Here is a 56,672-nt window from a genome sequence, read left to right as displayed (position 1 = left end):
ATTGACCCCCGTCCCACAAGACGAGTCACAAGTGAGCTTTTCACCGACTATCAAACCAGAAGAAGAGCGGGTTGATATTAACCTGAGTGCGCGGATGATTGACTGTAAAGTGCGGGCTTTACGTCCATTTCCAACAGCACATATTTATCTAAATGGTGTGCGGACCAAACTTTGGCACGTGACCGTTTTGGACCAAAAAACAGACTTACAGCCCGGCGCAGTCGTTAGTCGTGATAAGCATCATTTGGCAATTGCAACTGGCGAACAGGGTGTTTTAAGCTTAGATGAACTCCAACCAGCGGGAAAGCCTAAGCTCAGTATTACGGATTATTTGAATGGGACAACCGACGCATTGACCGTCGGCGAACAGGTGGCAGAATAATGACTAAAAATCAAACGCCCAGAGCGTTAGCAGTAGAAGCTTTAACGCGAGTTGCCGGTGGGGCTTACTCTAACTTGCAACTCGAACAAACCTTGGAAAGCCACCGATTAAGTGATGTTGATCGACGGTTCGTGACGAATTTGGTGTATGGCACGATCCAGCATCAATTAACGTTAGAATACTATTTATCAAAATTTATTAAGCCTCAGCAAAAGGTTTTGCCATGGGTCAAGATGACGCTAATGGTGGCCCTCTATCAGGAACTGTATTTAGATCGTGTGCCCAAGCGCGCCATCTTTAACGAAGCCATTCAATTAGCTAAGGATCGCGGACACGAAGGTATCCGTCGGTTTGTCACCGGGGTATTGCATGCCATTGATCGACAGGGATTACCAGACTTGGCACAAATTAAAGACCCAATTGAACGGCTGAGCTTGCAGTATTCAGTACCAACCTGGCTAATCACAGCCCTTCAAGAACAGGTTGGCGAAGACAAAACGATGCAAATTTTAGCAACAATCAATCAACCTGCCGCCCAATCCATTCGCGCCAACGTGGCTGTGACCACGGCTGAAGCGGTACAAGCTGCATTAGCAGCAGAAGGGTATCAGGTCACGCCTAGTCAGGTAGCGGCCAATGCCTTTCGTTTGGACGACAAAGCGGCTAACCAGAGTGCATTGTTCGCTGATGGGGCCATTACGATTCAAGATGAAAGTGCTATGTTGCCTGTGGAGGCTTTACAGTTACGCCCGGGTGATCAGGTCCTAGATGCGTGTGCGGCACCAGGTGGTAAGACCACCCAAATTGCGGCACAACTGGATGCGCATTCCGGGGGTAAGGTGACAGCCCTGGATCTGCATGAAAAGAAAGTTAAGCTGATTGAGGCCAACGCCGAACGGTTACATGTGACTGATCGCGTGGATGCCGTCGCTTTGGATGCCCGTAAGATTGATGACCAATTTCCAAAGAAGCAATTTGATCGTATTCTGGTTGATGCGCCCTGTTCTGGATTGGGATTGATCCGGCGTAAACCAGAAATCCGGTATGAAAAAACGCCCCAGGATATTCAGCAGTTACAACGGGTTCAATTGGATATTTTGAACGCGGTCAGCAAGAAGTTAAAACCCAATGGTATTTTGGTTTATAGCACGTGTACGATCCTGGACACTGAAAACGATGAGGTTGTGGCCCAATTTCTAGCCACCCATCCAGAGTTTTCGCCTATGCGGGTGACGACTGCCCAGAATATTAAGAGCGATCGGTCGACTGACACGCTAAAGATTTACCCAGATGACTTTGATTCGGACGGGTTCTTTGTCAGTGCCTTTCGGCGGCAAAAATAGGAGTGGCAACAATGGAAGTGGCGTATCGAACGTCTATTGGTCAGCAACGGGCAGATAACGAGGATTATGTGGATGTTTTTACCAATCAGGCGGGACAACATCTGGCAATTGTTGCCGATGGCATTGGTGGGCGCCAAGGGGGCGACGTCGCTAGTGCGATGGCGGTTTCTCACTTGGGCCATGAGTTTGTCCAAACTGATTTGGCGACCCCGGAAGCGGCTCGAACGTGGATTTCAAAAGAGATCACGGCAGAAAATCAGTCGATTATTGATAAATCTAATCAATTTGCTGACCTCAATGGGATGGGAACGACACTGGTTGCGGCACTTTATTTTGCTGAGGAAGTGGTGATTGCCAGTATCGGTGATTCACGGGCCTATCTTCTCCGCGATGACCAACTGCGTCAATTAACAGAAGACCACTCGTTGGTCAATGAGCTGGTAAAACGCGGTGAAATTAGCCGACAGGCGGCACGCCACCATCCACAAAAAAATGTGATTATTCGGTCTTTGGGGATCTCCGATGATGCGCGGTTTGATCTTAAAACCTACCCCTTGGTCTTAGGCGATCAATTGGTTTTATGTACAGATGGTCTGACGAACATGGTAGAAGACCAACAGATTAAAGCAGTCTTGACGAGTTCACTGTCGGTGGCAGAAAAATGCGATCGCTTAGTTGAATTAGCCAATGCAGCCGGCGGGTTAGATAACATCACCGTCTTAATCATTGCCAACAGCTCTCAGGAGGTGGTGGACTAATGCGGACGGGGTACACATTAAATGACCGTTACCGAATTGTCCGAGCACTGGGCGAGGGGGGCATGGCAAATGTCTATTTAGCACGCGACCTTATTTTGAATCGGGATGTTTCTGTCAAATTGTTGCGGTTAGACTTACGGGATGATCCGGGCACAATCCGGCGTTTTCAGCGTGAAGCACTCGCGGCAACCGAATTGGTTAGTCCCAATATTGTACAAGTCTACGATGTGGGCGAAGAAAATGGGATGCAGTATTTGGTGATGGAATATGTTGAGGGAACTGACCTCAAGGCATATATCAAGCAACACTTTCCAATTCCGTATCAAGAAGTCATTCAAATTATGGAGCAGATTCTAAGTGCGGTGAAAACGGCTCACGAGCATAATATTATTCATCGGGATCTGAAACCGCAAAATATTTTGATTGACCGGAATCAAGTCGCTAAAATTACCGATTTTGGAATTGCAGTGGCCTTGTCGGAGCATAACCTGACACAGACCAATACGGTTTTAGGCTCAGTGCACTATTTATCTCCAGAACAAGCTCGTGGCGGAATGGTGACGAAGCAATCTGACATCTATTCGCTGGGGATTATTCTATATGAACTTTTGACCGGAACGGTGCCATTTGAAGGCGAGACCGCCGTGTCCATTGTCTTGAAACATTTCCAGTCAGAGATCCCGTCAGTTCGTGATCTTGATCCGCGGATTCCTCAAGCATTGGAGAATGTGGTGCTCAAAGCGACTGCCAAGCGTCCTAGCGATCGATATACGGATAGCTTAAGTATGGCGGATGACTTGCGGACAGCACTATCGCCTAAACGTGCGGGTGAAGTACGATTTACACCAGCGGTTGAAGAGGATGGGGAGACCAAGGTTTTGCCAGCCAATGCATTAAGCTCGGTTGCGCCAGATACTGAGCAAGCAGCGACAACCCAATCGGCTCCGGCCGCGCCGGCAACTGAACATAAGGTAACCCCCAAGGGGCGAAAGAAGACGCGGCACCCGCGCCGGCGAAAATTTTTACTAGCTGGGCTAGTGGTGTTATTGGTTTTGTTAGGTGTCTTGATTGGTGTGGGACTTTTCCGTCCGCAAATGACCAATGTGCCAAACATCACTGGAAAAACGGAAGCGGTAGCCAAGAGCCGTTTGCGGGATGCTTACTTGACTGTCGGAACGGTTCATAAGACTGCAAGCGCTAAGGTCAAAGTAAACCGGGCCGTGAAAACCGAACCGCGATTTGGGACGCAGTTGAAACGGCAGACTATCGTGGATCTGTGGATCAGTACGGGACCTAAGCGCTATAAGCTAGCAAATTATCAAGGCGATTCGTATGCCAGTACCGCAGCTAAACTAGAAGCGTTGGGCTTCACCGTTCATCGCGAGTCTGTGCACTCAACAAGTGTGCCAGCAGGAAAGATCATGCAGCAGAGCGTGACTGCTGGTAAACAGGTGGTACCCTCGCGGACCTCGATAACGCTAATGGTTTCAACGGGATCGGCAACGGTCACATTGGCTGATTTAACGGATAAAACTAAGGTTCAAGCGCAAAACTATGCAACGGCGCACAACTTGAATTTGGCCTTTCAATACACGTATTCCAGTGATGTGACCAAGGGCCATGTCATTCGCCAGTCACCGGGTGAAGGTGCCGTCGTTCAAGAAGGTGATGAGGTCACCTTAACCATGTCACGTGGTGAACAGACCGATAGCAGTTCTAGTACGGATCAGTTCAACGTCACCCTAAAAATTCCTTTTGATGAGGGGGACTCGGACAGTAGTAGTGATAGCGCTAATGACAGCACGTCAAGCTCATCGGCGTCCAACCTGATTCAGATTTATTTAAAGGATCAGGATCATTCGCTAAACACCGTTTATAAGCAAATGACGATTACCGCTGATACAACAGTGACGTTACCGTTTACGGTCGTGTCAGGGAAAGCAGGAGCTTATAAAGTGGTTCGTGACGGCCACGTGATTGCATCTGATAGTCATGTGACGAAAAATTAAGGAAAACACCTGCAATTCTGACTCAGTTCTTTTATAATAAAGGGGAACTGAGTTTTTTTAATGGTGACGAGCAAATGGGCTAGATTGGCTCAACTAATCTTGTAAGGGAGGTGCTACATGGCAGAAGGACAGATTCGACAATCACTCAGTGGGTTTTATGACATTTATAGTGAAGGTAAAATGTATCGAACCCGCGCCCGGGGGAACTTTCGTAAACGGAAGATTACGCCGTTAGTAGGTGACCGCGTCAAATTTGATAGTTCATCACCCAAAGAGGGCTACATTTTAGAGATCTTACCACGGGATAACGCGTTAACCCGACCACCGGTAGCTAACATTGATCAAGGAGTGGTCGTGACAGCGGTCGCGGCGCCAGGATTTTCAACTAATCTACTGGATCGGCAATTGATTGCGTTAGAGGTGAGTCACATTGCTCCAGTCATTTACTTCACGAAAACTGATCTTATCGATGATGATCGTTATCAGACGTTTGAAACATTGGCTGTCGGTTACCGAAAAATTGGTTATCCCGTGTGTTTGACGCGAGAACCCTTTGCATCAACTGGTTTGGATCAGCTGCGCGACACATTAGCGGGTAAAGAAACCGTTATTATGGGTCAAACGGGTGCCGGAAAATCAACGTTATTGAATCATTTGTCACCAGAATTAACGTTAGCAACTGGTGAAATCTCGACGGCCTTGAATCGGGGTCGTCATACGACGAGAAAAGTCAGTTTGATGCCGGTAGCAAATGGTTTAGTAGCTGATACACCGGGATTTTCTTCGTATGATACGCTCACCATTGACTATCGGGAATTGGGACAATATTTCCCAGAGTTCCTAAATGTTGCGAGTGAATGCCGTTTTCGTGGCTGTGTGCACGTGAACGAGCCGGGATGTGCCGTTAAAGATCGGCTAGCTGCGGGTGAGTTTATGCAAAGTCGATATGACAACTACCTCCAGTTACTGACATTGTTAAAGAACCAAAAACCAATTTATAACAAGAAGAAATGAGGAAGAGAATTTATGATTAAAGTAGCGCCTTCAATTTTAAGTGCAGATTATGTGAACCTTCAACCAGACATTGAAATGGTCGATAAGGCCGGAGCTGAAGTTTTACACATTGACATTATGGACGGTAACTTTGTGCCCGCCTTGTCTTATGGTCCAGGCTGGGTTAAAGCCATTCGGCCCATTACCAAGATGGTCTTAGATGTTCACATGATGGTTCAGAATCCAGAACGGTACGTTGAAGACTTTGCCAAGGCTGGCGCTGATATTATTGGGGTGCATGTTGAAGCGACACCACATATTCACCGGGCCTTACAGATGATTCAAAATGCGGGTGTGACACCAGAAGTTGTGATTAACCCCGGGACACCTGTTTCTGCAATCGAACCAGTTCTTGATATGGTCGGCCAGGTCTTAGTGATGACGGTTAACCCTGGCTTTGGTGGTCAAAAGTTTCTCCACAGCACGGTGGCTAAGATTGCTGAATTGGATGCTATCAAGAAGGCAAAGGGCTACGACTTTGATATCGAAGTTGATGGTGGTGTGAATGACCAAACGGTTGTTGATTGTGCTAATGCTGGGGCAACAGTAGCCGTTGCTGGCTCATACGTCTTCAATGCTGATGATCCAGTGTCACGGATCAACGCCTTAAAGGACGCGACGAAATAATGCCACGCGGCGGGACATTTAATTTATTAGTTGGTGGTCCGAAGGTCAACTGGCCGGAAGACTTTGCCACAGAAACTGATGGATCTTGGATTGGGGTTGATCGGGGAACGTTACGTTTGATCGATCTTAACATTCAGCCCGTCGCAGCAATTGGTGATTTTGACTCGTTGGCAGCGCCCGAGTTGCAGCGTGTTCGTCGCAATGTAAAGGATATTCGTCAGGCGCAAGTTGAAAAGGACTTTACGGATACGCAAATGGCGGTGTCTGTGGCGTTTAATGACTACGGAGCCGAGCGGGTAGACATTTACGGAGCAACAGGCGGCCGGTTAGACCACTTTTTAGCCAATCTTTTTTTGGTGCTGGAACCGCGGTTTAAGCGTTATGCGGGGCAGATTCGGTTGATTGACCGTCAAAATACAGTCAGCTTTTATTTGCCTGGGCGCCATACGATTCAAAAAGAGGCAGACAAAAAGTATTTGGCCTTTGTTCCATTAACGCCAATTGACCATTTAAGTTTGCTAGATGAAAAGTATCAATTGCACAATGAGCCAATTCCGTATCCGATTTCCTTTGCCAGCAATGAATTTGTTGGGGAGACGGGAACCTTTCAATTCGATACAGGACTACTCGGTGTGATCCAGAGTCGTGACACGTATGAAGCGCGTCATGAATAAATTAAGAGCCTGGGATAAACTTCCCGGGCTTTTTTGCATCAAAAATTCCAAATGATTACAGCAGAACACAAAAAAACACGAACCAGCATGCTGGGTTCGTGTTTTTTTATATCCGGGTCCGTTAACTAGACGCGGGTTACTTTACCTGATTTCAAAGTCCGAGCGGAAATCCAAACCTTCTTTGGCTTACCGTCCACTAAGATGCGAACCTTTTGTAAGTTCGGCTTCCAAGCGCGACGACTTGAATTCAAAGCGTGAGAACGCTTGTTACCGAAGTGCGTCCGCTTGCCGTTGAGAAAATCCTTTGCCATGGCGTAAACCCTCCTTTGTGGTTTCGTTACTTTTTAAAAAAGCAGTGCTTTTTACTCACCTGACTAATTTACCATACTCTTTTGCTGAACGCAATGGTTTCTTTCAAGGAAATTTACTTGACACTTATTTACCGCTAGGGCGTGCATTTCGGAGTTCCTATTTCTATTTTTGCGTGGGTTGTGGTAAGATTAATTTCTGTTAAGATTCTATATCCAGATAAGGAGGCTATTTCCATGGCCGTAAAGATTAAGACTCAGTACGGAACAATTGATATCACCAATGATGTGATTGCGACCGTAGTTGGGGGTGCCGCGACTGATAATTATGGTGTCGTGGGCATGGCAAGTAAGAATCAAATCCGAGATAACGTCAATGATATTTTGCGACGGGAGAATTATGCCCGTGGCGTAGTTGTTCGCCAAGAAGAAAATGGTGTGGCAATCGATGTTTATGTCATTGTTAGCTATGGCACGAAGATTTCTGAAGTGTCACGTAACGTGCAATCTAAAGTCAAATACAACCTAGAAACGATGCTGGGAGTTACTGCAAACTCAGTTAATGTCATTGTTCAAGGGGTGCGGGTGTTGGCTGATTAGCCAGACGTACTGAAATCAAGGAGGATACTTAGTTGAAAGTAACAGAAATTACTAATCTTGAGTTTGGTAAGATGGTTCAGGCCGCCTCGCAAAAACTAAACCAAAACGCTGATTTTATCAACTCATTGAATGTGTTCCCAGTGCCTGATGGGGATACGGGGACGAATATGAGCTTGTCCTTAGCTAGTGGTGCTAAGTATGAACGTGATGCCGATGGTACCGCCGTTGGTGTTCTAGCGACTGCTTTAGCCAAAGGTCTATTGATGGGGGCCCGGGGAAATTCTGGAGTGATTTTGTCGCAGATTTTTCGGGGATTTTCCAAAAAGCTGGCGGATAAGCAAACGTTGACGGCCCAGGATTTGGCCGATGGCTTTGCAGCCGGGGCAGAAACGGCGTATAAAGCCGTTATGAAGCCCACTGAAGGAACTATCTTAACGGTAGTTCGTGAGGGGGCTCAGGCGGGATTAAACACAGCTAAATCATCTGATGATGTCTTAGCTGTCATGGACGCTATTTATGAAGCCGCCAAGGCAGCACTAGCCACCACACCCGACCTGTTACCGGTTTTGAAACAAGTTGGCGTTGTCGATTCTGGTGGTCAAGGATTGACCTTTGTCTTAGAGGCCTTTAATGACTCATTGAATGGTCGGGTTGCCGAAGATGGCGAATACAAGCCAGATGATGCTGAAATGGACGAAATGATCGACGCAGCCCACCACCAAAGTGTGCAAGGAAAGCTTGATCCTAACAGTATCAAGTATGGATATTGTACAGAAATCATGGTGCGTATTGGTCGCGGTAAGCAAGTCGATCATGACTTTGATTATGATGAATTTTACAAATACCTTGCTGATTTAGGGGATTCTCTGTTAGTGGTCAACGATGATGAAATTGTTAAAGTCCACGTGCATACGGAACACCCTGGAAAAGTGATTGCTTGGGGCCAGGAATTTGGTGATCTCGCAAAAGTTAAAGTGGACAACATGCGGATGCAACAAGAAACCATCATGGAACATGATGAAGAAGCTGCTGCGGATGCTGGTGTGGCCACGGCGACTGCTGACGAAGCACCAGCGGATACGGCGATCATTGCGATTGCTGCCGGTGATGGTTTAGCGACGCTCTTTAAGAGCCTAGGCGTGACGCATGTGGTTAACGGTGGACAAACGATGAATCCAAGCACACAAGATATCGTGGATGCCATTAATCAAAGCCAAGCGAAGCGGGCGATTGTGCTACCTAACAACAAGAATATTTTCTTAGCTGCTGAACAGGCTGCTAAGGTTGCGGATATTCCAAGCGTCATTGTTCATTCTAAGACTGTTTCTCAAGGGATGACGGCCATGTTGGGCTACAATCCGGACGCTGAATTAGAAGATAATCAAGCGTCAATGGAAGAAAACTTGAGTGCTGTTAAGAGTGGTCAAGTGACGCACGCGATTCGTGATACCCAACTAGATGGTTTTGACATCAAGGAAGGCAACTTCATGGGAATCGTGGATGGCACCATCAAAGTAACTGATGCAGACCTCTTGCAGACAGCTGTTGCAACGGTTAAGGCCATGTTGGATGATGATAGTGAAATTATTACAATTATTTATGGCGCGGATACGACGGCTGATGTTGCAGAACAACTTCAACAAGCGGTTGAAGCATTAGATGATGACCTAGAAACGGAAGTTCATGAAGGGAACCAACCGGTTTACCCATTCTTGATTTCGGTAGAATAACGGTCACTTAACGAAGAAAGATTGGGCACTTGTCCAGTCTTTTTTCGCTTTTTATGACGGGAGGGAGACGATAAGATGGCAAGTTTAAGTGATGCAGTCAGTCAGCTAGCAGGCGTTGGTCCCAAGCGGGTTCAAGCACTACAAAGTCTAGGAATTGAGAATATGAATGATCTGTTGACTTATTTTCCCTTCCGTTATGAAGACCTACAGGCAAAAGACCCGGCGGAGTTGACTGACCAAGCGAAAGTGACGTTAAAGGGGACAGTTGCCGGAGCACCAGTACTCACCCGTTTCGGGCGTAAGAAAAATCGGTTGAACTTTCGGCTACTCGTCGATGAACATACCGCGATGCCCGTCACGTTTTTTAACCAGCCTTGGTTGAAAGATCAATTAGAAGTGGGAAATGAAATTGTCGTTTATGGGCGGTTTGATGCGAAACGGCAAAGTCTGGTGGGGATGAAGATTTTGGCTAGCGCAGATAGTGGGATGGGGTCCATTTACCCAGCCAACAAGGAGATTCGCCAAGGAACTGTTAAAAAATTAGTGGCCGAGGCGTATGAGCAGTATGCGTCAGTGATTGTTGATTTAATACCGGAAACCTTACGAGAACACTACCGGTTGTTACATCGGTGCAAGATGATTCATGACATGCATTTCCCAGCTGACGAGACGGCAGCGCAAGCAGCACGACGGACGGCTAAGTTTGAGGAGTTCTATCTGTTCGAACTGCGGTTACAGATCGTTAAGTTGCAAGATCACACATTGCACGGGCAACCTTTGGCGTATGATTTGTCGAAGCTCAAAGCGTTTATCGCGTCATTGCCATATGAATTAACAGCCGCGCAAAAACGCGTGGTTAACGAAATCTGTTTTGATCTAAAGCGGCCGATTCATATGAACCGGTTGCTGCAGGGGGATGTCGGGAGTGGTAAGACGGTCGTTGCGGCAATTGCGATGTATGCGGCCATTACGGCGGGAGCTCAAGCTGCACTGATGGCCCCAACGGAAATTTTAGCAGAACAACATGCGAACAACTTAGCGAAATTGTTTGCAGACTTTCCCGTTAATGTGGCGCTGTTAACGGGGGCGACAAAGGCGGCCGCTAGAAAAACGCTACTCCCACAGATTGCTCAGGGCGGCGTTGACCTGTTAATTGGGACCCATGCGTTAATCCAGCCGGAGGTAACGTATCATCAGCTGGGACTGGCCGTGATTGATGAGCAACACCGTTTTGGGGTTAATCAGCGTCAAGCGCTGCGTGAGAAAGGTCAGCAACCCGATGTGCTGGCAATGACCGCGACACCTATTCCACGAACCTTGGCCATTACAGCTTATGGTGAGATGGATGTGTCAGTCATTAATGAGTTGCCGGCTGGTCGTCAGCCGATCAAGACGACCTGGATTCGAAGTAACCAAGTTGATGCCACGTTGCGTCAGGTTAAGGCAGAATTGAGCACGGGTTCACAGGCATACGTTGTCACACCGCTGATTGAGGAGTCCGAAGCGGTCGATATGAAAAATGCCGAAGCAATTTATGAGCGCTTTAAAACCGAATTTGAACCGACTTATAAAGTGGGTCTTTTACATGGTCGGATGAAAGATGATGAGAAAAATGCGATTATGGCCGCCTTTAAGGCTAATGAATTCCAAGTGCTGGTAGCGACAACTGTCATTGAAGTTGGCGTGGATGTTCCTAATGCCACATTGATGATGATTTATGATGCCGATCATTTTGGACTCGCTCAGCTTCACCAATTACGAGGACGGGTTGGTCGAGGCACTCGGGCCTCTGCCTGTATTTTGATTGCTGATCCGAAGAATCAGTTGGCGATTGAACGGATGACCACGATGACCAGTACCAATGATGGTTTTGTTTTATCGCAAAAAGATTTGGAGTTACGAGGCCCAGGTGATATTCTGGGAAGAAAGCAATCTGGTGTACCGGATTTTAAGGTCGGTGACCCAGTGGCTGATCTTAATATCTTGAGTGCGGCTCAACAGGCAGCTAAAGAGACCGTGGCTGCCCCTAATTGGGCGGAAAAGGATGCGAATTTGGCTTTAGCAGCCTTCTTGAGCACGACAGCGCACCAGACAACAACGATGGATTAAAGGAGACGGAAAATGAAGATTGCAGTAGACGCAATGGGTGGCGACTACGCCCCTGATGAAATTGTCAAAGGGATTGAATTAGCACGCGATGCTTATCCAGATTTGGAATTTTTATTGTATGGGCAAACGGCAAAGGTGCAACCGCTGTTACAGAATACAACGCGGATTGAACTCGTTGATACTCCTGAAGTGATTGCCATGGAAGATGAACCGGTACGTGCAGTTCGACGAAAAAAGCAATCAAGTATTGTGTTAGCTGCAACGGCGGTTCGTGAGGGCCAAGCAGATGCGTTTTTCTCTGCCGGTAATACAGGGGCAGTGCTAGCAGCCGGGTTGTTAATCATTGGGCGGATCAAAGGAATTGAACGACCGGGGTTGACGACGACGCTACCAGTTTTACAACGGCCGGATCAATCTAGTTTTGTTATGCTCGATGTCGGTGCTAATGCGGACACGAAGCCATTTAATGTCGTGCAATACGCGATCATGGGCCAGTATTACGCGCAGTCAGTCATGCACGTTGACAACCCGCGGATCGGTTTATTAAATAATGGGACGGAAGCCGATAAGGGTGATATGGCTCACCGTGCGATTCATGATGCCTTGGCTGACATGGCGGAAATCAATTTCGTGGGTAACGTCGAGTCACGTGAATTGTTAAATGGAGCTGCTGATGTGGTAGTAACGGATGGTTTTACCGGAAATGCGACGCTAAAAGCAGTTGAAGGCACAGCCTTATCCATGTTAAAGCTAATTAAAGGCGAGATTATGAGCGGCGGCCTAGGCGGTAAGATTGGGGCCAGCATGTTGAAGCCCGTCTTCCGTCAGGTGCGAAGTGCGATGGACTATTCACAGTATGGCGGCGCTGTTTTATTAGGATTAAAAGCACCAGTTGTCAAAACTCACGGTTCCACCAAAGCGGAAACTGTTAAGAATACGATTGGCCAGATTCAGGAATTGCTGGCGAGTCACAGTGCTGATCAGTTAGGGACTTATTTTGCCGAACATAGTGATGAAATGGCGGCTTTGAAGGAGAACCTAAAGGCCTAATTGACGGGGAGGTTTTCGTTGAAACGCTAGACATGGTGGCCTAAAACGGTTAGACTACTTATTGAATACTGTGAGTGAGGGATAAGAATGACTAAAGCAGAAATTTTTGATAAAATTGCGGATATTATTGCCGACCGATTTGAAGTCGACAGAGACGCTATCAATGATCAATTGAACTTCAAACAAGATCTGGATGCTGATTCAATTGATTTTGTTGAGTTTGTTTTGGAATTGGAAGATACATTCAGCGCAGAAATTTCGGATGAAGACGCTGAAAAGTTAAACACAATTGGTGAAGTGGTTGATTATATCAATGCACATCAGCCAGGTGACAAGTAAACATTGAGCGAGTCCGGGCCGCAACCTGTCGTCCCGGGCTTTTTCAATCTAAGTATACAGAAATGAGGGATCAGACGTGATTGCTGGATTAAATCAGGAATTAAAGGATCGGTTCGATATTCATTTTAAGGATCAATCATTACTTGACGAGGCGTTTACCCAAGCGTCTTATGTGAATGAACATCCCCACCAGGGCTTAAAGTTCTATGAACGGATTGAGTTCTTAGGGGATGCAGTGATGCAGTTAGTTGTTTCTAATTATATTTTCCGCCGTTACCCGGCTATGCCTCAAGGTCGGTTGACCCGACTACGGGCAGCGATGGTTAACGAACAAAGTTTTGCCAGTTTTGCTCGTGAGTGTCACTTCGATCAGTATATTCGGTTAGGTCGTGGTGAGGAAAAGGCGCAAGCCCGGCAACGTGACTCGCTGTTATGCGATATTTTTGAATCATTTATCGGGGCCCTATACATGGATCAGGGCTTGGATAAAGTTGTTGAATTTGTGACAACGGTGGTTTTTCCTAAGTTGGATGAGGGCCGATTTGATGAGTTCTTTGATCATAAAACGGAGCTCCAAGAATTGGTTCAAAAAAATGGACCAGTTGATATTGACTATCGCTTATTGGATGAGGAAGGCCCTGATAATGATCGGGCCTTTAAGGTAGCGGTTTACGTGGATGACAAGCTGTTAGGCGAGGGGCATGGCCATTCTAAGAAACATGCGGAACAAAATGCGGCGCGACATGCGTTAGAGAACTTGAAGTAAGGATGAACAAACGATGCGGTTAAAGACATTAGAAATTAGTGGGTTTAAATCCTTCGCGGATAAAACTCGAATTGACTTCTTGCCCGGAATGACTGGCATCGTCGGCCCTAACGGTAGTGGGAAGAGTAACATTTCCGAGGCCGTTCGCTGGGTGTTGGGGGAGCAGTCCGCCAAAAGCTTGCGGGGAAGTAAAATGCCAGACGTGATTTTTGCTGGATCGGCAGATCGCCACCCGTTAAATCGTGCGGCGGTGTCAATTACCTTGGACAATAGCGATCATTATTTAAAGAGCGACTATACAGAGTTAACCATCAGCCGACTATTATATCGATCGGGTGACTCAGAATATCAATTAAACGGTCAGAGTTGCCGGTTAAAGGATATTACCGAGCTATTGATGGATTCTGGTATGGGACAAGACTCGTTTTCAATTATTTCACAAGGGCGCGTTGAGGCCATTTTCAACAGCAAGCCTGAAGATCGGCGAAATATTATTGAAGAGGTTGCGGGAGTCTACAAGTACCGCAAACATAAGGAAAAAGCGCAACGCGAGTTAGACGACACCATGGCCTATCTACACCGGGTCGAAGACATTATTGCTGAACTGGAAGGGCGCGTTGAACCCCTAGAAGAACAGAGTAACCTGGCCCAAGATTACCTGGATCAACAGCAAAAATTTGCGTTGCTTGATCGAACACAGTTAGTGCGGCAATTGCATACGGAAATGGCGCAGAAGCAAACGGCCGACACGCAAGTTGTTGCCAAACAGACGCAGGTAGCAGCGCATCAGGCGGCAGCACAAGAGCAAGCAGCAACGGTGCAAGCGTTAAAGCAGCAACAAACTGAGCTATTGGCCCAAAAGGATGCTTTACAAGAAAAATTGGTTACGGCGACACAGCAAGTGGCGCACAGTCAGGGACAAGTTAACTTATCGGGTGAGCAACAACGGCACCAAGATGAACAGCGACAGCAGTTACAAGCACAGCTTACGATGCTATCCCAGCAGTTGACAACTAACCAGACCAATTTGGCAGCAGTCCAGGCTGAATCTGACCAGCTTGCGACTACAATGAAGGATGCCCAAGGTGCGATTCGCCAGCTAACAGCGGCAACGGATCCTCAAGTGGTCACTGATTTGCGTCAACAGTTGGAAGACCAGCGGACCGCTTATTTTGACCAGAAACAGCAAGTGGCCAATTGGCGCAATCAACGGCAATATCGTCAACAGGATCAGCAGCGATTACAGCAACAAGGGCAGCGGGTCGCTCAACAGTTGACGCAATTACAAGCAACGGCCCAATCCGCGCAGACAGCGGTCACTGAGATTCAGGCTAAAGCGACGGCTCATAAAGCTCAGTTGAACGAAGCGGAGCAGGCATTAGATGCAGAAGCGGGTCAGTATCAGCAACACCAAAAACAATACCAAGCATTGCAGCACAACTGGCAGGCCGCATTAGAAGTCTATCAGCGAGCGCAAACGAAAGTGGCTAATCAACAAGCTTCATCGGCTGAATATGGCGGTTTTTATCAAGGGGTTCGGGCTATTTTAAAGCAACGGCAACATTTTCGTGGGTTACTGGGAGCGGTATCTGAATTACTTGACGTCCCCCAACGTTATACCACAGCCGTTGAGTATGCTTTGGGTGGTCAGCTCCAACAAGTTGTCGTTGACGATGAAACGACCGCGAAGGCGGCGGTCGGGTATCTGCGGGATCACCGAGCCGGTCGGGCCACCTTTTTACCTTTAAGTACCGTTCGGGGCCGCCAGATTGACCGACAAACGCTGCAGCTGTTGCACAGTATGACGGGCTATTTGGGGGTTGGTAGTGAGCTTTTGACCATCAATGACCAAGCCCAAGTGATTCTCCAGTATCTGTTAGGAACAACGATTTTTGCGGCTAATTTAGATACAGCTGTCGCCATTAGCCAGCGGATTCATCATCGGTATCGAGTGGTGAGCTTGGCCGGGGACGTGGTTAGTGCAAGCGGTGCAATCACGGGTGGTCAGTCCAAACAAAGCCATAGCAGTGTGTTACGGCAACAACAAGAGTTACAGCAATTACAGGCGTCTATTGCTACGATGCAGCAACAGTTGACGGACCAAGAGACTAAGATTAAGGCCCAACGTGCAGCCTTACAGGCCAGTGAACAGCGTAGTCAAGCGCTTCAAGCAACGATCAATGAGCTTCAACCGCAGTGTCGGCAGTTAGACGATCAGTTGGCTAACGCCCAAACAACGTTGGAGCAAGCTAACCGGCGCGTTAAGGCGGCTGAGTTGGAAATCCAACAGGCCCATGCGGGTGAAACCGATGAACAAGCGGATCAATTGGCAGAACAAATTGTTCAAGGTGAAGCCCAAATCACTGAAACTGAGGCAGCGGTTAAGACACTTCAAGCTAAGATTAAGCAAGTAACGACCGCTCAGGCCCAACAGCAAAGTGAGCTGACGGCCAAACAGACTTGGTTGGCAGGAGCTAAAGAGCGTCAGCAACAACAGCGGGCAACGGTTAAGCAATTGCAAGCAGATATAGCTGCGGCGCAAACGGATCAAGCAACTGCCACAACTAAGCTGGCAGAGCTTGACCGTCAGCAGGCGTTAACGCCCGCTGATGCCCAGGCGCAGTTGGCTCAGGCCCAAGCTGATCGGCAAACAATCGAACAGAAACTTGCCACAACCAATGAGCAGCTAACAACGGTCAATGACGATCTAGCAGCCGCAGAAACAGCTAATCAGCGTACGAGCGGCTTGCTACAATTAGCTAATGATGAGCTGCAACAGGCTCAAGTCAGTCAAACTCAGTTAGCGGCACTGATTGATCAGCAGCAAAATCAGTTGTCAGAAAAATATCAATTGAGTTTAGCCGCTGCTGAAAAAGATATCAGTGATCTGCCAGCTGATGACTTAGCGGTACAGTTAAAACTATTAAAGCGCGGATTGGATGAAATCGGGACAGTTAATCTTAATGCGATTGACGAGTATCGAGAAGTTAAGGAACGCTATGACTTTTTGACACAGCAACGGGATGATTTATTGACCGCCAAGGCGCAATTAATGACGACCATGACCGAACTGGATGGTCAAGTCAAAACTCGCTTTAAGGCTAGCTTTGATCAAATTGCCGCGAAATTTACGGCTACCTTTCGGCATATGTTTGGCGGCGGGACGGCTGAATTGGTATTGACCAATCCGGATGATCTATTGACGACGGGCATTGATATTATGGCGCAGCCGCCTGGAAAGAAGTTCCAGAATATGGGACTTCTCTCTGGGGGTGAACGGGCGTTGACGGCTATCACCTTGTTGTTTGCAATCTTGCAAGTTCAACCAGTACCGTTTTGCATTTTAGATGAGGTTGAGGCAGCGTTGGATCCGGCTAACGTGACGCGTTTTGCCCGGTATATTCATCAGTTCCAAGATCAAACGCAATTCATTGTCATCACGCATCGAAAAGAAACGATGGTTCAAGCGGATATTCTTTATGGGGTAACGATGCAAGAATCCGGCGTCTCTAAAATGGTCGCTGTGGATCTTGATCACGAAGAAACGCGTACAGAAGGGAAGTAAATCGTATGGGATTATTTGATATTTTCCGGCGGCGAGCGAAAGAAACACCAGCTAGCCAAGCGGAAGAAACACCAGTTGAGTCGACCGCAACAACGTCTACTGCCGCCAGTGAAGCGAGCGAATCGGCAGCTGATAACGCTACGTCAGTTGCTAGTGAAGCATCTGCCGCAGCAGAAACCAGCGAGGTTGCTGAATCAACAGTAGCTGGTTCAGTACCGGTTGCTAACAGCGATTCAGCAGATACTAATGCATCACTGGCAGCGACCGCTACTAGCGATGCAGCGGTTGAAACTGAAACGAGCGAAACGTCTCGTGCAGATTCGGCATCAGTAACAGCTGATGTCTTAGATAGTGTGGCATCGGCAACTAGCGCAGCAGCGACAGTTGATACGCCAACCGAAGTGCTACAGTCAACACCGCCAGCCTCATCAGCATCTGCTGAGGTAGAGACGCCTGCAACAACCGTCGAAGAGTCTTCGACAACTGACGCCTCGGCACCAGAAGCAAGTGATGAGCAACTTTATGACAAAGGGTTGGAAAAAACCCGGACGACTTTTGGCCAACGACTGAATGCCTTATTGGCTAATTTCCGGCACGTTGACGAGAGTTTCTTTGATGACTTGGAAGAGACGTTAATCGGAGCCGATGTCGGGTTTGATATGGCAGTTAAACTCAGTGATGAGTTGCGTGACGAGGTTAAGTTACAAAACGCGAAAAAGTCACAGGATGTTCAAAACGTAGTGGTTGAAAAGCTGGTGGAGATTTATGAGGCAGCCGGTAATCATGAAACTACGGCTATCAATATGGCAGAAACCGGGCCAACGGTGATCCTATTCGTTGGGGTCAATGGCGTGGGGAAGACGACCACCATCGGCAAAATGGCTAATCGTTATCATCAGGCGGGCAAGAAAGTCTTACTGGCGGCGGCGGATACGTTTAGAGCTGGTGCAACTGAACAACTTGATGTGTGGGCTAAACGCGCGGATGTTGATATTGTGACGGGAAAGCCACAGTCAGATCCCGCAGCGGTTGTTTTTGATGCTGTTCAAAAGGCTAAGCAAGATGATTATGACATTTTGTTTGTTGATACGGCTGGTCGGCTACAAAACAAGGTCAACTTGATGAATGAATTGGAAAAGATGAAGCGGATCATTACGCGAGAAATTCCAAGTGCCCCACATGAGGTCTTGTTGGTGTTAGATGCCACAACGGGTCAAAACGCGTTAACACAAGCTAAGCTGTTTAAGGAGTCCACGGCAGTAACGGGGATTGTCTTGACCAAGCTTGATGGAACGGCTCGGGGGGGAATTGTTCTGGCCATTCGTAACGAGTTACACGTGCCAGTCAAGTTCATTGGTTTAGGTGAGCAGATTTCTGACTTGCGGCCATTTGACCCGAACGAGTTTGTTTATGGGTTATTTAAAGGGTTGATTGATGTGAAGGCTTTAGATAATAAATAAAGCGCAGACGTGCTAATTGCCTAGCTGGCGATTGGTACGTTTTTTTGGTTAAACTGTGAGCGATAATTGGTCAAATAGTTGACAGGAGTTAGCCAATAATCGGTGAAAAAAATTGACGTACCCGCTAAAAATCGGTACTCTAATAGAGTGTGACTAAAGTGGGAGGACCCAGCATGGAAATCGAAAAAAATTATCGAATTAATTCCCTATTTGCGTTCTACCAGCCGCTATTAACCGCTAAGCAGAATAATTATATGCAATTATATTATGGTGATGATTATTCATTAGGCGAAATTGCGGAGGAATTCAACGTGAGCCGCCAGGCAGTCTATGATAACCTCCGGCGCACGGAAAAAATTCTGGAAGACTACGAAGAAAAATTGCACCTCTACCAAGAATTTACTGCTCGTAACCGGCAAGCTGATGAGATTCAGGCTTACGTTGCGACGACTTATCCGCATGATAGTCGGTTGAATCGGCTGGTTGCGGGACTTGAAAATCTAGAAGAACAATGAAAGTTAGGTGGCAAAACGAATGGCGTTTGAAGGACTAACTGAACGATTACAAAACGCAATGCGTAAGTTACGTGGGAAAGGTAAAGTCTCCGAAAGTGACCTGCGAGAAACGATGCGTGAGATTCGGCTGGCATTACTGGAAGCCGATGTTAACTTTACGGTGGTTAAGGACTTCGTCAAGCAAGTTCGGGACCGGGCCATGGGCGCTGATGTGCTCGAAGGGCTGAATCCTGCACAACAAATCGTGAAGATTGTTGATGAAGAATTGACCAAGACGATGGGGGAAGAAGCCGTTCCCCTGAATAAATCCGCTAAGATCCCGACAATTATCATGATGGTCGGGCTACAAGGGGCCGGTAAAACGACTACAGCGGGTAAGCTGGCACGCAAGCTAAAAGAAGACGAAAATGCGCGACCACTGATGATTGCGGCCGACGTTTATCGACCAGCCGCCATTGAGCAATTGGTTCAAGTTGCTGGTAGTATTGACGTACCGGTTTTTGAATTGGGAACGGACGTCAATCCAGTTGAAATTGTACGTCAGGGACTCGCCCAAGCAGCGGATAATCATAATGACTACATCATTATTGATACGGCTGGGCGGTTGCAAATTGATGAACAGTTGATGAACGAATTGGCTGAGATCAAAGATCTTGCGCATCCAGATGAAATCTTGCTGACCGTCGATGCCATGACTGGGCAAAATGCGGTAGCTACGGCTGAAGGCTTTAATGATAAGCTTGATGTGACCGGGGTTGTTTTGACCAAGTTAGACGGTGACACCCGTGGTGGGGCGGCACTTTCAATTCGAGCCGTAACGGGTAAACCCATTAAGTTTATTGGGCAAGGTGAAAAGCTGACCGACTTAGATGTCTTCCATCCAGACCGGATGGCGTCACGGATCTTAGGGATGGGCGATATGCTGTCTCTGATTGAAAAGACGCAAAAGGAATACGATGAGAAGCAAGCCCAAGCCTTAACGGAAAAGATTCAAGAAAATTCATTTGATTTCAATGACTTTTTGGACCAACTGGAGCAGATTCAAAAGATGGGGCCAATGGATGAACTGATGAAGATGATTCCAGGAATGGCTAACAATCCAGCAATGAAGAATGTTCAGGTTGATCCCAAAGACATGAATCATTTGAAGGCGGTCGTGTATTCGATGACGCCTGCTGAACGGACGAATCCTGATTTGCTGAATCCATCACGGCGGCGGCGGATTGCAGCTGGTGCTGGGCGACCGATTCATGAGGTTAACCGGATGATTAAACAGTTTAACCAAATGAAGAAAATGATGAACCAGATGTCCAAGGGCAATATGTCCGGGATGGAACAACTCATGAGCAACACGGGCATGGGTGGCGGCGGTATCGGTGGCCGGATGCAAAAGATGGCCTTGAACCGGATGAGCCGGCAAATGAAGAAAAACAAAAAGAAACGATTGAAGCGTAAGAAGCGCAAGTAACGTCTAATGAGTTTTAGTGGACAGGTGAGTTGTTTTTCGCTATACTGTCCCTACAGCAACATAAGGGAGTAACTAGCAGAACGTTTCTGCGGCAATTCCGTCAGCAAGAAGCCAATCCGGGATTGCCTTAAATAGTGAGACTTATGTGTGTTCACAATTATTTGTGTGCATGCATGGGTCTCATTTTCTTTTACAGAAAAGGATCGATGCACACTCTGAGGAGGAATGACGATGGCTAAACCACCGTTTTATCAACAAACTGTCGCAACGCTTTTTCAAGATTTACAAACGACCGATGCTGGCCTAAGTACCGCTCAGGCACAAGAACGCTTAGCCCGCGATGGGCATAATGCGTTGAATCAACAACGACGGACAACGCTCGTTCAAAAGTTTATTGCCCAATTCAAGGATTTTATGATTATTGTGCTATTGGTCGCCGCTCTGATTGCGGGCTTGACGGGTGAAGTCGTGGACGCCGTGATCATCTTGATTGTGGTCGTGTTAAATGCAATTTTTGGTGTCTTTCAAGAGGCCAAAGCCGAAGAGGCCATTAATGCCCTAAAGGAGATGTCGGCACCAAATGCAACGGTCCGGCGAGATGGTGCCGTTATGACGGTTAAGAGTGATGAATTGGTTGTCGGGGATATTGTGTTGCTAGAAGCCGGCGATATTGTCCCAGCTGATTTGCGGTTAACGGATGTGGCCACCTTGAAGGTGGAAGAGGCCGCGCTAACCGGTGAATCAGTACCGGTGGAAAAGGCGAGTGCCGTTCTCACTGCTGATGACTTGGCGATTGGTGACCGGGCCAATATGGCCTTCATGAACAGCAATGTCACATACGGGCGGGCAACGGGGGTCGTTGTGGCGACCGGTATGCAGACGGAAGTTGGCCGGATTGCCGGGATGATCGAAGCTGCAGATGAAACGACCACACCGTTACAGGAAAATCTGACACAATTAGGGAAGTCACTAACGATTCTGATTTTGGTCATTGCCGCGATTGTTTTCGTGATGGGTATGTGGCGCCAAACAGAAACCTGGATTGACATGTTGCTTACGGCAATTTCCTTGGCAGTGGCCGCAATCCCAGAAGGCCTCCCGGCAATTGTGACGATTACGTTAGCCTTGGGTACCCAGCGGATGGCCAAGCGCCATGCCATTGTTCGTAAGTTACCAGCCGTTGAGACTTTAGGAAGTACCGACATTATTGCGTCTGATAAGACTGGAACATTGACGCAAAATAAAATGACGGTGGAGCGGGTCTATCAATTCGGGCAGTTGCAAGATGCCCATCAGTTAACCTTTAGCACGGACGATCGATTGGCTCAAACGATGATCTTGAGTAATGATACCAAAATGACAGCCGATGGACTGGTCGGTGATCCCACTGAAACAGCACTAGTTCAGTATCAGTTAGATCAAAAGTATCCAGTTGAACAGGTTCTGGCGGATCATCCCCGAGTGGCAGAAATTCCCTTTGATTCGGAACGAAAATTAATGTCAACGATTCATCCGTTGGCTAATGGTCAGTTCCTCATTGCGGTTAAAGGGGCGCCAGATGAATTGCTTAAACGGGTGACACAGGTGGCAACAGAAACGGACGTTGTGCCCTTTACGGCTGAAATTAAAGAGCGCATTTTGACCACCAATCATGAACTGGCGACGCAGGCGTTGCGGGTATTGGCATTTGCGTATCGCCTTGTAGATGCTGTCCCAACAACTTTGACCAGTGAAACAGTGGAGCAAGGGTTGACTCTAGCTGGAATGGTCGGGATGATTGATCCTGAACGGCCAGAGGTCGCCCAAGCGGTTGCTGATGCGAAGTCGGCTGGGATTCGGCCGCTGATGATTACGGGTGATCACAAAGATACGGCCGCAGCAATTGCGGCGCGGCTGGGAATTATTGACGCGGGTGATCAACAGGCGGTTATCACCGGTGCTGAGTTAGATGAACTCGACGATGATACCTTTGCCAAACAGGTAAAGAATTATGCCGTTTATGCGCGGGTGGCACCAGAGCATAAAGTCCGCATCGTCAATGCTTGGCAGAAGCAAGGCAAGGTAGTTGCTATGACGGGTGACGGTGTCAATGATGCGCCAGCTTTGAAGGCTGCTGATATTGGGATTGGCATGGGGATTACTGGGACCGAAGTCTCTAAGGGTGCCAGTGACATGGTGTTAGCTGACGATAATTTTTCAACCATTGTGGTTGCGGTTGAAGAAGGGCGGAAGGTTTTTGCTAACATTCAAAAAGCCATTCAATACTTGTTATCGGCCAACCTTGGGGAAGTCCTAACCCTGTTCATGATGACGATGCTTGGCTGGCAGATTTTGGCCCCGGTGCACATTCTCTGGATTAACTTGGTGACGGATACATTGCCCGCCATTGCGTTAGGAATTGAACCCATGGAACGTAATATTATGAAACAGCCACCGCGTGGGCGTCAATCGAATTTCTTCTCTGGTGGTGTCTTTGGTGGCATTATCTACCAGGGACTCTTAGAGGGTGGCATCACGCTGTTTGTCTACTGGTTAGCGCTAACCTATCCAGTTCACGCAGCTACTGATTTGGCGCACGCTGATGCGTTAACCATGGCCTTTGCCACATTGGGGCTAATTCAACTGTTCCACGCCTTTAACTCAAAGTCGATTCATGGCTCAATCTTTACGGTCGGCTTGTTCAAAAACCGATTCTTTAATTGGGCAATTCTGATCGCCTTTGCACTGTTAGCGATGACGATCTTGGTACCGGGCCTAAATGACCTGTTCCACGTTGCTCACTTAGATGCTTATCAATGGGGAATTGTCTTGTTGGCTTCCTTCATGATGATTGTCATTGTGGAAATCGTTAAGTTTTTCCAGCGTCGCGTGGTAAAATAGCGTCAAGTTTATCATGAGGCGTGTTGGTATAAAAGATTAACTGAAAGTTGCAGCGCCTTGCTCGATCATTGCCGTCTCACAATTTAGTGAGTAGCAGCGACTGAGCTGGGCGCTGTTTTGTTTAAAGTAATGTGAAATTGGAGGGATTAGATGGCGTTAACATATCAGGCTTGTTTAGAAGCCACCCAGGTGGTATTGGCAAGTGGCGCTGTGCCCACTATTGTTGGTGAAGCAGGAATTGGTAAATCGGCGTTAGTTGCGGAATTAGCTGTGCAACGTCACGCTAAATTATTCACCACCGTTGTCAGTTTGGTTGAAAAGGGGGATTTAGTTATTCCCGTGCCGCCATTAACCGCGGATTCCTTTATTCAAACGGAGGCCTACGGTTCGCTAGCGGATGTGCAGTTTGGCTACTCGCATACGCTAGTTGCCATGATCCGGTATGCTGAAGCGCATCCAGATCAGGAAATTATTTGGTTCTTAGATGAGTTTAATCGGGGCAGTCAAGCGGTCCAAAGCGAATTAATGAACTTGGTATTACAACGTCAAATTAATACGCTGAAGTTACCAGCGCAAGTTCACTTGGTGTTGGCAGAGAATCCAGACGCGACGATGGCGGGGTTTTCCCGTAGTCATTACGGGGTAACCCCGGGGGACGCCGCAATTGCTGATCGGACAACACGACTGGTTTTAGAAGCAGGTATTCGTTCGTGGCTGTCGTGGGCGACAGCCACTGTTGATGGTCATCCCCGGATTAATGGGCTAGTGACGGATTATTTAAGCGAGCATCCCCAAGATTTGCACGTTGTGGGCACTGATGGTCTGAGCGACGATGACTTGCAGCCAACGCCGCGAGCGTGGGAGCGGGTCTCCCGAGCAATTACTGAGTTGCAACGTCAGGAATTATTGCAAAATGCCGCGATTACGGCCGCTATTATGCAGGGAAATTTAGGCATGGCCGTTGGGACGACGTTCGCGAGTTATTTGGCGCAGCGTCGCCCGGGTCTGACAGTCACTCAGGCGTTCACGCAAGCAGATGCGGTCACGACGCTAACCGGGTTACCGGCGGCTCAACAACAGCGGGTGCTCCGGCAATGCGCGACGGATTCAGATTGGCCCCTGACAACTGATGCCAATGCCCAGCGATTCAGTGAGTTATTAGCTGTTTGTCCAGCTGATGGTCAGTTTGCGATTGCCCGTGAGTTGGCCGCGCAACCAGATGTTTTTGAACACTTGTCAGCTGCTACGAACCAGCCGGGAGTTGCCACACTGTATCAGTTACTGACGAACATCGGACAACGTGGTAGCCAAATCGAGGTGTAGCCATGGTAAGCTTGACGCAAGATCTTCACCGGGTCAAAACGGCGAGCGACACTGTTCGGGTTAAGCAGACACGCATTTTATATCAGGATGCCGTGATGTGGCTATTACAACATGATGCGTTTTATGGGCGCGTTTTGAGCCAACTGACTTTAACTATCACTGACGATCGGGCTCCGCTACAGTTACGGCCAGTTGCTGATGAATGGCAGTTAGCGGTTAATCCAGCTGCCTTACAAGCGACCACCTGGACAGGGGCTAACTGGTTGGCGATGTTACGGCATACGGTTTTACATCTGCTATGGGATCATCCGCAACGTTATGCTACGGCTTTGCAAACGCCTAAGCAAGCGGCACTGGTTCGCTGGGCGACAGATGCGGCGATTAACGATTATTTAACGGATTTACCCGAAGAAGCCCTGACAAGTCGTCAGATTGCGACGGTATTGAAGCAGCGGGTATCACCTTGGCAGGACTCAGCCGTTTATTGGCGGCTCTTGCAAAAATGGCAGGCCACCCCTGAACAGCAGGCGCGACGATTGTCACAGGCTGGACCGATGACAAATACTGGCCAGTTGCCAGTGGATGGTCATGCCACCTGGCAACTGGCTGACCCAGAGACAGCTGCTAACCGTGAACAGTGGCGCTCTCAGCTCTTCACTACGGTGGTAGCAGCCATGAGCGATAAACAACGCGGAACGTTACCAGGAGCAATTCAGGCGGCACTCACGCCACTTGTGGCAACGCGGCCGCTAGATTGGCGGGCGTTAATTCAGCGGGGGCTGGGACAGGTTCCAGCGGGACGACAAGCAGCATATGGTCGCTTTAATCGGCGGCAACCCGCACGAATGGAACTGCCCGGGAGCATTGTCCAAACGTGGCAGAAAATTGCGGTTTTTGTTGATGAATCTGGTTCTATGGGGAATAACGAAGTGCGCTATCTATTGGGACAACTCGCGGCCTTATTGACCGTGTATCCAACCCAAGTTACTGTGTATCCGTTTGATACGCAAGTTCATGAAGATCAACGGTTCCAACTGGAACGGCATCCCCAGGATTTAAGACGGACTGGGGGTGGTGGTACCCGATTCCAAGCGGTTTTTGACGCCTTACCCCGGGTCCTAGCTGGTCAGGCCGGTAGCTTAGTTATTATTTTAACGGATGGTTATGGGGAAAGGCGGGTGCAACCAACCCTACCGGCGGCGATAGTCTGGTTACTAACCAGTCCGATTACCGCGTTTTCGGTTAAAGAAGCGCCGGGAAGCTGCATTAGTTTGGCAAATGATCCGCAATGGCAAGCACTTAGGAGGTTGTCATGAGTTACTTAACCGCAACAGAATTACGGGCGTTGATTCAGCAAACGCCGGCATATCGCAATGCCCAAGCAATTTTGAATGATGAGTGGGCGGCTCAAGCCGCAGAGAATCCACTCTTTCAAGCCCCGATGACGGTAGCAGATTTAAAGTTTGCTCGCGATTTGCAACTAGCCGGGGTTAGTCAAATGGGTCCCGATTTTACGAATTATGCGGCTGTTCAGCAATGGATTGCGGCTAATCGGCCCTCATTAACAGCAGATGATATTGCCTGGTTGCAACAAAATTGCGAATAATTTCAAGGTGTAAAGAAAAACCTCTTTACATCATATCAAGAAACTGGTATATTATTACACGTTGAAAGAAATACAGGAGGTGTCTACATGTCAGTAAAGATTCGTCTTAAGCGGATGGGTTCAAAGAAGCGCCCATTTTACCGGGTCGTAGTTGCCGATTCACGAAGCCCTCGTGACGGCCGCTTCATCGAACAAGTTGGGACTTACAACCCAGTTACGGAACCAGCCCAAGTGACGTTGAAGGAAGAAAGTATCTTGAACTGGTTGAACAATGGTGCTCAACCTTCAGATACGGTTAAGACCTTGCTTTCAAACGCCGGGATCATGAAGCAATACCATGAAGCTAAGTACACTAAAAAGTAGTGATTAGCCATGACCGATTTTAAGGGATTAATTCTCGCAATTGTTAGCCCACTTGTTGAACATCCGGAAGATCTGGTGATTACACCAGTTGAGACGGAACGGTTCTACGAATATCGGTTGGCCGTAAACCCTGATGATATCGGACGGGTGATCGGTAAACAGGGCCGCGTCGCACAGGCGATTCGTACGATCGTCTATAGCGTGCGGGTCCAAGGCAATAAACGGGTACGACTCATCATTGATGATCGCCCAGCAAAGACTCTCGAGTGAGGCGGTAACGTTTCCTCGAGTTTTTTTGTCTAAAAAAAACTGACGTAGATAATGACTAATCAAAAAAATTAAGTGAAATGAGGAGGCCGTTAGGATGACTTATTATACGGTAGGAACCATCGTGAATACACACGGTATTAAGGGCGAGGTTCGAGTAGTCGCCACCACTGACTTTCCAGAAAGCCGGTTTGCGGTGGGGTCCACGTTGTACGCATTTCAAAAGGATCAAGCGACGCCGGTTACCTTAACGGTAGCATCGGTTCGCCAACATAAAAATTTTTATTTGTTGAGTTTTGAAGGTAAACCATCCATTAATGACGTTGAAATCTTCAAGCAAAGTACGTTGAAGGTAACTGATAACGAATTAGAGAGCAATGACTTGCGGCCAGGTGAGTATTACTACCACCAGATTGTTGGGTTGGATGCCGTGACGGTTGATGGTGAAAATTTGGGTAAAATCAAAGAGATTTTGTCCCCAGGAGCCAATGATGTCTGGGTAGTGGCTCGGCCTGGCAAGAGTGATCTGCTATTGCCGAAGATTGATCAGGTTATCAAGCGCGTTGACCTCGATCAAGGTAAGGTAATCGTTGAATTGATGGAGGGATTAGATTAATGCGGATTGATGTTTTAAGTCTATTTCCGGATATGTTTTCTGGTCCCATGCACGATTCAATTGTGGGTAAGGCGATTGAAAATGGTCATTTAACTATGCCGGTAACGAATTTCCGAGATTATTCGACCAATAAACATGGCAATGTTGATGATTATCCTTTCGGGGGCGGCGCTGGTATGCTGCTTCAGCCACAGCCAATCTTTGACGCGCTCAAAGCGACCGAAGAACAGGCTGCGGCAGAGGGGCTCCCCAAGGGACGGGTCATTTTGCTTGATCCCGCTGGCGTGACGTTTAATCAACACGTTGCTGAGGAGTTTGCCCATGAAGACCATTTAACCTTCTTATGTGGCCACTATGAGGGCTATGACGAACGGATTCGCACCTTAGTGACTGATGAAGTCTCGTTGGGAGATTTTGTTCTCACCGGTGGTGAATTGGCGTCGATGGTGATGATTGATGCCACGGTGCGCTTATTACCTGGTGTACTGGGTAATGCTGAATCGGCACCTGGTGATTCATTTTCCTCTGGCTTGTTAGAGTACCCCCAATATACGCGACCAGCGGACTTTCGGGGGATGACTGTGCCAGATGTTCTTATCAGCGGCAATCACGGTAAGATTGAGGAATGGCGGAAAAAAGAGGCCTTGCGCCGGACGTATCAACGACGGCCTGACTTGATTGACCATGACCAACTGACGGCGGAACAGAAGCGGTTATTGGCGGATGTTCGAATTGAAGAGGAAGAACGCGCGTCAAGAAACTAACCTTTACAGGTATTTGCGAATATGGTACACTTGTTTTTGGCTATTTAGCCACAGCAACAACATTCCGCTGTCGAACCTGAGGATGAATGTTGGCGAAAGGATAGGAATATATTATGCGCCAAAACAATTTAATTGCTAAGATCAACCAAGAACAATTACGGGACGATGTTCCAGAATTCCGTGCCGGAGATACTGTTCGGGTTCACGCCCGGATCGTTGAAGGCTCCCGCGAACGGATTCAGTTGTTCGAAGGTGTCGTAATCAAGCGTAAGGGTGCTGGCATCCAAGCAACTTACACGGTACGTAAGATCAGTAACGGTGTCGGTGTGGAACGGATTTTCCCATTACACTCCCCACGCGTTGCTAAGATTGACGTTATTCGTCAAGGTCGTGTACGTCGTGCTAAGCTGTACTACCTCCGTGAACTTAACGGTAAGGCAGCGCGGATTCCAGAACGCCGTCGCAACTAGTTTCACTACTAAAAGTATCCGCAAGTCCAAGGCAATTTTGCTTTGGTTTTGCGGATACTTTTTTGTAAGTGTGAATTAGACAATCGGTTGGGTTGTCGGGACATCGCGAATAAGTGAAAGAATTTTATTTATATGGCCGACACATTGCTGATTTCCGTTTTGTGACACGGCTGTGGTGGGTTCATGTTTTTGCCATTGTTTGAAGGCGGCCGAAGCCGTTATTTGATCCAATATTTACCATGCTTGTTATTACTTGCCACTTTCTCGTTTGAACGGGCAGTGGCCAATGTCCGCCAATTGTATGCCGGGTATCACCGGCGAGTGGTAGCTGCGATAGCAGCGGATAACTTGGAACAAGAAAAATGATAAACTGTGTCTGGCGCGTTTGGCGCAGACACAGTTTTTTGTCGGCATTACGATTAAAGTGAGGGGAATTGAACCGGCGTAAGAAAATCTTAATATTTACCGTAAATTTCGGTTTAAATCACGGTATTTGGTTATTTTCCGTAACGCCTAAGATTTATTTTTTGCGTAATGGTTTGATATTCAAATTAATATGCGATATGATGACTTTGCTCAAAAAATTTGGTTAGTTTTGAATTAATAGTTTGATATTACGACTAATATTATGAATTCGAGATACCTTGGTATAGCGGGGTACGTAGTCATTAGCTTTTTTTAGACTAATAGTTTGAACATCAAATTAAATGGGTGGAACTTTCGCTAAAGAAAGAAGGATGGTTATGAGTGTTTTGACGGCTGCCGAAATTATGACGTTGATTCCCAATCGTTACCCTATTTTATTCATGGATCGGGTGGACGAATTGAATCCGGGAGAATCCATTACGTGTACGAAAAATGTCACGATCAACGAAGAATTTTTTCAAGGCCATTTTCCCGGTAATCCGGTTATGCCAGGCGTCTTGATCATTGAGTCGCTGGCCCAAGCCGCATCTATTTTGATTTTAAAGTCGGAACAATTTCAAGGAAAGACGGCTTATCTGGGCGCCATTAAACAGGCTAAGTTCAGAAAAGTTGTCCGTCCAGGGGATGTTTTGTCATTATATGTTGAAATGGTCAAGCAACGGAGTAATATGGGAACGGTTAAGTGTACCGCAAGCGTCGGCGAGAAGGTCGCGTGTTCGGCTGACTTAACCTTTATCGTAGCAGCTGCTGACGATAAAATTTAATTCAGAAGAAGAGGAAATAGTCCAATGCAAGCTAAACCAGAAAACAAACGAGCAGATTACCGCTTTATTAACGACGCCCTAGTCGATATTTATGATAATATCATGCGTATTGAAGAGGGGTCGATTAAACAAAGTCGGTTTAAAGATATTACTGCTAAGGAGTTACACTTGGTTCACGCGATTGGACTACATTCTCACAAAACAACTTCAGAAGTTGCGAAGACACTGAATCTGAGTAAAGGAACATTGACAGCTAACTTGAATGTTTTGGAACGCAAGGGTTATATTGTCCGAACGACAAATCAGCAGGACCGGCGCATCATTAATCTGGGACTGACAAGTAAAGGACGCTTGCTATATCGTGCCCATGATGCCTTTCATCGTCAACTAGTCGAAGGCTTTTTAAAGGGTTTTGACCAAGATGAGGTGCAATTGATTAAGCAAGCGATGGTTAACCTACAAACATTTATTGATGAGGTTTCATTGAAATGAAATTTGAGAATTTTAACATTCTGGCAACAGCTGGTTATACACCTGAACGGGTTGTGCCGAATTCAGAGTTAACAACGATGATGACAACTTCTGATGAGTGGATTGTTCAACGAACCGGTATCCATCAACGGCATGTCGTTACGGCGGAACGGACCAGTGATCTATGCACACGCGTCGCCCAGCAACTTTTGCAGCGAAGTGGTTTACAGGCTACGGACATTGATTATATTGTGGTGGCAACCATGTCACCTGATTATCAAACGCCGGCGGTTAGCGCTCAAGTGCAAGGCAATATTGGGGCGACTAAGGCGGTTGCCCTAGATGTCAATGCGGCGTGCTCCGGCTTTGTTTACGGCTTACAAGTCGTTCACCGGTTGTTGATGGGCGATTCACCTAAGACGGCGTTATTGATCGGTGGTGAAACATTGAGCCGATTAGTCGATTGGCAAGATCGTTCGACCGCTGTTTTGTTTGGGGACGGTGCCGGTGGTGTCGTGTTGACCAGTGCGTTAGCCCAAGATGGGGCATTTATTGCCGCTGACTATCGAACCATGGGTGAACAAGGCCGTTATTTGACCGCTGGTGCTAATGGCGTTGACTCGCCATTTGCCAGTGATCCGCAACTGGTGCTCCCGTTCTTTAAAATGAATGGTCGTCGGGTTTATAATTTTGCGATCAAACAGGTTCCAGCATCGCTGCGACGAGTGCTGGACCAAGGCCATTTAGCAGTTACTGATGTTGATTATTTTATCTTACATCAAGCCAACCAACGAATCATTGAGCGGATTGCTGAGGACTTAACGGGATCAATGGCTCAATTCCCCGTTAATATCGGCCAGTATGGGAATACAGCAGCGGCCAGCGAACCGTTGCTATTGAATCAACTCGTCACCTCACACGTGATTAAACGTGGCGATGTACTGGCGCTTTCTGGATTCGGTGGTGGCTTGACGATTGGGACAATGATTTTACGCTATTAATTTAAAATTTGGAGGCAATACAATGACAACACAAGCAGAAGTTTTTAATCAATTAAAGGAAATTTTGGTCGATCAACTGGATGTAGACGTAGATAAGATTACGCTGGCAACCAATTTTAAGAATGATTTGGAATTAGATAGTTTGGATGTCTTTGAAGTCATTGACCATATCGAAGATACTTATGATATCGAAATTGACGCGGATACGGATAGCGGCTTAGAAACGGTTGGCGGACTGGTTGACTATATTTTGAAAGCAACGGCAAAGTAGGGTGAGACTGTGCAATTAGGGTATCTATTTAGTGGTCAGGGTGGTCAATTCCCCGATATGGGCCAAGACTTATATCGCCAGGAGCCGCGTTATCGTCAGGTCATTTCAGCGGCCAGTTCGGCGTTATCAGTTGACTTAGCAGATCCGCAAATCAGTAATGATCCCCGTTACTTGCAAGCTAGTATTGTTGCCATGAGTACCGGAATTTTTAACATTTTGACTGCCGAGTTGCCGCTGCCACTAGCAGCCAGTGGACTGAGTTTAGGTGAATACAGCGGCTTAATTGCGAGCCAGATGCTCTCTCTTGAAGCGGGCATTAGACTGGTTGATGATCGGTCACGTTATATGACGTTAGCGGGTACTCAACAACCAGGAAAGCTAGTGGCCTTGCCCAAGATGACGGATATGGCTTTACTAGACCAGGCATTAAAAGTAGGTCAACAACAGGGCATTGTCACGGTGGCAAACTATAATACGCGTAAGCAGGTCGTTATTGGGGGAACCATTGCCGGTGTTGATGCGGCTAGCGCTTTTTTGAAGGACAACGGGACCAAACGTATAATCCCATTAGATGTTAATGCCGCGTCACATACGCCATTAATGGCACCAGCCAGTGAGCTGTTGAAGAAGCGATTAGCGTCAGTTGTCAGCCATTCGGCAGCCTTTCCGGTGATTAGCAATACAACTAAGATGCCCTTTACCCCTGAAACATTGCCACAGACACTCTGCCAGCAACTCGTTCAGCCGACGTATTTTCGCGACTGTTTACAGCGGCTAGCGGCGTTGGGGGTGACGACAACGATTGAATTGGGACCGGGGCATGCCTTGACCGGATTTGCGAAGAAGACATTGCCGGATGTTACGGCTTGGCATATTGACAGTCTAGAGACACTAAATGAAGTTCGACAAAAGGTGGGAAAGTAATGACAGAACAACGTGTGGCAATTGTCACGGGTGCCGGAACGGGGATTGGCTTCGCTATTGCTGAGCAATTCCTAAAGGTTGGTATCCGCGTCATTTTGAATAGCCATCATGAATTGGCGCCTGCTGAGCAGACCATCATTGACCAGTACTCGACGGCAATTGTTGTGACGGGCGATGTGACTCAGGAAACGACAGCTGATGAATTGGTCACGCAAGCCATGAATCACTTTGGCCGGTTAGACATTCTGATTAATAACGCGGGAATTACTCGCGATAAGTTATTAACGAGAATGGCAGCTGCTGACTTCACAGCGGTGATGACAACCAATGTTTTTGGGGCATTTAATTTAACCAAGGCGGCCATGAAAGTGATGCAAAAAGCGCGACAAGGTGCCATCGTTAATCTATCCAGTATCTCTGGCTTACACGGTAATATTGGTCAGGCGAATTATGCAGCCAGTAAAGCGGCAATCGTTGGTTTGACGAAGGCCAGTGCCAAGGAAGGTGCGTTGCGGCAAATTCGCGTTAATGCGATTGCGCCCGGGATGATTGCAACGGCAATGACCGGTGCAATGAGCGAGAAAAGACAAGCAGCAGCTCGCGAGGTCATTCCATTAAAACGGTTTGGAACAGTCGCTGAAATTGCGACGACAGCACTCTTTTTAGTGAACAATGCTTATATTACCGGTCAAGTGATCACGGTTGATGGCGGATTAACCATTTAGAGGAGGAAAATCTTAAATGAATAATCGAGTTGTGGTAACCGGTATGGGGGCTGTTACGCCTATCGGAAATGATGTAAAAAGTTATTTGGATAACCTATTTACCGGCGTTGTTGGTATTGGGCCGATTACGAAGTTTTCAGCCGATACCGGCATTTATGTGGCGGGTGAAGTCAAAGATTTCGATGCGCAACAGCGACTGACTAAAAAAGCGGCTAAGCGAAATGATCTCTTTACGAATTACGCCTTATATTCGGCTCATGAAGCAATGACGATGGCGGGGCTAGATGAGACGACCGTTAAACCGGAAGATTTGGGAGTCATTTATGGTTCTGGGATCGGGGGCTTGACCACGATTGAAGAACAGGTTATTAAGATGCATGATAAAGGGCCTAAACGAGTATCACCATTATTTGTGCCTAATTCCATTGTTAATATGGCCGCTGGAGATATAGCCATTGAATTCAATGCACAGAACACGAGTCAAGGGATTGTGACAGCCTGTTCATCCGGAACTAATGCAATCGGAAATGCTTTCGAGTATTTAAAGCAGGGCAAAGCCCAGGTCATGATTACCGGTGGTTCTGAAGCGAGTGTTAACGAGATCGGAATCGCTGGATTTGCGGCTTTAACCGCGTTAAGTACAGCTAGCGACGCTCAGATGGCGTCAATGCCATTTGACCGGGATCGACATGGCTTTGTTTTAGGTGAGGGTGGTGCCACTCTTGTGCTAGAGACGCTGACGCATGCACAAGAACGCGGTGCCAATATTTTAGCAGAAATTGTGGGGTATGGGACCACTAGTGACGCGTATCATATGACAGCACCTGATCCAACTGGAAAAGGGGCGCAACGTGCGATGCAGCAAGCCATAGACGAAGCCGAACTAGATCCTAGCCAGGTGGATTATGTGAACGCACACGGGACCAGTACAATGGCCAACGATAGTGCAGAGGCCCAGGCCATTGCTCACGTGTTTGCCCATAACACGCACATTAAGGTTAGCAGCACCAAAGGGATGACGGGACATTTGTTAGGGGCGGCTGGTGCCATTGAAGCCGTCGCAACGATTGGCGCTTTGCAACGACAACAGTTACCCGTCAACATTGGTGTTCGTCATCAAGATGACGCTTGCCCAGTGACCCTAGTAACGGCCCAGAATCGTGAGACGCCCGTTCACTATGCGATTAGTAATTCATTTGGCTTTGGTGGGCACAATGCTGTACTGGCCATTAAAGGGGTGTAACGTGAATGAAAAACGAAGATATTGAGCACCTATTGGAAAAATTTGATCACTCGTCGTTAAAGGATTTCCACTTGGTTCAAGATGATTTTCAGTTGTCGTTGAGTAAGCGAGAAGACACCAACGTTCCAACACCGGCAACGATTGACCAACCTACGCCTGAGCCAGCGGGTGAAACAGCAAAGGAATCTGCAGAACCGACCATCACGGCGCCATTAGTTGGCGTCGTGTATTTGGCACCGGCACCGGAAAAACCCGTGTTCAAACAAATCGGGGATCACGTGGAAAAAGGGGACGTCGTGTGTGTGGTTGAAGCCATGAAAATGATTAATGAAGTGAAGAGCGACCTGACCGGCACCTTAACGAAAGTATTGGTGACTGATGGGAGCATGGTGGAATACGATGAACCATTATTACAAATCAAACCAGATTAAGAGGCGTTAAACGTATGGATGTGCAAGAGATTATTCCGCAACGATATCCGTTTCAGTTGATCGATCGATTACTTGATGTTGAGCCAGGCAAGCAGGCAATTGCTCAGAAACTAATTACGATTCATGAGTGGTACTTCGCGGGTCAGACAACCGCCAATCCAGTCGTTCCCCGACCAATCTTGATTGAGTCACTTGCGCAAACGGGCGTGGCGGCAATTCTGTCGCTACCAGCCTATCAGGATCGTAATGTCTTCTTTGGTGGAATTCGCTCAGCTGAATTTATGTCAGATTTTTACCCGGGAGATGATTTAACGCTCCATGTCGCGTTGACAAAAATGAAGCGCAATATGGGAGTGGGAACGGGCCAAATTGTGCGTAACCATGAGACGATTTGCCAAGCAGAATTAATCTTTGCGATTTCATGATGAAAGTGAGTGATGAGATGTTTACGAAAGTATTAGTCGCTAATCGTGGTGAGATTGCGGTGCAGATTATCCGCGCATTGCATGATATGCAGATCTCAGCCGTTGCGGTTTATTCGCAAGCTGATCGAGAGAGTTTATTTGTCAAGCTGGCTGATGAAGCCGTGTGCATTGGTGGCCCGCAACCCGCTGATTCCTATCTCAATATGACACAAATTATCAGTACGGCTAAGTTACTCGGCTGTCAGGCCATTCATCCGGGGTATGGTTTTCTCTCGGAGAATGCCACCTTTGCGCGGTTATGCCAACAGTGTCAGATAACTTTTATTGGCCCCAATGCTGATTTAATTGATTTAATGGGAGATAAAGCTCACGCCCGTGCGGCTATGCAGGCTAATCAAGTACCGGTCATTCCGGGAAGCGATGGGGTACTGGATTCTGCCGACCAAGCGGTCCAGATTGCTCAAAAAATTGGGTATCCGGTGCTCTTAAAGTCAGCAGCAGGCGGTGGTGGCAAAGGAATTCGTGAGGTACAGACGGCAGCAGAGCTACCAGCGGCATTTGAGCAAGTTCAGCAGGAAGCCAAGCTTTCTTATGGGGACGCGGCCGTATATTTGGAAAAATGTATTGGCCAAGCCAAACATATTGAAATGCAGGTGATTGCCGATAACTTTGGCGAAGTGGTGTATTTACCAGAGCGAGATTGTTCGCTGCAACGACATCATCAGAAAGTTATTGAAGAAAGTCCTTGTGGCATGATTGATGCTAAGCAACGGCAGTGGTTGGGCCAAACGGTTGCCCGAGCTACCCGGAAATTGGGATATACCAACACGGGAACCTTTGAATTCTTAATGGATCAAGATCACCACTTTTATTTCATCGAAATGAATACGCGGTTGCAGGTGGAACATACGATTACGGAAGCAGTTACAGGCATTGAATTGGTTAAGGCCCAGATTAGAGTGGCTGCTAATCAGCCACTGGGTTTTACCCAAGCAGATGTCAAATTGAACGGCTATGCCATCGAATGCCGATTGAATGCAGAAGATCCACAACACCAGTTTGCGCCCTGTCCAGGTAAGATTACGGCGCTTTATTTGCCAGCTGGTTCACTGGGCGTTCGCATTGATTCGGGCGTCATTGCCGGTAGTGTGATCTCACCTTATTATGACGCCATGATTGCCAAGCTAATCGTTAGTTCCCAACAGCGGACAACGGCATTAGCCAAGATGGACCGAATTTTAAGTGAAATGCAGATTGAGGGAATTAAAACGAATCGCCAATTTTTGCGGCAGTTGTTAACGCAAAGGGCCGTACAGGCCGGAATGTTTACCACGACGTTTATTGCCGAGATGCGGCAAAAAGGAGATGAAGCGGATGTTACCAGCGAAGTTCAAAACGCCCAGTCAGAAGAGCCTTAACCGACGGATGGCAAGTATTCCCGATGGATTGGTTAGGCGGTGTCCTGTTTGTCATACGACCTTTTTGACCGACCATTGGGAACCTACGCGGTTATGTCCCGCCTGTGGCTATGGGTTTCGGTTAACGGCAATGCAGCGGATCAAATTAACTATGGATACCTTCCAAGAAACAAATGCGCAATTGACGGTACCAGACCGTTATACGGATGCTGCTTATCAGGCCAAGGTTGCTCGGGGCCGCCAGCTAACCGGCTTGAACGAGAGTGTGTTGACTGGTTTTGGCACAATCGATCACCAGTCGACAGCAATTGGCGTCATGGATGCGTTTTTTGTGATGGGCAGTTTGGGAACGGCGACGGGAGAAAAAATAACCCGCTTATTTGATGAGGCGACGGCTAAACGGTTGCCGGTTATTTTGTTCACGGCTTCTGGCGGTGCGCGAATGCAAGAGGGCATTCACTCACTGATGCAAATGGCTAAAGTTTCTGCGGCAGTGGCGCGCCACAGTCAAGCTGGCTTATTGTATATCGTTGTTTTATGCGATCCAACTACTGGTGGTGTGACGGCAAGCTTTGCGATGCAAGGCGATCTCATCTTGGCCGAACCCCATGCCTTAGTGGGATTTGCTGGTCGCCGGGTGATTGAACAAACCATTCATCAAACACCGCCGGCAGACTTCCAACGAGCTGAGACTGTTCTACAGCACGGGTTTATCGATGCTATTGTGGCCCGTCCACAATTAAAACAGCGATTAGCAGATCTGCTACGACTTCATAAGGGGGAATCTTAATGGTTAAATCAGCCTATCAGACGGTGCAGGCAGCCCGTAGTCAAGATAAAATCACGACTGAAGCCCTGATTGACGGGCTCGTGACGGACTTTTTTGAATGCCATGGTGACCGGGTAGATGGTGATGATCCGACAATCATTGGTGGTATCGGTCGGCTGAATGGTCAACCAATTACAGTGATTGGTACCCGTAAAGGACGAAATCTAACGGAGAATGTAGCGCGCCATTTTGGAAGCCCGATGCCCCAAGGCTATCGAAAAGTTCAGCGGTTATTGCAGCAAGCCGAAAAGTTTGGCCGACCTGTTTTGACGCTCATTAACACCCCTGGGGCGTACCCCGATGTGGCCTCTGAATTTCATGGTCAAGGAGAAGCAATCGCCCAATGCCTTTATCAGGGGATGCAATTAAAGGTTCCTTACATCAGTCTGATCTTTGGCGAAGGGGGCAGTGGTGGCGCACTGGCTTTGGCTTGTGGTGATCGGGTGTATATGACAGTAGATAGTATTTACAGTGTGTTGTCACCAGAAGGGTATGCCAGTATCATGTGGAAAGATGCGAGCCGAGTGCGAGAAGCGGCAGCGGCCTTGGCATTAACTCCGCAGGATTTGAAACGTGAAAAAGTCATTGATGATATTTTGCCAGAGGTCCATACGGCCGCTGAGTTATCGCAATTGACCGACTTCTTACATGAGCAATTTAAAATACTAGGCAAGTTACCAATATCGACCTTAATCGATCAACGACAAACCCGATTTGACCAGTATTAAGAACATGATGAAAAAATGGAGGATGACAGAATGAACGGAATCTTGACGGACAAAGTGATTGTCGTGATGGGCGTCGCCAATCAGCGGAGTATTGCGTGGGGGTGTGTCCAAGCCATCCTAGCACAAGGTGGCACCCCCGTTTTGACCTACCAAAATGAACGACTAAAAAAGAGTATTCAACGGTTCGTTCCGGAAGATATTCAGTTAGTAGCGTGTGACGTTGCTGAAGATGCAGCTATCCAGCAAACCTTTCAACAAATTGGCGAGCGCTATGGAAACATAGATGGTGTAATCCATGCGATTGCCTATGCTGATCCCGAAACGTTGAAACAAGGACTGGTTGAAACACGGCGGACAGGGTATAACTTGGCACAGGAAATCAGTGCCTACTCATTCATTGCGGTTGCCAGATATGCGCGCCCATGGTTGACGAAACCAGCCAGTCTAATCACGTTGACTTATTTTGGGGCAACTCGAGCAATTCCTAATTACAACATGATGGGCGTTGCTAAAGCGGCCCTAGAATCTAGTGTGCGGTATTTGGCAACGGATCTGGGCACGGAGCAGATTCGAGTGAACGCGATCTCTGCCGGTGCGGTTAAAACATTAGCGGTCACGGGGATTAAGGGTCATGGCGACTTACTGAAGATGTCAACCAGTCTGACAGTCGATCAACAGAGCGTGACCACTTCGGAAATTGGTAACGTCGCCGCTTTCCTATTGAGTGATTTATCTACGGGGATGACGGGGGACATCCTGTACGTCGATAAAGGTGTGCATTTAATGTAAGGGGGAACTTCTATGCAGCCAAAGGGCAATCAATTAGCGGTGGATCGGATTAGGGAACTGCGCCAAACGACGTGCCCCATCGCGATTCAGCTTCGTTCAACGGTTGATTCGACCAATGCCTGGGCGAAACGAGTACCGGCGGCAAGTGACTCGCCAATGCAAGCCTTTTTGGCGGAGCAGCAAACAGCTGGTTATGGGAAACGTCAGCGTGCCTTTTTTTCGCCAGCCTTTCAAGGTGTTTATTTGACCGTTCGTACTGCGGTCACTGCACCAGTGAATCCAGGGCGATTGACAACGGCAGTGGGGGTCATGGTGGTTAGATGTCTAGCGGCTACCTATCCCAAACAGACCTTTCAGTTAAAATGGGTCAATGATATTTTGTTGCATCAACGAAAGTGTGGCGGCATTCTAATTGAAAATTTGCTGGATCGGCAAGAGGTTCTTATCGGAATTGGTTTAAACGTGACCACGCGGTTTTCAACAGAATTGGCGAATAAGGCCACCTCAATCGTTGGGGGCAATTGGGTTGATCGGAATGGGTTGGTTGCCGGACTGCTGGATGAGCTGGTTATGGGATTACCACATTATCAAGATGCACAGTTCTTGGCGGATTACCAACAGCTATGCACCACGTTGGGACAAGCAGTGCGGGTTCAAGTTGGACCGGACTGGGTACAAGGAGTTGCGGTTACCCTGACTGATCAAGGAGCGTTAGTGATTCAACTCGCGTCGGGTGAGCGGCGAATCGTTGCGAGTAGCGAAGCGATTAAGGTGATGACCCCGGTCGGTGATTATCGTGGATAGGAGGAACGCTATGCAAGAGCGTCAGTCAATTCCCTTAGTGGGATTATTTATTGCTATTATTGTTATCTTTGGTTTTTTTCCAGCAATCCCACTGGCAATTAGTCCGGTTCCCTTGGTTTTACAAAATATGGGTGTGATGGTTGTCACATTATTATTGCCAACGCGTCAAAGTCTGGCTGCAATTGGTCTGTTTTTACTTCTGGTACTGGTTGGCCTACCAGTATTGGCTAGCCGTCAAGCCGGTCCAGCCGTGTTTCTGGGGCCTAACGGGGGATATTTAGTGGGGTGGCTGATCATGCCGCTTATGCTGCAAGGCTTAACTTATGGCCGAGTACCACGGTTAGTTGCCATTCTGCTTAGTGCGATGGGTGTTGATATTTTGGGTGCGGTGTGGCTGAGTACAGTTACAACGATGTCCCTGCCACAAGCGCTAGTCGCCACATTGGCCTTTATCCCCGGTGATTCGCTCAAAGCGGTTGGCGCGTGGTGGTTGGCTCAGCGGTTACGAAAATGGGCACCAAAAATGATATAATTAAAAAGCCTTGACTTTTTAAGCAAACTCCTGTATAGTTACTAATTAGAGTTTAAGAGATGCTAATAAAGTGATTCAGAGAGATTGATTAGCAAGCCGGAGTTTCTTAGATTTGAAAAACGCTCGCCCATTCGTAGGAATGGCGAGCGTTTTTTTCAGCTATTAAGAACATTGTGAGCCGTTAGTCGTTGTAAATGGACCAGTATCTGGTACAGTTGAGAGTAGAGATGAAGGAGGCAGACACATGTCAATCAGTGATCATCAGCAGTGGTTAGTGGATTTTTATCGACAACGCAACTGGTACCAATATTCGCCCTTTGTTCACCTGAACTTTTTAACTGAAGAAGTCGGTGAGGTATCGCGAGCAATTCGCGCCGAAGAAATTGGCCGGGACCATCCAGGGGAACGCCAGGCGACGATGGCTGAAAAACGCGCAAATCTCAAAGAAGAGTTGGCAGACGCCTTGGATCAGGTGCTGGTGATTAGTAGTTTGTATGATATTGATGCGGCTGACTTACTAACGGCGAGTGAACAAAAGCTGACCCAGCGATTTAAGCAAAAGTAATGAAAAGGCGATGTGGATTCTGGCATACCTTTTGTGATAAATGACTAGTTCTGGCTAAATCAGTTAATATGTAAAAACTATGCTGTTATAAAGATAGTTGGATAATGTGTTGTACAAAGACTATTATAGCAGGAAATTTGGCTTGATTACTTGGTGAAACATGCTTGCTTTATTGTAATATACAAACGTACTAAAGGGCTGTTGGTTGAGCATGGATATTCTTATTGTTAATGACTAATTGAACGACTACTGTAGTACTAAGCTTAGTTTGTGACACAGATTCCCTAACCTAATAGAAATGATGTGATCTTATGGCTCAGGCATTAATTGTCATTGACATGCAACAGGCATTGGCGAAGATTGATCGCCGTAATCAGATGGTAGCAACAATCAATCAGCGAATTGATCGCTATCGAGAGGCCCAGCGACCGATTATTTTTATCCAACACACGGAACCGGGGATGGAAGTTGCTAGTGCTGGTTGGCAGTTATTTCCGGATTTACATGCTGCAGGATCGGATGTCTACTATAACAAGACTCGACCGGACTCATTTTATCAAACCGGACTAGAGGCCTTTTTAAAGATGAATCAGCTAAGGACGATTGAAATCTGTGGGGCCCAAGTTGAGTATTGCGTGGATACGACAATCCGGGTTGCCTATCATCTAGGGTTTCAGATTGAGTTATTGATGGCCGGGATTTCGACGCTTGATAGCGATCTCTTGACGGCGACGCAAATCAAACAGCATCATGCGCATATCTGGGAGCATCGATTTGCGGAGTTTGTGACGGCGGACACGGAGTTAGATGGTCAGTATCAAAAATAGAAAGTCTGTTAAATGAAATTGGGGGCTAGATGGACAAAAGCCATTGCGAATCAGTATCGCCCCAAAAATCCAGCTAAAATTGCTAATCAGGAAAAGGTCAACGCTCAGAAGCACATATTCTGAACGTTGACCTTTTAGATTGAGAGAATTGAAATTAATTTGTGTATTTGTGGGGTAGTAATACGTCATTTAGATGTTGGACCGTTTTGCGGGCGCGCAGCATGCTGTAGGTCCAAATGACGAGGTAAATACCAACAAAGATTAGGGTGTATAGCAGTAACCAAGTCACATTCAGCGGGAACCAACCGGCCAAGATGGCCAATGGTGTAAACCCGAGATAGGACAACCCCAAGTGCCAAATGGTCTGACGAGCGATACTCCAATGCTCATTGAAGAAAATAAGACTGGTTAGGCTAAAGAGTAACCCGATCGCCGCCCACAAGCCGGCCGCGGCTAGGGTGGCCATCGTATTTGAACTAAGATGGGCGACGAAATCTGGTGATGAAGGCATAAAAGTCGTGGCGTGGTTGGTTAACGAGAAGAATAACGTACAAATAAATCCAATCGAGAGGCCTAGAAAGGCACCAGAAGTAAGAATCCCTAGTCGTTTCATTTTAAAAACTCCTTTCGAATTTGTTGCATGCAGCGTCGTGAGACGAATGTGGTGGCGCCAGTTGAGAGTAAGACCTGGCCAGAAGGGGTCAAGGAAAAATGGCGAATGTGCTGTCGATTGACCAGTTCGCCACTCGAAAGCTGTAGAAATAGGTCACTGGGTAAGAGTTGTTTGAGCTGGTAGATTCGCTGGGGAAGTGTATAGGTGGTGGCCTTGGTTTCCATGACCATGTGTTTAGCATCGGTGTGGATACGGATAATTTGGTCCACTGGTACTAGCTCGCGAGTCCCCCGGGGAGAGATTCCGGCGATTAGTTGGCTATTCGTCAATTGCGAGATATTAGTTGCTAAATGCTGAAGCTCCGGTGTTTCAGCAGGAGCGTTAATGGTAATAAACGGTGAGATAAAACTGGCGTTGAGATTAAAGGTCACGTGCATGGTTACCGCCTGCCTTTCTGATAAGTTCAGCATACGCAGTTTTACAGTAGTCAGCAAGCTTTGCGGAGTATGTGGTTGTTAGTACCGGATATTTGGTTAACAGCAGGTGAATGCATTTATATGCTGGATATGTATACGAATCCGTAGCTTGTGGTACTCTGAACAGCTTATCGTTTGATTCATGCCAACTTAATTAATTGGGCTAACCAGCGATTGCTATGTTTGGACCAAGTGGCGTACAATGCGGCTATCGTAAATGAATAAGAGGTGCAAAAATATAATGACGAAATCAAATATCGTTACGTATCCGGCTGTATTCCATGATAATGAAGTTGGCGGGTATACCGTAACTTTCCCCGATATTGAAGACGCTACAACCAGCGGCCAAACCCTAGGCGAAAGTCTGGTCAATGCGGCAATTGTTCTCGGTCAGACACTCCATGATCAGCCAACTGTATTACCATCTGCGACGACTATTACTGAATTAATGCATCAATACCCCATGGCATTTATTCAGTTTGTCGCGGTGGATTTAAACCAAGTCATTGAATCAGCAGTACCGACTGATCAAGTGGACCTACAATTGATTCAGTAACTGATGAAATAAAGCGTTGTGAGCTGGTTCCGATTATGGGGACCGGCTTTTTATTAGGTGTGAGAGTGAGTTGTCGGGTGGTGTGCCAGATTGCCGTTGCCACGTTTCTGCGGTATGCTATAAAATATAAATGAGTCTCACAACGAAACTCATAAAAAATGGCGGTTTTGAAATTTTGGAATACCGGTTTGGCGGTGTTTCTTTAGTGTATTCCCCACACATGTGGGGGTGATCCTGTAACTGAATTTGTGCCGGTGTTGTCGCTGTTTGTATTCCCCACACATGTGGGGGTGATCCTGTCGAAGGCGATGTACGTGAACTGAAAAGTAAGTATTCCCCACACATGTGGGGGTGATCCCTCCCGGTTGACTGACACCATAAGCGGCCACCCGTATTCCCCACACATGTGGGGGTGATCCTAGATGGCCTTTTTCGGCTTAGCTGCCTTAGTGGTATTCCCCACACGTGTGGGGGTGATCCTATTAGTTGGTCGAATAGAAAAAAGCTAGGTATGTATTCCCCACACGTGTGGGGGTGATCCTGGCTGAAAACGAGCTTGTAGCATTTGAACCAAGTATTCCCCACATATGTAGGGGTGGTCTCAATACTGGGGATGGCTCTAACACCGGGGGCAACACTGATACCGGTAATGGTTCAAATACCACTGGTGATGACAACAGTTCAAGCATCTCAGTATCAATCAGTTCAAACGATTCTGACGAACAGATCAAGCAAGCTGTCGCAAGTCTTAAAAAGATTGCCGCTCGTTACAGCATTAGCACTACCGCTTTAGATAACGTGGTTGCTAAGGCATCAGATCCAATGTCAGCAACTGACAAGGCAGAAATTGTTGCCGCGTTCAGTAACGTGGTTTCAAAGATTAAAGATATTCAGAACTCAGATCAAAACACTGTTGATCAGAATACTGGTGACAATGCTTCAGATCCTAATCACGCCAATACTGGCTACACAACTAATTTGAGTGGAACGGCAGCGGCTAATAAGCGTCTTTCCGAGAATAAGTTAGTGCCAGTTAAGCCAGATTACGATACTACACCGATTAACCCACACGATAAGAAGTATCTGATTGATACAACTGCTCTTCGTGGTCAAAAGATGGTGATGATTGAAGATATGTCAACTGGACAAGGAACTAAGGAAGATCAGATTACTTCTGAAGTTGACGTGAACAACGCGAAACAAACTGTTCGCGTGACCAATCCAGCAATCCATACCATGCAGACCATCAATAACAAAAAGAACTTTGTTTTGAAGGGCGATGGCTCAAACGTGCAAGAACCAATCGTTGATAAAGTTTCATTTACTGACTTTGCGCCGGGTGAAAAGATGGTATTAACGGCCGTTGAAATGGATGCTGGAACACAACAACCAGTAATTCTTGATAATCAGTATTTGATTGGACGTAAGACACTCACGCCAACGACTTCTGATGGTGTGGCCACCGTTCAATTTAATGAATTTGACGGTGCCCCAAATGCGCGTTACATGACTCCGGTACTAAATAGCGCCGGCCTTGTTACCAACAATGCTGTAAACGATGGAATTTCATCTGCACAAGACAGTGATAACAATGCCGATGCGGTCAACCGTGACGAAACTAACGATGCTCAGGCTGATGGAACAACTACAGGTGCTTACCAAGGTGTTGCCGGTTTAGGTCTGGGGACAGATGATACGGATGCTGAAACCGACACAACGGCGTACAACATCAATCTGCAGTCCCTTAACTCATTAGCAGCATTGTCAGATGGCGACCAAGCTAAATGGGTAGCCTATGAAACGGCACAAAGTGCCGATGGTAGCATTGTTGCCGAACATAAGGATGCCTCTGATACGGGTCAAACTATCTCAATTACGCATAATGCTGGAACCACAGATAACAAGGCGCAAGGCGGATTGACGGTTAATAACCAAAATGGTCAGAAACAAGGAAACGATGGCAGCTTAGACAGTCACAACAACAATAATCCATCGAATGGTAGCAATCCATCAAACGGTGGTGGTAGCTTGTCTAACGGCAGTAACCCAACAACTGGAAGTAGCACAACGCCAGGATCACAGTACACAACTACTCAACCTGGTCAAAATGGAATGACGCCTACCACACAAGTTCCTAGCCAGTTGCCTTCGCAAGCACGTTCAGTGTTCTCACAAGGGCAACCACTTCAAGGAACAACATACGTCCGTCCAAGTGTTACCCGTCCAACTTTTGGACAAACTGGTGGAACCGATAAGCTAAGTAACAATTGGTTCTACAACTTTATCTACCGCTTCATGAAATAATTTCCTTCATGTGAATATTTGCTTGTGTTAGCAAGTAAAAAAGAACCCACATTGCTGTTTTACATCAACAGCGATGTGGGTTCTTTTTTCTATTATTTTATTATTGACTAGTACATTACAATGGCGTTTGCAATAGCTTGACCATCATCTATGGTCACAGCGCCAACTCCAATGTGAGTAAAGGACGATTTCAGTAAAATGTCACGATGTCCCCAATTGTGTGCGGCATCCTGATAGATATAATCACGAAGACTCTGTCGCACAGCCATCCGAGCTGGTGCATTTGCAACCCATCCTAGGCATTCCCCATAGGTTGACACGTTAATTCCAGCTTCTTTCATGTATAACCCGGCAATGATGTTTCCATTACTATCACGGTGTACAAGCTTATTTGCCAACTTTGTATCTTGTGCTCTTTTATCAGCAATGCTTGCAAGAGTGACATCTGCTGTTACTGGCAAAAGTCCCCTTGATTGGCGTTCTTGATTTAGTAGCTCAACAAATATGGACTTATAATCGTTCAGATTAGCGGGGTACTTAGAGAATATTTCTGTATCGTAGTAGGCCTGTCCGCTATCATCTCCTGTTTTCTGAGTGGGATTGTTTTTGCTATTAGTCCCATAACTGTAAAGGTCTTTAAGCGGCACATTTGCATCTGGGTCAACCGGAACCTTGTTTGTTGTCTTGGTTGACGTTTTTCCGTTAGTCGATGATTTCTTGATGACCTTTAGGTAATTATTGTAGACGTAACCGTTCAGTTTTTTGTTCTTTGAACTTACACGATCATACCAAACCGCCGGTTTGCCGGGTACCTTAATCAAATAAGCCTTCTTAGTAGTCATGACCTTATTTTTGTACTTGGTAAGATGCACACCACGCTTGGTCAATTTGGTGCTGGTGTAAACATATCCCTTTTTAGCCTTGACCTTCATAGTCTTGTACTTCATGGTGCGGACTACCTTGCCAGGTTTTCGTTTTGCGGCCTGCGATGTAGTTGGGATAGCTGCAGTGATACTGAGACCAACTAAGGCACTGAATGCTATGCAAAGTAACTTTTGTGCTTTATTAGACAATTTGAATTCCCCTTTTCGTATTGTTTTATACACTTATATTATTCAACATATATACGAGTAATACCAGTGAATTTTAAAAATTCCTTAAAATAGTCAACATTTTTTTGTTGAGAAGGTTGACCGAAATCATCCCCCCACAGCGTGCCGGTAATAGGCGTGGCATGGCGTGAAAACCAATATACGTATAATTAGCCATGAACATCTTAAAACGCCTAAAACGGGCAAAATATGCCGTGTATAGGTGCCAACAAAAGTAAATTGACACAGAAAAGCATCAACTCCAAGGACGTATTGTTCCTGAAGCTGATGCTTTTAAGGCAAAATATTTTTTGTAAGCGCTGATAGGGGAAATTGAAGTGGGTGGTAATGGCTAATTTATACCTGACAGAATGGAAACAATCACAGAGTCTAACTCATTTTGGGCTCTCTGTATTTTTTTTGTAACGTGCCTTTTCTTGCATTGCTCGATGAACCATTTTCTCAATTTCGGGATCATCGTGAGATTCAAGAATAATACAGAGATCATCAATATGATCCTGTAGTTCCACTGCCTTGTTTTCCCAAAGAACGATAGAATCGTGTGCCGTTTCAATACTCATAATTAAGACCCTCCAATTTTGTAGTTAGATAATGGCAATGCAGGGTGTGTAGGCCATCATCTGGTATCAGCAATTACGAAAATCATTTTACGTGCTTACTACTGAGTTCTAAAGATCGCGATGACAATAGGGACATTGCGTGTCTGAGGAACTGACGGGTTGACCGCAGTAGGGACATTCCATTTGAATCACCTCCTTTCATAGAATCATATTAAAATAGCCCGATGATGGTAGTCACTACGGTAATTACGAAACGAATGACCTCAAAGGCACCAATTGCACTAAGAACAATAATAGCGTTTCCAAAAGACTTCAAAAAGTTAAACATATCGCGACTCCTTTCTGACCGTATTCACAAAACAAAACGGGTGCCAATGACACCCGCAGGGACTAATCTTTTATATTTTCGAGAGCGTAGCTCAATGCTTTATTGACGGTGTACTCGATGTAAGACTGGTTACGAGTTGCAGGACGATCCCACTTTTGGCGACTGTCCAAAAATTCGTAAGTATATTGCAGCAGTACCCAGGCCAAGATGGTCGTATCGTCTATTGACTTGGGATTCTGTAGTTCACCGTCAGCTCTGCCTGTAGCTGTTCAGAACATACGTTCTTTACATTGCTTACATCTTCCTATATACTGAACTTAAGTCAATTTGAGAGAAGGTTATCGCTAATGAAACAGGCAATATTTGTCATGATGGATCAGTACGCCGATTGGGAAGGGGCTCACCTATCCAGTCAGTTGAACCAAATGACCGATTGGACAGTAAAGACCGCCTCTAATCAGCCGGAGGTTACTTCAATTGGTGGTTGGACAACACGAGTGGACTACCAGATTAGCGAGCTTAACCCTGAGATGACGTTATTGGTACTCATTGGCGGTAACGCTTGGCAACATGACGATCCTAGGTTAACCGCTTTAATTCAGCAGTGCCTTCAACGAAAAGTTATTGTCGGAGCCATCTGTGGTGCAGTTGATTACTTGGCCCGTAATGGGTTACTGACGGGATATCGCCATACTGGAAATGCACAGTTTTCATGGCAATCATTTCCAAAATATCAAAATCCAACTGATTTTGAATTACAGCAAGTGGTCGTTGATCGTCAACTAGTGACGGCTAATGGTACGGCGGCGTTGTCTTTTACCTCGGCCGTCCTGAAGGCCAGTGGGCAACTAACTATAGCGGCAAAGCAGGCTTTAGACTTGCAGCAACTAGGCTATTACGACAATACGGAGACCCATTTAAACTGTAGAGGGGATAGGTCTTGGATCAGATTAGTACTGAAGAAAGTTACCGATTGCTAGAACACAGTTATACGTTGGTCAGTGGGTAATAGGTACTGAGGCGGCATCTAATGATGAAAATAAAAATCGGGTTTCCACGATGGAAAACGTCGCGGAGACTCGATTTTTTGAGCCGATTCAATTTAGACTAGAATGTGATTACGGGCTTTAAAACCGAACCATCTTTTGAAGCGGCAAAGCCATCATTAATCTGGTCAAAGTCATAAAATTTAATTAGCTTATCAAACGGGAAGCGGCCTTGTTTATAATAATCGACCAACTTAGGGATAAACAGTTGGGGAATGGCATCGCCTTCGATAACGCCCGAGATTTTCTTACCTTCAGCCATCAGGTCATCCATGAGATTAAATGTTAAGCCACGACCCATTCCAACGACAGCGCATTCGCCACCTGGTTTTAACGCATGCAGAGCATTCATGACAACTGGCGATACACCCGTTGTATCAATGGCATAGTCGGCCCCTGTTGGTAAAATTTCTTTAAGTGTCGCTTCGACATCAGCTTGATGACTATTGATGACTTCGGTAGCCCCTAGCTCTTTAGCTAGGGCTAGTCGATTATCAAAAATATCAATGGCAATAATGTGATTAGCCCCCGTAATTTTGGCCGCCATGATGGCGGAAAGTCCAACAGCACCCGTACCAAAAATAACCAGTGACTCACCGAACTTCGGTTGAAGGTAATTCAAAATGGTTCCGGCTCCGGTTTGGATGCCACAACCAAGTGGCCCTAGAAGACGTAAGTCAACCGTTGGGTCAACCTTGATCACGTTGTGTTGGTCAACCACCGTATGAGTCGAGAATGAGGACTGACCGAAAAATGTAGAAATAGGTTGACCGTCTAAAGTGTGGATTCGGTGGCTACCGTCAAAGTTGTGTCCAGCAAAGTTAAGTTCGTTAAAATGCTCACACATACCTGGGTGGCCCGTTAAACAATGCTGACAGCGACCACAGTATGCAAAAGATAAAACAACATGGTCACCCGGTTGTAAATCCATGACGCTAGAACCGACCTGTTCAACAATACCGGCACCTTCGTGACCCAAGGAGACTGGTAGTGGGGTTGTAAGGCCATCACGTCCAGCAGTATCTGTGTGGCAGACACCAGTAGCCACCATTTTGATGAGTACCTCATTAGCTTTTGGCTCGTCTAACGTTGCATCAATAATTTTAAGTTGTTCACTGGTACCGTCAGAAAAAGCTGTTTTGATTTGCATAAACATAACCACCCTGTCTTGATATAATATTCACAATTACAGTATAGCCATGGAATCTTAATCTGTATTCTGTTAAAATCAGTCGGGACCCGAACCAAAAGTTCGTCTGGAGGTAAATATGAGGAACGACAATTAATCTTATTTGTAGAAACCGCACAACTCGGTAGTTTTCAAAAAACAGCCGAGTTAAATTTAATGTCGCAGCGTGCAGTGTCAAAACGAATCAGCGCGTTAGAAGCTGAAATAGGGGCAACCTTATTTGATCGTCAAAAAAACAAGATCAATTTAACAGCTGCTGGAAAGCATTTTTTAACACGGGCGACGGAATTGCTGAATACGATGCGCATGACGACCTATGAGGTTCAGCAGTTTACGCAACAAGCTAAAGAGCAATTTAGTGTGGGTTATTTCTCACCGTTCGAAGGGGCGTTGTTACGAATGGCCTTATTGGATTTGCCAACAACCACGAACTTTTTAATTGAAGAGGCGGGTATTGAACATCTAATTTCAGATGTGCTCCTAAAGAAAATAGATTGTGCAGTCATTATTGACAATCCGTTGTTTAATGCGAAGATCGATCAAACCAATTTGGATAGTGTCACGTTGGTCACGGATCATATGACACTGGGGCTCAGCCCTGATTTAATAAGCGATCAAACCGATTCGCCGGCAGATTATTTAGCCAAATTTCCGGTGATTTATTACAGTAGTGAGGAGTCGACCTACTTAGAAGAGGTTTTCAAGAGTAGTATCGGTCAGTTAGCTGACACGTTTAACGCTCGTCGGGTGAACTCTTATGAACAAATGCAACTGTTAGTGGGGATGGGAAAAGCTATCTCATTTTATCCGACTGAACTCATTAAATATATGGCAACACCGTATGACCACATTGCCTATCTGTCATTGGATGGTGTGACGACCGCCCATTCTGAATTTAAGCTCATTTATCATCACGATAATCACCAGCCGTTGATTAAGCAGATTCAACGGTATTTTGACACTCATCAATTTTAAGCAGGTCGGAACAACAGTCATAAATTGCCGAATATAATAAAATAGCAGCGTACCTCAATCATGGGTATGCTGCTATTTTTAGTTTACTCAGCAAGACGGATGTGAATATCGCCAATCTTTTGCTTTAGATGGCTAATGGACTGGGTTAATGTTGTGAGTTGCTCTTCCGATGCGCTTAACTGGGTTTGGAGAATAGTCAAGCGTTCACGCAGCGTACTATCACCTTGTTCGTAGGTAGCGATGAACTGCTTCATTTGCTTGATCGTCATTCCACATTGTTTGACGCAGAGGATGAAGTCCATTCTTTCCAAATCAGTAGTGTTGAAGTCCCGGATACCGTTGATGCGGTTAATGGGGCCGATAAGTCCCTGTTGTTCGTAGTAACGAATGGCTGATGTTGAGATGTGGTAACGTTGAGCCACAGTTTCAATTTTCAAAGATAATCACCTTCTTGACTTAAAGTTTACTTCAAGTGGTAGGCTTTGCAATAGCAGGTAAATCAGCTAGACAGTTGGCAAATGATCGTAATTTTAGGAGGATAGACACCTATGCAATACACGAAGTTAGGGCACACAGAGATTATGGCGTCTAAGATTTGCGTTGGCGCGATGAGCTTCGGTCAGCCGGGCACGATGCATGATTGGACGTTAGATTATCCGGCTAGTGAACGGGTCATTAGCCACGCGTTATCCTTAGGCATTAATTTTTTTGATACGGCCAATGGCTATTCGGCTGGAACTAGTGAAACGTATTTGGGTCGGGCACTCAAGGCGCAACGAGTTGCTCGGGATCAAGTAGTCTTGGCATCTAAAGTTTATTTCAATCCCGGACGATTGTCAGCTAAAGCTATTCATCATGAAATTGATGGTACGCTGAAGCGTTTGGGAACTGATTATTTGGACTTGTATATCATCCATCGCTTTGATTATGACACCCCAATTGAGGAAACCATGGCGGCTTTGAATGAACTGGTAACGGCCGGCAAAGTTCGGGCCATTGGGGCGTCAGCTATGTACGGGTATCAGTTCAACAATATGCAACAGGTTGCTAAGGATCGCGGTTGGGCGCAATTTCAGACGATGGAGAATCATTATAATTTATTATACCGAGAAGATGAGCGAGAATTGATTCCGATTTGTCAACAGCAGGGAGTCTCGTTGACGCCTTACAGCCCACTAGCGGCCGGTCATCTTAGCCATTCTGCTTGGCAAGTGGATACCTTGCGCAGTCAAACGGATCGGGTCGCTATGGGAAAATACGATCGTACTGAAACGGAAGACCAGCGGATCGTGGCGCGAGTCGCTGAATTAGCCCACAAGTATCAGGTATCGATGACGCAGATTGCCTTGGCCTGGCAGTGGGCTAAGGGCGTCGCCGCACCGATTGTCGGTTCAACCAAGACTAGCCATTTAGACGAAGCTGTTGCCGCATTATCGGTCAAACTAACTACAGCCGACATTGATTACTTAGAAGATTTATACAGGCCACATCCAATTGTCGGGGCTCTTGACCATAATCCAGCGGCCGGGACGATTTTAATTGACCAGAAAAAGTAACTCAGAAACTGGTTATGGTACTGTTTTCGAAAATGAAAAGTAATCTAAAAACGATGGTTACCAGTTGTGGTAGACCATCGTTCTTTTAATAGCAATCAATTAAAATCTAGTAATGTTTAGGGTGATAAATTTGTCAGATTTGTTTGGCATTAGCTACTTCAGTACGTTGTTTTTGTGCCAAATAAGCCTGAGTATCATGACTATAGGCATTTTCGGCCTGAAGCTTTTGATAGGATTGCCCACGTTCAGTAGTCAGTTGTCCCGTTGCTAAAGCCGCTTTCACGGCACATCCTGGCTCAGTTTGATGATGACAATTACGGAACCGGCAGTGGCGAATTAGATCAGCGACATCTGAAAAATTTTGCGCCAAACCTGTATCCGCCCCCCATAATCCCAAAGCCCGCATGCCAGGGGTATCAATCATGAGAGCCCCAGATGATAATTGATACAACTCACGGGAGGTGGTGGTGTGGTGTCCCTTATCATCGTTTCGCAAACCATCGGTTGTAATGATGGTTTTCCCTAATAATCGATTGATCAAGATTGATTTTCCCACACCCGATGAGCCTAACAGGGCAAATGTTTGTCCGGCTTGAAGAAACGTTTGAAGGGGAGCCAACCCATTTGCAGTCGTTGTCGTGGTTGTTAAAACCGTCACTCCCAAAGTCATTGGTGCAATGACTGCGAGTTTGGCTTCAGTGTCCGAACATAAGTCGGATTTCGTTAGCACAACGACTGGCGTGGCGCCACTATCCCAACAAACGGTTAAGTAGCGTTCCAATCGATGCGGATTAAAATCATGGTTGAGTGACATGCAAATTAGTGCGACGTTAACATTAGCAGCTACGCTCTGAACTTGGTGAGTGGTTCCTGCCGCTTGCCGCACAAACAAACTGTTTCGAGGAAGCTCTTGGTGAATAATTGCCGCATCTTTAGTAGGCGTTAGCTGTATACCGACAAAGTCACCAATGACCGGGAAATCACTAGTATCGAGAACGTGGTGGTTAAATCGACCACTAGTCTGTGCCGATACAACGCCAACGGCGGTGATGACCTGATATTGTTGCCGTTCTTGACGAACAATGCGGCCTACTTGACGATCAGAAATATCAGCAAATTGGTGGATTAATGTTGACGTTACACCATAGGAAAGTAGATTAGAATTGCTCAATTTTAAAAGTCCTTACTTTTGGTTGTCATCTTCAAAATTGATTTACATTAGCGCCGCGTGTTAACGATAACATAAATCATAAGAAGCCTATCAACAGCTTAGAAGATCACGCCAACCGAGTGCTGTGAGGACACACGTTATTCAATTATTTTGGATCGATCCATTTCGTAATTGTTTCACAGCAACGATGATGGTGTGAATCGGTTGCGTCAATCATATCGCAGTTCCTCCTGAGTAAATATCTTAATTGCGGTTAAGGATAGTCAATTGATAGGTAGTTGTCAACGAAATTAACGGGAAGAAAGTAGTGCTAAAGCGTTTCATTTGTTCACGGATTACTTATCACATAGAGCTTTCATCACGCAAAAATTGGCAATAGCCGTAATAAAAATTGATTAGTTTGTTTATTGAAGTAAGTATCAGTTAACCCCCAACAAATAAGCGATAGAGTGATTAATAGTACCCCGGTATAAGTTCACAAGGTGTCTTTTCTTTACATGGATTTACCAAATGAATAAACTAGGTTTGTACCAAAATCACTTTAGGGGGAATTTCTAATGCGTGAAGATTTAAAAAACTCAGCGGGCCAACCGTGGGGAGACAATGAACACTCTCTAACGGCCGGACAACGCGGGCCTGTTCTCATACAAGATTATAATTTATTGGAAAAGTTGGCGCACTTTAACCGCGAACGGATTCCAGAACGAGTGGTTCATGCCAAAGGTGCCGGTGCGGAAGGTACTTTTCGACTAACTAAAGATATGCATCAATATACCAAAGCCAAGATTTTTACTGAGATGGGGAAATCAGTTCCCATGCGGATTCGCTTTTCTCAAGTGGCCGGAGAAATGGGTTCAGCAGATACAGTTAGAGATGTCCGGGGGTTTGCACTCCGGTTTTACACAGATGATGGGAATTACGACATCGTGGGAAATAATACACCGGTATTCTTTGTCAATGACCCATTGAAGTTTCCAGATTTTATTCATTCACAAAAGCGTGATCCACGAACACACGAGCGTTCACAAGATATGCAATGGGACTTCTGGGCCCACTCACCCGAATCGGTTCACCAAGTCACGATTCTGATGAGTGATCGGGGGATTCCGGCTTCCTACCGTAAGATGCATGGTTATGGGTCTCACACATTCAAATGGGTGAATGAAGCGGGTGAAGTCTTTTGGGTGAAGTATCATTTCCGGACGGCTCAAGGCATTCAGAACTTATCCAACGATGTCGCTCAGCGTCTAGCCGGAGAGAACCCCGATTACCTGCAAGCTGATTTATATCACGCAATTGAAGCCGGCGATTTTCCAACCTGGAAAGTTTGTGTACAGGTGATTCCTGAACAGGCAGGTCTCGATTATCCAGCTGACATTTTTGATGTGACGCAAGTTGTTTCTCAAAAAGATTATCCGTTGATTGAGATTGGTGAGTTCACACTAAATAAAAATCCTGATAATTACTTTGAAGGTGTTGAGGAAGCTGCCTTTTCACCGGCTAATTTGGTACCCGGAATTGAACCTTCTCCCGATAAGTTATTGCAGGGTCGGCTGTTTGCTTATAAGGATGCAGCGCGTTACCGGTTAGGGGTTAACTACGAGCAGTTGCCAGCTAATCGACCACTTAATCATCCGAATAATTATGAGCGCGATGGGTTCATGCAAACGGATAATCACGGGGATCAAGTTAACTATGAACCGAATAGTCAGGGGGGCCCGCAAGAAGATCCTGCTGGTCGGCTGACACCATACACTGTTTCTGGAAAGGCCGGTAACTATGCCTATCAAACAGATTATGGTCGGGCCGCTGGAAAACTTTACCGTTTGTTACCAGCCGATGAACGACAACGGTTAATTGAAACCATTGTCATGAATCTGGGACAAGTTAAGAGCCATGACGTTAAGCGATTAGAGACGGCTCAGTTCTATGAAGCAGATCATGATTATGGGTTGGCAGTTGCCAAAGGGCTGGGCCTAAAATTAGATGAAATTAAGGACTACCCATTTGATACAACGCACTAGATCAGATAACTGGGCTGATTAGGGCAGTCATTAAAAATAAACCGGTATTTTCAGTTAAGTGCTGAAATACCGGTTTATTTTAGTGGCTGCGGACTAAATTTGTGTTAACCAGTCTTGACGTAATTTGGAAAAGATAATAGCGTCTTGATAGTCACCAGCTAACGTGGGGATATGTTTGGGCAGTCGAGCGTCGCAGTGGTAATGATTACTTTTAGCCACAGCTTGGCTGGCGATATTGTCAGGAACCGTGAGAATCTGAAGCTTGTTTAGTTGCCAATCGTTGAAAGCTAACTTTTCCAGTGCTTGGAGACTTTGACTGATGTAACCATGTCCCCGATACGGGCGTCCCAACCAGTAACCGACATCAGCATGACCATCCTTTTTGTCGTGCAAGTCAATCATGCCGGCCGGCTTCCCGTTGACGGTGATGATAGCTAGCCACAGCTGATGAGCTGCTATTTGCCCTTGCGCGTAGGTAAGAAATGCCGCTTCATCGGCGACCTCATGCATGGTGTTGGCCCAAGGTAACCAGCGACTTAAATTG

The 56,672-nt window shown here is 46.7% G+C and carries 59 protein-coding genes, 1 pseudogene and 1 CRISPR repeat array (2 of these 61 cut by a window edge); of the genes and pseudogenes, 50 read left to right on the top strand and 10 right to left on the bottom strand.

Going from position 1 to position 56,672, the window contains the following annotated elements; translation table 11 throughout:
- From fmt to ACP4IT_RS00875, 7 genes are all read left to right on the top strand, one after another.
- Window positions 1–382, top strand: the final stretch of a protein-coding gene (fmt, locus tag ACP4IT_RS00905) for a methionyl-tRNA formyltransferase (protein ID WP_011667689.1). The gene continues 563 nt to the left of window position 1, outside the view; only the last 382 of its 945 coding nucleotides appear in the window; its start codon lies beyond the left edge, outside the window; the stop codon is at window positions 380–382.
- Window positions 382–1,725: a 16S rRNA (cytosine(967)-C(5))-methyltransferase RsmB gene (rsmB, locus tag ACP4IT_RS00900; protein ID WP_011667688.1), complete on the top strand. Its 1,344-nt coding sequence runs from the start codon at window positions 382–384 to the stop codon at window positions 1,723–1,725. The genes fmt and rsmB overlap by 1 nt, the downstream gene beginning before the upstream one ends.
- A gap of 11 nt (window positions 1,726–1,736) precedes the next feature.
- Complete coding sequence (locus ACP4IT_RS00895; RefSeq protein ID WP_011667687.1) at window positions 1,737–2,483, top strand: Stp1/IreP family PP2C-type Ser/Thr phosphatase; 747 nt, start codon at window positions 1,737–1,739, stop codon at window positions 2,481–2,483.
- Window positions 2,483–4,492, top strand: a complete 2,010-nt coding sequence (gene pknB, locus ACP4IT_RS00890) for a Stk1 family PASTA domain-containing Ser/Thr kinase (RefSeq protein WP_047020959.1) — start codon at window positions 2,483–2,485, stop codon at window positions 4,490–4,492. The genes ACP4IT_RS00895 and pknB overlap by 1 nt, the downstream gene beginning before the upstream one ends.
- A gap of 117 nt (window positions 4,493–4,609) precedes the next feature.
- Window positions 4,610–5,506 (top strand): ribosome small subunit-dependent GTPase A, encoded by an 897-nt coding sequence (rsgA, locus tag ACP4IT_RS00885; RefSeq protein WP_024855053.1) that lies wholly within the window; start codon window positions 4,610–4,612, stop codon window positions 5,504–5,506.
- 12 nt (window positions 5,507–5,518) lie between these two features.
- Window positions 5,519–6,172 (top strand): ribulose-phosphate 3-epimerase, encoded by a 654-nt coding sequence (gene rpe, locus ACP4IT_RS00880; RefSeq protein ID WP_021741231.1) that lies wholly within the window; start codon window positions 5,519–5,521, stop codon window positions 6,170–6,172.
- Entirely contained in the window at window positions 6,172–6,846 is a 675-nt protein-coding gene (locus ACP4IT_RS00875) for a thiamine diphosphokinase (protein ID WP_011667683.1), read from the top strand. The genes rpe and ACP4IT_RS00875 overlap by 1 nt, the downstream gene beginning before the upstream one ends.
- Before the next feature lie 125 nt (window positions 6,847–6,971).
- Here the strand turns inward: ACP4IT_RS00875 and rpmB are convergent, their stop codons facing one another.
- Entirely contained in the window at window positions 6,972–7,157 is a 186-nt protein-coding gene (gene rpmB, locus ACP4IT_RS00870; RefSeq protein WP_011667682.1) for a 50S ribosomal protein L28, read from the bottom strand.
- 234 nt (window positions 7,158–7,391) lie between these two features.
- Here rpmB and ACP4IT_RS00865 point away from each other — a divergent pair, with 234 nt between their 5' ends.
- From ACP4IT_RS00865 to ACP4IT_RS00685, 37 genes and pseudogenes are all read left to right on the top strand, one after another.
- Entirely contained in the window at window positions 7,392–7,754 is a 363-nt protein-coding gene (locus tag ACP4IT_RS00865; protein ID WP_011667681.1) for an Asp23/Gls24 family envelope stress response protein, read from the top strand.
- A gap of 32 nt (window positions 7,755–7,786) precedes the next feature.
- Window positions 7,787–9,484, top strand: a complete 1,698-nt coding sequence (locus tag ACP4IT_RS00860; protein WP_015473646.1) for a DAK2 domain-containing protein — start codon at window positions 7,787–7,789, stop codon at window positions 9,482–9,484.
- 75 nt (window positions 9,485–9,559) lie between these two features.
- Complete coding sequence (gene recG, locus ACP4IT_RS00855; RefSeq protein WP_426855146.1) at window positions 9,560–11,593, top strand: ATP-dependent DNA helicase RecG; 2,034 nt, start codon at window positions 9,560–9,562, stop codon at window positions 11,591–11,593.
- A 12-nt stretch (window positions 11,594–11,605) separates the two neighbouring features.
- Entirely contained in the window at window positions 11,606–12,643 is a 1,038-nt protein-coding gene (gene plsX, locus ACP4IT_RS00850) for a phosphate acyltransferase PlsX (RefSeq protein WP_015473648.1), read from the top strand.
- A gap of 87 nt (window positions 12,644–12,730) precedes the next feature.
- Window positions 12,731–12,982: an acyl carrier protein gene (gene acpP / locus ACP4IT_RS00845; protein WP_011667677.1), complete on the top strand. Its 252-nt coding sequence runs from the start codon at window positions 12,731–12,733 to the stop codon at window positions 12,980–12,982.
- 76 nt (window positions 12,983–13,058) lie between these two features.
- Window positions 13,059–13,748: a ribonuclease III gene (gene rnc / locus ACP4IT_RS00840; protein ID WP_011667676.1), complete on the top strand. Its 690-nt coding sequence runs from the start codon at window positions 13,059–13,061 to the stop codon at window positions 13,746–13,748.
- A 13-nt stretch (window positions 13,749–13,761) separates the two neighbouring features.
- The gene (smc, locus tag ACP4IT_RS00835; protein WP_024855052.1) at window positions 13,762–17,313 is read left to right on the top strand and encodes a chromosome segregation protein SMC; all 3,552 of its coding nucleotides are present in this window, start codon (window positions 13,762–13,764) and stop codon (window positions 17,311–17,313) included.
- 5 nt (window positions 17,314–17,318) lie between these two features.
- Window positions 17,319–18,773, top strand: a complete 1,455-nt coding sequence (gene ftsY / locus ACP4IT_RS00830; protein ID WP_156646556.1) for a signal recognition particle-docking protein FtsY — start codon at window positions 17,319–17,321, stop codon at window positions 18,771–18,773.
- A gap of 173 nt (window positions 18,774–18,946) precedes the next feature.
- A complete protein-coding gene (locus tag ACP4IT_RS00825; protein ID WP_011667673.1) occupies window positions 18,947–19,288 on the top strand; it encodes a putative DNA-binding protein in 342 nt (113 codons plus the stop codon).
- Window positions 19,289–19,307: 19 nt separating this feature from the next.
- A complete protein-coding gene (gene ffh, locus ACP4IT_RS00820; protein WP_041815309.1) occupies window positions 19,308–20,756 on the top strand; it encodes a signal recognition particle protein in 1,449 nt (482 codons plus the stop codon).
- Window positions 20,757–20,987: 231 nt separating this feature from the next.
- Complete coding sequence (locus ACP4IT_RS00815; protein ID WP_011667672.1) at window positions 20,988–23,636, top strand: cation-translocating P-type ATPase; 2,649 nt, start codon at window positions 20,988–20,990, stop codon at window positions 23,634–23,636.
- 150 nt (window positions 23,637–23,786) lie between these two features.
- Entirely contained in the window at window positions 23,787–24,959 is a 1,173-nt protein-coding gene (locus tag ACP4IT_RS00810) for an ATP-binding protein (protein WP_015473654.1), read from the top strand.
- A 2-nt stretch (window positions 24,960–24,961) separates the two neighbouring features.
- Window positions 24,962–26,275, top strand: a complete 1,314-nt coding sequence (locus ACP4IT_RS00805; RefSeq protein ID WP_015473655.1) for a vWA domain-containing protein — start codon at window positions 24,962–24,964, stop codon at window positions 26,273–26,275.
- Window positions 26,272–26,565 carry a hypothetical protein gene (locus ACP4IT_RS00800; protein WP_011667669.1) on the top strand — a complete coding sequence of 98 codons (294 nt, stop codon included), beginning with the start codon at window positions 26,272–26,274 and terminating at the stop codon, window positions 26,563–26,565. Before ACP4IT_RS00805 ends, ACP4IT_RS00800 begins: the two co-directional genes overlap by 4 nt.
- Window positions 26,566–26,652: 87 nt before the next feature.
- Entirely contained in the window at window positions 26,653–26,928 is a 276-nt protein-coding gene (rpsP, locus tag ACP4IT_RS00795) for a 30S ribosomal protein S16 (protein ID WP_011667668.1), read from the top strand.
- 9 nt (window positions 26,929–26,937) lie between these two features.
- Window positions 26,938–27,198, top strand: a complete 261-nt coding sequence (locus ACP4IT_RS00790; RefSeq protein WP_011667667.1) for a KH domain-containing protein — start codon at window positions 26,938–26,940, stop codon at window positions 27,196–27,198.
- A gap of 94 nt (window positions 27,199–27,292) precedes the next feature.
- A complete protein-coding gene (gene rimM / locus ACP4IT_RS00785; RefSeq protein WP_156646558.1) occupies window positions 27,293–27,811 on the top strand; it encodes a ribosome maturation factor RimM in 519 nt (172 codons plus the stop codon).
- Window positions 27,811–28,575: a tRNA (guanosine(37)-N1)-methyltransferase TrmD gene (trmD, locus tag ACP4IT_RS00780; RefSeq protein ID WP_047020955.1), complete on the top strand. Its 765-nt coding sequence runs from the start codon at window positions 27,811–27,813 to the stop codon at window positions 28,573–28,575. Before rimM ends, trmD begins: the two co-directional genes overlap by 1 nt.
- A gap of 113 nt (window positions 28,576–28,688) precedes the next feature.
- Window positions 28,689–29,045: a 50S ribosomal protein L19 gene (gene rplS, locus ACP4IT_RS00775; protein WP_011667664.1), complete on the top strand. Its 357-nt coding sequence runs from the start codon at window positions 28,689–28,691 to the stop codon at window positions 29,043–29,045.
- A gap of 125 nt (window positions 29,046–29,170) precedes the next feature.
- A pseudogene (locus ACP4IT_RS00770) lies at window positions 29,171–29,411 on the top strand (TIGR03766 family XrtG-associated glycosyltransferase); the annotation flags it as partial.
- Between the two features lie 377 nt (window positions 29,412–29,788).
- The gene (gene fabZ / locus ACP4IT_RS00765; protein WP_024525322.1) at window positions 29,789–30,235 is read left to right on the top strand and encodes a 3-hydroxyacyl-ACP dehydratase FabZ; all 447 of its coding nucleotides are present in this window, start codon (window positions 29,789–29,791) and stop codon (window positions 30,233–30,235) included.
- Between the two features lie 24 nt (window positions 30,236–30,259).
- The gene (locus tag ACP4IT_RS00760; protein ID WP_015473661.1) at window positions 30,260–30,727 is read left to right on the top strand and encodes a MarR family winged helix-turn-helix transcriptional regulator; all 468 of its coding nucleotides are present in this window, start codon (window positions 30,260–30,262) and stop codon (window positions 30,725–30,727) included.
- Window positions 30,724–31,707, top strand: coding sequence for a beta-ketoacyl-ACP synthase III (locus ACP4IT_RS00755; RefSeq protein ID WP_156646560.1), 984 nt, complete (start codon window positions 30,724–30,726; stop codon window positions 31,705–31,707). Before ACP4IT_RS00760 ends, ACP4IT_RS00755 begins: the two co-directional genes overlap by 4 nt.
- Before the next feature lie 22 nt (window positions 31,708–31,729).
- The gene (locus ACP4IT_RS00750; protein WP_011667659.1) at window positions 31,730–31,978 is read left to right on the top strand and encodes an acyl carrier protein; all 249 of its coding nucleotides are present in this window, start codon (window positions 31,730–31,732) and stop codon (window positions 31,976–31,978) included.
- A gap of 9 nt (window positions 31,979–31,987) precedes the next feature.
- Window positions 31,988–32,902 (top strand): ACP S-malonyltransferase, encoded by a 915-nt coding sequence (locus ACP4IT_RS00745; RefSeq protein ID WP_011667658.1) that lies wholly within the window; start codon window positions 31,988–31,990, stop codon window positions 32,900–32,902.
- The gene (locus tag ACP4IT_RS00740; protein ID WP_011667657.1) at window positions 32,902–33,627 is read left to right on the top strand and encodes a 3-oxoacyl-ACP reductase family protein; all 726 of its coding nucleotides are present in this window, start codon (window positions 32,902–32,904) and stop codon (window positions 33,625–33,627) included. The genes ACP4IT_RS00745 and ACP4IT_RS00740 overlap by 1 nt, the downstream gene beginning before the upstream one ends.
- 16 nt (window positions 33,628–33,643) lie before the next feature.
- Complete coding sequence (fabF, locus tag ACP4IT_RS00735) at window positions 33,644–34,870, top strand: beta-ketoacyl-ACP synthase II (RefSeq protein WP_011667656.1); 1,227 nt, start codon at window positions 33,644–33,646, stop codon at window positions 34,868–34,870.
- Window positions 34,871–34,875: 5 nt separating this feature from the next.
- A complete protein-coding gene (locus ACP4IT_RS00730; protein WP_011667655.1) occupies window positions 34,876–35,301 on the top strand; it encodes an acetyl-CoA carboxylase biotin carboxyl carrier protein in 426 nt (141 codons plus the stop codon).
- Between the two features lie 14 nt (window positions 35,302–35,315).
- Window positions 35,316–35,726, top strand: a complete 411-nt coding sequence (locus ACP4IT_RS00725; protein ID WP_011667654.1) for a 3-hydroxyacyl-ACP dehydratase FabZ family protein — start codon at window positions 35,316–35,318, stop codon at window positions 35,724–35,726.
- Window positions 35,727–35,743: 17 nt separating this feature from the next.
- A complete protein-coding gene (locus tag ACP4IT_RS00720; protein WP_024855045.1) occupies window positions 35,744–37,144 on the top strand; it encodes an acetyl-CoA carboxylase biotin carboxylase subunit in 1,401 nt (466 codons plus the stop codon).
- Window positions 37,101–37,934 carry an acetyl-CoA carboxylase carboxyltransferase subunit beta gene (locus ACP4IT_RS00715; protein ID WP_011667652.1) on the top strand — a complete coding sequence of 278 codons (834 nt, stop codon included), beginning with the start codon at window positions 37,101–37,103 and terminating at the stop codon, window positions 37,932–37,934. The genes ACP4IT_RS00720 and ACP4IT_RS00715 overlap by 44 nt, the downstream gene beginning before the upstream one ends.
- Complete coding sequence (gene accA / locus ACP4IT_RS00710; protein WP_015473665.1) at window positions 37,934–38,701, top strand: carboxyltransferase subunit alpha; 768 nt, start codon at window positions 37,934–37,936, stop codon at window positions 38,699–38,701. The genes ACP4IT_RS00715 and accA overlap by 1 nt, the downstream gene beginning before the upstream one ends.
- 30 nt (window positions 38,702–38,731) lie before the next feature.
- Window positions 38,732–39,490, top strand: a complete 759-nt coding sequence (gene fabI, locus ACP4IT_RS00705) for an enoyl-ACP reductase FabI (protein WP_426855145.1) — start codon at window positions 38,732–38,734, stop codon at window positions 39,488–39,490.
- Window positions 39,491–39,502: 12 nt separating this feature from the next.
- On the top strand, window positions 39,503–40,294 hold the full coding sequence (locus tag ACP4IT_RS00700) for a biotin--[acetyl-CoA-carboxylase] ligase (RefSeq protein WP_011667649.1): 792 nt from the start codon (window positions 39,503–39,505) through the stop codon (window positions 40,292–40,294).
- 10 nt (window positions 40,295–40,304) lie between these two features.
- Window positions 40,305–40,826, top strand: coding sequence for a biotin transporter BioY (locus ACP4IT_RS00695; protein WP_011667648.1), 522 nt, complete (start codon window positions 40,305–40,307; stop codon window positions 40,824–40,826).
- A gap of 244 nt (window positions 40,827–41,070) precedes the next feature.
- Complete coding sequence (locus ACP4IT_RS00690; RefSeq protein WP_015473668.1) at window positions 41,071–41,391, top strand: MazG nucleotide pyrophosphohydrolase domain-containing protein; 321 nt, start codon at window positions 41,071–41,073, stop codon at window positions 41,389–41,391.
- A gap of 311 nt (window positions 41,392–41,702) precedes the next feature.
- Window positions 41,703–42,218 (top strand): isochorismatase family protein, encoded by a 516-nt coding sequence (locus tag ACP4IT_RS00685; RefSeq protein ID WP_156646562.1) that lies wholly within the window; start codon window positions 41,703–41,705, stop codon window positions 42,216–42,218.
- A gap of 154 nt (window positions 42,219–42,372) precedes the next feature.
- Here the strand turns inward: ACP4IT_RS00685 and ACP4IT_RS00680 are convergent, their stop codons facing one another.
- Complete coding sequence (locus ACP4IT_RS00680) at window positions 42,373–42,831, bottom strand: DUF3021 domain-containing protein (protein ID WP_047020950.1); 459 nt, start codon at window positions 42,829–42,831, stop codon at window positions 42,373–42,375.
- Entirely contained in the window at window positions 42,828–43,268 is a 441-nt protein-coding gene (locus tag ACP4IT_RS00675; RefSeq protein WP_047020949.1) for a LytTR family DNA-binding domain-containing protein, read from the bottom strand. Before ACP4IT_RS00675 ends, ACP4IT_RS00680 begins: the two co-directional genes overlap by 4 nt.
- A 280-nt stretch (window positions 43,269–43,548) precedes the next feature.
- Between ACP4IT_RS00675 and ACP4IT_RS00670 the strand changes: the two genes are divergently transcribed.
- Window positions 43,549–43,863 (top strand): type II toxin-antitoxin system HicB family antitoxin, encoded by a 315-nt coding sequence (locus tag ACP4IT_RS00670; protein WP_225365186.1) that lies wholly within the window; start codon window positions 43,549–43,551, stop codon window positions 43,861–43,863.
- A gap of 207 nt (window positions 43,864–44,070) precedes the next feature.
- Window positions 44,071–44,465: direct repeats of the CRISPR family, unit length 28 nt; unit sequence GTATTCCCCACACATGTGGGGGTGATCC.
- A 220-nt stretch (window positions 44,466–44,685) separates the two neighbouring features.
- Window positions 44,686–46,167: a VaFE repeat-containing surface-anchored protein gene (locus ACP4IT_RS00665; protein ID WP_156646566.1), complete on the top strand. Its 1,482-nt coding sequence runs from the start codon at window positions 44,686–44,688 to the stop codon at window positions 46,165–46,167.
- A 107-nt stretch (window positions 46,168–46,274) separates the two neighbouring features.
- Here the strand turns inward: ACP4IT_RS00665 and ACP4IT_RS00660 are convergent, their stop codons facing one another.
- From ACP4IT_RS00660 to ACP4IT_RS00650, 3 genes are all read right to left on the bottom strand, one after another.
- Window positions 46,275–47,240, bottom strand: a complete 966-nt coding sequence (locus tag ACP4IT_RS00660; protein WP_156646567.1) for a CAP domain-containing protein — start codon at window positions 47,238–47,240, stop codon at window positions 46,275–46,277.
- A 413-nt stretch (window positions 47,241–47,653) separates the two neighbouring features.
- On the bottom strand, window positions 47,654–47,839 hold the full coding sequence (locus tag ACP4IT_RS00655) for a hypothetical protein (RefSeq protein ID WP_225435028.1): 186 nt from the start codon (window positions 47,837–47,839) through the stop codon (window positions 47,654–47,656).
- Between the two features lie 108 nt (window positions 47,840–47,947).
- Window positions 47,948–48,022 carry a zinc ribbon domain-containing protein gene (locus ACP4IT_RS00650; RefSeq protein ID WP_156646621.1) on the bottom strand — a complete coding sequence of 25 codons (75 nt, stop codon included), beginning with the start codon at window positions 48,020–48,022 and terminating at the stop codon, window positions 47,948–47,950.
- A 492-nt stretch (window positions 48,023–48,514) separates the two neighbouring features.
- Here ACP4IT_RS00650 and ACP4IT_RS00645 point away from each other — a divergent pair, with 492 nt between their 5' ends.
- Complete coding sequence (locus tag ACP4IT_RS00645; protein ID WP_011667637.1) at window positions 48,515–49,147, top strand: DJ-1/PfpI family protein; 633 nt, start codon at window positions 48,515–48,517, stop codon at window positions 49,145–49,147.
- A 127-nt stretch (window positions 49,148–49,274) separates the two neighbouring features.
- On the opposite strand, the gene ACP4IT_RS00640 is transcribed toward ACP4IT_RS00645, so the two are convergent.
- Entirely contained in the window at window positions 49,275–50,363 is a 1,089-nt protein-coding gene (locus tag ACP4IT_RS00640) for an NAD(P)-dependent alcohol dehydrogenase (protein ID WP_011667636.1), read from the bottom strand.
- 54 nt (window positions 50,364–50,417) lie between these two features.
- On the opposite strand from ACP4IT_RS00640, the gene ACP4IT_RS00635 reads away from it, so the two are divergent.
- Window positions 50,418–51,377, top strand: coding sequence for a LysR family transcriptional regulator (locus ACP4IT_RS00635; protein ID WP_307722694.1), 960 nt, complete (start codon window positions 50,418–50,420; stop codon window positions 51,375–51,377).
- An 83-nt stretch (window positions 51,378–51,460) separates the two neighbouring features.
- Here the strand turns inward: ACP4IT_RS00635 and ACP4IT_RS00630 are convergent, their stop codons facing one another.
- Complete coding sequence (locus ACP4IT_RS00630; protein ID WP_011667634.1) at window positions 51,461–51,814, bottom strand: MerR family transcriptional regulator; 354 nt, start codon at window positions 51,812–51,814, stop codon at window positions 51,461–51,463.
- 111 nt (window positions 51,815–51,925) lie between these two features.
- Between ACP4IT_RS00630 and ACP4IT_RS00625 the strand changes: the two genes are divergently transcribed.
- Window positions 51,926–52,933, top strand: a complete 1,008-nt coding sequence (locus tag ACP4IT_RS00625; protein WP_047021765.1) for an aldo/keto reductase — start codon at window positions 51,926–51,928, stop codon at window positions 52,931–52,933.
- 133 nt (window positions 52,934–53,066) lie between these two features.
- Here the strand turns inward: ACP4IT_RS00625 and rsgA (ACP4IT_RS00620) are convergent, their stop codons facing one another.
- A complete protein-coding gene (gene rsgA / locus ACP4IT_RS00620; protein WP_052951375.1) occupies window positions 53,067–54,104 on the bottom strand; it encodes a ribosome small subunit-dependent GTPase A in 1,038 nt (345 codons plus the stop codon).
- Between the two features lie 557 nt (window positions 54,105–54,661).
- Between rsgA (ACP4IT_RS00620) and ACP4IT_RS00615 the strand changes: the two genes are divergently transcribed.
- Window positions 54,662–56,128, top strand: a complete 1,467-nt coding sequence (locus ACP4IT_RS00615; protein WP_011667631.1) for a catalase — start codon at window positions 54,662–54,664, stop codon at window positions 56,126–56,128.
- Window positions 56,129–56,221: 93 nt separating this feature from the next.
- On the opposite strand, the gene ACP4IT_RS00610 is transcribed toward ACP4IT_RS00615, so the two are convergent.
- Window positions 56,222–56,672, bottom strand: the 3' portion of a protein-coding gene (locus ACP4IT_RS00610; RefSeq protein WP_107696633.1) for a GNAT family N-acetyltransferase. The gene runs 95 nt beyond the window's last position; 451 of the gene's 546 nt are visible here — the last part of the coding sequence; its start codon lies beyond the right edge, outside the window; it ends in the stop codon at window positions 56,222–56,224.

It is taken from the genome of Levilactobacillus sp. LN180102 (assembly GCF_050106635.1).
Classification (GTDB): Bacteria; Bacillota; Bacilli; order Lactobacillales; family Lactobacillaceae; genus Levilactobacillus; species Levilactobacillus brevis.
Note: the sequence above shows the minus strand (reverse complement) of the source record. Positions and strands in the feature narration are given on the sequence as shown.

What these genes read in the sequence shown, in the direction of transcription:
- ACP4IT_RS00760 (WP_015473661.1), top strand. Translation starts at nt 30,260, where the DNA reads ATGCAAGCTAAACCAGAAAACAAACGAGCAGATTACCGCTTTATTAAC.
- ACP4IT_RS00700 (WP_011667649.1), top strand. Translation starts at nt 39,503, where the DNA reads ATGCAGCCAAAGGGCAATCAATTAGCGGTGGATCGGATTAGGGAACTG.
- ACP4IT_RS00670 (WP_225365186.1), top strand. Translation starts at nt 43,549, where the DNA reads ATGACGAAATCAAATATCGTTACGTATCCGGCTGTATTCCATGATAAT.
- ACP4IT_RS00825 (WP_011667673.1), top strand. Translation starts at nt 18,947, where the DNA reads ATGGAAATCGAAAAAAATTATCGAATTAATTCCCTATTTGCGTTCTAC.
- ACP4IT_RS00615 (WP_011667631.1), top strand. Translation starts at nt 54,662, where the DNA reads ATGCGTGAAGATTTAAAAAACTCAGCGGGCCAACCGTGGGGAGACAAT.
- rsmB (WP_011667688.1), top strand. Translation starts at nt 382, where the DNA reads ATGACTAAAAATCAAACGCCCAGAGCGTTAGCAGTAGAAGCTTTAACG.
- ACP4IT_RS00685 (WP_156646562.1), top strand. Translation starts at nt 41,703, where the DNA reads ATGGCTCAGGCATTAATTGTCATTGACATGCAACAGGCATTGGCGAAG.
- fabI (WP_426855145.1), top strand. Translation starts at nt 38,732, where the DNA reads ATGAACGGAATCTTGACGGACAAAGTGATTGTCGTGATGGGCGTCGCC.
- rpsP (WP_011667668.1), top strand. Translation starts at nt 26,653, where the DNA reads ATGTCAGTAAAGATTCGTCTTAAGCGGATGGGTTCAAAGAAGCGCCCA.
- acpP (WP_011667677.1), top strand. Translation starts at nt 12,731, where the DNA reads ATGACTAAAGCAGAAATTTTTGATAAAATTGCGGATATTATTGCCGAC.
- trmD (WP_047020955.1), top strand. Translation starts at nt 27,811, where the DNA reads ATGCGGATTGATGTTTTAAGTCTATTTCCGGATATGTTTTCTGGTCCC.
- ACP4IT_RS00790 (WP_011667667.1), top strand. Translation starts at nt 26,938, where the DNA reads ATGACCGATTTTAAGGGATTAATTCTCGCAATTGTTAGCCCACTTGTT.
- ACP4IT_RS00810 (WP_015473654.1), top strand. Translation starts at nt 23,787, where the DNA reads ATGGCGTTAACATATCAGGCTTGTTTAGAAGCCACCCAGGTGGTATTG.
- fabF (WP_011667656.1), top strand. Translation starts at nt 33,644, where the DNA reads ATGAATAATCGAGTTGTGGTAACCGGTATGGGGGCTGTTACGCCTATC.
- ACP4IT_RS00625 (WP_047021765.1), top strand. Translation starts at nt 51,926, where the DNA reads ATGCAATACACGAAGTTAGGGCACACAGAGATTATGGCGTCTAAGATT.
- ACP4IT_RS00655 (WP_225435028.1), bottom strand. Translation starts at nt 47,839, where the DNA reads ATGAGTATTGAAACGGCACACGATTCTATCGTTCTTTGGGAAAACAAG.
- rpmB (WP_011667682.1), bottom strand. Translation starts at nt 7,157, where the DNA reads ATGGCAAAGGATTTTCTCAACGGCAAGCGGACGCACTTCGGTAACAAG.
- rpe (WP_021741231.1), top strand. Translation starts at nt 5,519, where the DNA reads ATGATTAAAGTAGCGCCTTCAATTTTAAGTGCAGATTATGTGAACCTT.
- ACP4IT_RS00725 (WP_011667654.1), top strand. Translation starts at nt 35,316, where the DNA reads ATGGATGTGCAAGAGATTATTCCGCAACGATATCCGTTTCAGTTGATC.
- ACP4IT_RS00695 (WP_011667648.1), top strand. Translation starts at nt 40,305, where the DNA reads ATGCAAGAGCGTCAGTCAATTCCCTTAGTGGGATTATTTATTGCTATT.
- recG (WP_426855146.1), top strand. Translation starts at nt 9,560, where the DNA reads ATGGCAAGTTTAAGTGATGCAGTCAGTCAGCTAGCAGGCGTTGGTCCC.
- rsgA (WP_024855053.1), top strand. Translation starts at nt 4,610, where the DNA reads ATGGCAGAAGGACAGATTCGACAATCACTCAGTGGGTTTTATGACATT.
- ACP4IT_RS00640 (WP_011667636.1), bottom strand. Translation starts at nt 50,363, where the DNA reads ATGCAAATCAAAACAGCTTTTTCTGACGGTACCAGTGAACAACTTAAA.
- smc (WP_024855052.1), top strand. Translation starts at nt 13,762, where the DNA reads ATGCGGTTAAAGACATTAGAAATTAGTGGGTTTAAATCCTTCGCGGAT.
- rimM (WP_156646558.1), top strand. Translation starts at nt 27,293, where the DNA reads ATGACTTATTATACGGTAGGAACCATCGTGAATACACACGGTATTAAG.
- ACP4IT_RS00680 (WP_047020950.1), bottom strand. Translation starts at nt 42,831, where the DNA reads ATGAAACGACTAGGGATTCTTACTTCTGGTGCCTTTCTAGGCCTCTCG.
- ACP4IT_RS00730 (WP_011667655.1), top strand. Translation starts at nt 34,876, where the DNA reads ATGAAAAACGAAGATATTGAGCACCTATTGGAAAAATTTGATCACTCG.
- ACP4IT_RS00675 (WP_047020949.1), bottom strand. Translation starts at nt 43,268, where the DNA reads ATGCACGTGACCTTTAATCTCAACGCCAGTTTTATCTCACCGTTTATT.
- ACP4IT_RS00895 (WP_011667687.1), top strand. Translation starts at nt 1,737, where the DNA reads ATGGAAGTGGCGTATCGAACGTCTATTGGTCAGCAACGGGCAGATAAC.
- ftsY (WP_156646556.1), top strand. Translation starts at nt 17,319, where the DNA reads ATGGGATTATTTGATATTTTCCGGCGGCGAGCGAAAGAAACACCAGCT.
- ACP4IT_RS00800 (WP_011667669.1), top strand. Translation starts at nt 26,272, where the DNA reads ATGAGTTACTTAACCGCAACAGAATTACGGGCGTTGATTCAGCAAACG.
- ACP4IT_RS00720 (WP_024855045.1), top strand. Translation starts at nt 35,744, where the DNA reads ATGTTTACGAAAGTATTAGTCGCTAATCGTGGTGAGATTGCGGTGCAG.
- ACP4IT_RS00750 (WP_011667659.1), top strand. Translation starts at nt 31,730, where the DNA reads ATGACAACACAAGCAGAAGTTTTTAATCAATTAAAGGAAATTTTGGTC.
- accA (WP_015473665.1), top strand. Translation starts at nt 37,934, where the DNA reads ATGGTTAAATCAGCCTATCAGACGGTGCAGGCAGCCCGTAGTCAAGAT.
- ACP4IT_RS00645 (WP_011667637.1), top strand. Translation starts at nt 48,515, where the DNA reads ATGAAACAGGCAATATTTGTCATGATGGATCAGTACGCCGATTGGGAA.
- ACP4IT_RS00755 (WP_156646560.1), top strand. Translation starts at nt 30,724, where the DNA reads ATGAAATTTGAGAATTTTAACATTCTGGCAACAGCTGGTTATACACCT.
- plsX (WP_015473648.1), top strand. Translation starts at nt 11,606, where the DNA reads ATGAAGATTGCAGTAGACGCAATGGGTGGCGACTACGCCCCTGATGAA.
- fabZ (WP_024525322.1), top strand. Translation starts at nt 29,789, where the DNA reads ATGAGTGTTTTGACGGCTGCCGAAATTATGACGTTGATTCCCAATCGT.
- ACP4IT_RS00740 (WP_011667657.1), top strand. Translation starts at nt 32,902, where the DNA reads ATGACAGAACAACGTGTGGCAATTGTCACGGGTGCCGGAACGGGGATT.
- ACP4IT_RS00665 (WP_156646566.1), top strand. Translation starts at nt 44,686, where the DNA reads ATGTCAGCAACTGACAAGGCAGAAATTGTTGCCGCGTTCAGTAACGTG.
- rplS (WP_011667664.1), top strand. Translation starts at nt 28,689, where the DNA reads ATGCGCCAAAACAATTTAATTGCTAAGATCAACCAAGAACAATTACGG.
- ACP4IT_RS00865 (WP_011667681.1), top strand. Translation starts at nt 7,392, where the DNA reads ATGGCCGTAAAGATTAAGACTCAGTACGGAACAATTGATATCACCAAT.
- ACP4IT_RS00875 (WP_011667683.1), top strand. Translation starts at nt 6,172, where the DNA reads ATGCCACGCGGCGGGACATTTAATTTATTAGTTGGTGGTCCGAAGGTC.
- ACP4IT_RS00805 (WP_015473655.1), top strand. Translation starts at nt 24,962, where the DNA reads ATGGTAAGCTTGACGCAAGATCTTCACCGGGTCAAAACGGCGAGCGAC.
- ffh (WP_041815309.1), top strand. Translation starts at nt 19,308, where the DNA reads ATGGCGTTTGAAGGACTAACTGAACGATTACAAAACGCAATGCGTAAG.
- ACP4IT_RS00715 (WP_011667652.1), top strand. Translation starts at nt 37,101, where the DNA reads ATGTTACCAGCGAAGTTCAAAACGCCCAGTCAGAAGAGCCTTAACCGA.
- ACP4IT_RS00815 (WP_011667672.1), top strand. Translation starts at nt 20,988, where the DNA reads ATGGCTAAACCACCGTTTTATCAACAAACTGTCGCAACGCTTTTTCAA.
- ACP4IT_RS00690 (WP_015473668.1), top strand. Translation starts at nt 41,071, where the DNA reads ATGTCAATCAGTGATCATCAGCAGTGGTTAGTGGATTTTTATCGACAA.
- pknB (WP_047020959.1), top strand. Translation starts at nt 2,483, where the DNA reads ATGCGGACGGGGTACACATTAAATGACCGTTACCGAATTGTCCGAGCA.